The sequence below is a fragment of the Bacillota bacterium genome (genome assembly GCA_040755295.1).
Lineage (GTDB): Bacteria > Bacillota > Desulfotomaculia > Desulfotomaculales > Ammonificaceae > SURF-55.
The window spans coordinates 115,344-173,014 of the sequence record JBFMBK010000001.1 but is presented as its reverse complement, the minus strand read 5'-3'; the positions used below and the strand labels follow the sequence as shown (position 1 = coordinate 173,014).

The 57,671-nt window shown below is 53.7% G+C and carries 60 protein-coding genes and 3 tRNA genes (2 of these 63 cut by a window edge); 9 read left to right on the top strand and 54 right to left on the bottom strand.

All coding sequences use genetic code 11. The features are described 5' to 3' along the window. A protein-coding gene (locus AB1500_00815) for an AAA family ATPase (protein MEW6181705.1) crosses the window boundary here: on the bottom strand, positions 1-371 show its 5' end (the start). The gene continues 1,831 nt to the left of window position 1, outside the view; 371 of the gene's 2,202 nt are visible here — the first part of the coding sequence; its start codon is at positions 369-371; its stop codon lies off the left edge, out of view. A gap of 670 nt (positions 372-1,041) precedes the next feature. On the opposite strand from AB1500_00815, the gene AB1500_00810 reads away from it, so the two are divergent. Then, positions 1,042-1,887, top strand: coding sequence for a substrate-binding domain-containing protein (locus tag AB1500_00810; GenBank protein MEW6181704.1), 846 nt, complete (start codon positions 1,042-1,044; stop codon positions 1,885-1,887). Positions 1,888-1,921: 34 nt separating this feature from the next. Here the strand turns inward: AB1500_00810 and AB1500_00805 are convergent, their stop codons facing one another. Together AB1500_00805 and AB1500_00800 are read right to left on the bottom strand one after the other, a co-directional pair. Continuing rightward, complete coding sequence (locus AB1500_00805) at positions 1,922-2,197, bottom strand: helix-hairpin-helix domain-containing protein (protein ID MEW6181703.1); 276 nt, start codon at positions 2,195-2,197, stop codon at positions 1,922-1,924. Positions 2,198-2,513: 316 nt separating this feature from the next. After that, positions 2,514-3,050 (bottom strand): LysM domain-containing protein, encoded by a 537-nt coding sequence (locus AB1500_00800; protein ID MEW6181702.1) that lies wholly within the window; start codon positions 3,048-3,050, stop codon positions 2,514-2,516. Positions 3,051-3,212: 162 nt separating this feature from the next. Here AB1500_00800 and AB1500_00795 point away from each other — a divergent pair, with 162 nt between their 5' ends. The 4 genes from AB1500_00795 (at position 3,213) to AB1500_00780 (ending at position 7,678) form a co-directional block, all read left to right on the top strand. Beyond that, complete coding sequence (locus AB1500_00795) at positions 3,213-4,526, top strand: MFS transporter (GenBank protein MEW6181701.1); 1,314 nt, start codon at positions 3,213-3,215, stop codon at positions 4,524-4,526. Beyond that, positions 4,517-5,419, top strand: a complete 903-nt coding sequence (locus tag AB1500_00790; GenBank protein ID MEW6181700.1) for a hypothetical protein — start codon at positions 4,517-4,519, stop codon at positions 5,417-5,419. Before AB1500_00795 ends, AB1500_00790 begins: the two co-directional genes overlap by 10 nt. A gap of 166 nt (positions 5,420-5,585) precedes the next feature. Further along, complete coding sequence (locus tag AB1500_00785; protein MEW6181699.1) at positions 5,586-6,707, top strand: VanW family protein; 1,122 nt, start codon at positions 5,586-5,588, stop codon at positions 6,705-6,707. Between the two features lie 206 nt (positions 6,708-6,913). Beyond that, positions 6,914-7,678, top strand: a complete 765-nt coding sequence (locus AB1500_00780; GenBank protein ID MEW6181698.1) for a carbohydrate deacetylase — start codon at positions 6,914-6,916, stop codon at positions 7,676-7,678. 238 nt (positions 7,679-7,916) lie between these two features. Here AB1500_00780 and AB1500_00775 read toward each other — a convergent pair whose 3' ends face one another. Continuing rightward, positions 7,917-8,282, bottom strand: a complete 366-nt coding sequence (locus AB1500_00775; GenBank protein MEW6181697.1) for a hypothetical protein — start codon at positions 8,280-8,282, stop codon at positions 7,917-7,919. A 362-nt stretch (positions 8,283-8,644) separates the two neighbouring features. Here AB1500_00775 and AB1500_00770 point away from each other — a divergent pair, with 362 nt between their 5' ends. Further along, positions 8,645-9,835 carry a DUF2225 domain-containing protein gene (locus tag AB1500_00770; GenBank protein ID MEW6181696.1) on the top strand — a complete coding sequence of 397 codons (1,191 nt, stop codon included), beginning with the start codon at positions 8,645-8,647 and terminating at the stop codon, positions 9,833-9,835. Positions 9,836-9,998: 163 nt separating this feature from the next. After that, positions 9,999-11,207: a DUF2225 domain-containing protein gene (locus tag AB1500_00765; protein MEW6181695.1), complete on the top strand. Its 1,209-nt coding sequence runs from the start codon at positions 9,999-10,001 to the stop codon at positions 11,205-11,207. A 10-nt stretch (positions 11,208-11,217) separates the two neighbouring features. Here the strand turns inward: AB1500_00765 and AB1500_00760 are convergent, their stop codons facing one another. Together AB1500_00760 and AB1500_00755 are read right to left on the bottom strand one after the other, a co-directional pair. Beyond that, on the bottom strand, positions 11,218-11,640 hold the full coding sequence (locus AB1500_00760; protein MEW6181694.1) for a secondary thiamine-phosphate synthase enzyme YjbQ: 423 nt from the start codon (positions 11,638-11,640) through the stop codon (positions 11,218-11,220). 87 nt (positions 11,641-11,727) lie between these two features. Then, on the bottom strand, positions 11,728-12,399 hold the full coding sequence (locus tag AB1500_00755; GenBank protein MEW6181693.1) for an HAD family phosphatase: 672 nt from the start codon (positions 12,397-12,399) through the stop codon (positions 11,728-11,730). A gap of 436 nt (positions 12,400-12,835) precedes the next feature. Here AB1500_00755 and AB1500_00750 point away from each other — a divergent pair, with 436 nt between their 5' ends. After that, entirely contained in the window at positions 12,836-14,107 is a 1,272-nt protein-coding gene (locus AB1500_00750) for an MFS transporter (GenBank protein ID MEW6181692.1), read from the top strand. A gap of 12 nt (positions 14,108-14,119) precedes the next feature. On the opposite strand, the gene AB1500_00745 is transcribed toward AB1500_00750, so the two are convergent. From AB1500_00745 to flgB, 45 genes are all read right to left on the bottom strand, one after another. Further along, a complete protein-coding gene (locus AB1500_00745) occupies positions 14,120-15,637 on the bottom strand; it encodes a spore germination protein (GenBank protein ID MEW6181691.1) in 1,518 nt (505 codons plus the stop codon). Between the two features lie 16 nt (positions 15,638-15,653). After that, positions 15,654-16,010: a stage V sporulation protein AE gene (spoVAE, locus tag AB1500_00740; GenBank protein ID MEW6181690.1), complete on the bottom strand. Its 357-nt coding sequence runs from the start codon at positions 16,008-16,010 to the stop codon at positions 15,654-15,656. Between the two features lie 345 nt (positions 16,011-16,355). Further along, a complete protein-coding gene (gene spoVAD, locus AB1500_00735; protein ID MEW6181689.1) occupies positions 16,356-17,369 on the bottom strand; it encodes a stage V sporulation protein AD in 1,014 nt (337 codons plus the stop codon). Positions 17,370-17,683: 314 nt separating this feature from the next. Beyond that, complete coding sequence (spoVAC, locus tag AB1500_00730; GenBank protein MEW6181688.1) at positions 17,684-18,163, bottom strand: stage V sporulation protein AC; 480 nt, start codon at positions 18,161-18,163, stop codon at positions 17,684-17,686. Between the two features lie 164 nt (positions 18,164-18,327). Further along, on the bottom strand, positions 18,328-18,522 hold the full coding sequence (locus AB1500_00725) for a dodecin family protein (GenBank protein ID MEW6181687.1): 195 nt from the start codon (positions 18,520-18,522) through the stop codon (positions 18,328-18,330). Between the two features lie 251 nt (positions 18,523-18,773). Further along, positions 18,774-19,535 carry a SigB/SigF/SigG family RNA polymerase sigma factor gene (locus AB1500_00720; GenBank protein ID MEW6181686.1) on the bottom strand — a complete coding sequence of 254 codons (762 nt, stop codon included), beginning with the start codon at positions 19,533-19,535 and terminating at the stop codon, positions 18,774-18,776. A 16-nt stretch (positions 19,536-19,551) separates the two neighbouring features. Continuing rightward, positions 19,552-20,010 (bottom strand): anti-sigma F factor, encoded by a 459-nt coding sequence (gene spoIIAB, locus AB1500_00715; GenBank protein MEW6181685.1) that lies wholly within the window; start codon positions 20,008-20,010, stop codon positions 19,552-19,554. Continuing rightward, positions 19,967-20,323, bottom strand: a complete 357-nt coding sequence (locus AB1500_00710) for an anti-sigma factor antagonist (GenBank protein MEW6181684.1) — start codon at positions 20,321-20,323, stop codon at positions 19,967-19,969. Before AB1500_00710 ends, spoIIAB begins: the two co-directional genes overlap by 44 nt. A gap of 528 nt (positions 20,324-20,851) precedes the next feature. Then, the gene (locus AB1500_00705) at positions 20,852-21,997 is read right to left on the bottom strand and encodes a D-alanyl-D-alanine carboxypeptidase family protein (protein ID MEW6181683.1); all 1,146 of its coding nucleotides are present in this window, start codon (positions 21,995-21,997) and stop codon (positions 20,852-20,854) included. 202 nt (positions 21,998-22,199) lie between these two features. Then, positions 22,200-22,274 (bottom strand) — tRNA-Gly (locus tag AB1500_00700). A 118-nt stretch (positions 22,275-22,392) separates the two neighbouring features. Continuing rightward, positions 22,393-22,468 (bottom strand) — tRNA-Phe (locus AB1500_00695). Between the two features lie 9 nt (positions 22,469-22,477). Continuing rightward, positions 22,478-22,557: transfer RNA gene (locus AB1500_00690), tRNA-Asp, on the bottom strand. A gap of 132 nt (positions 22,558-22,689) precedes the next feature. Next, a complete protein-coding gene (locus AB1500_00685) occupies positions 22,690-25,107 on the bottom strand; it encodes a tetratricopeptide repeat protein (GenBank protein MEW6181682.1) in 2,418 nt (805 codons plus the stop codon). 322 nt (positions 25,108-25,429) lie between these two features. Further along, positions 25,430-26,599, bottom strand: a complete 1,170-nt coding sequence (gene fliY, locus AB1500_00680) for a flagellar motor switch phosphatase FliY (GenBank protein ID MEW6181681.1) — start codon at positions 26,597-26,599, stop codon at positions 25,430-25,432. Further along, positions 26,592-27,584, bottom strand: a complete 993-nt coding sequence (gene fliM, locus AB1500_00675) for a flagellar motor switch protein FliM (GenBank protein ID MEW6181680.1) — start codon at positions 27,582-27,584, stop codon at positions 26,592-26,594. Before fliM ends, fliY begins: the two co-directional genes overlap by 8 nt. 19 nt (positions 27,585-27,603) lie before the next feature. After that, entirely contained in the window at positions 27,604-27,975 is a 372-nt protein-coding gene (locus tag AB1500_00670) for a response regulator (protein MEW6181679.1), read from the bottom strand. A gap of 14 nt (positions 27,976-27,989) precedes the next feature. Continuing rightward, the gene (locus AB1500_00665) at positions 27,990-28,589 is read right to left on the bottom strand and encodes a chemotaxis protein CheC (GenBank protein ID MEW6181678.1); all 600 of its coding nucleotides are present in this window, start codon (positions 28,587-28,589) and stop codon (positions 27,990-27,992) included. Continuing rightward, a complete protein-coding gene (locus AB1500_00660; GenBank protein ID MEW6181677.1) occupies positions 28,573-29,385 on the bottom strand; it encodes a protein-glutamate O-methyltransferase CheR in 813 nt (270 codons plus the stop codon). Before AB1500_00660 ends, AB1500_00665 begins: the two co-directional genes overlap by 17 nt. Before the next feature lie 6 nt (positions 29,386-29,391). Continuing rightward, positions 29,392-29,874, bottom strand: coding sequence for a chemotaxis protein CheD (locus tag AB1500_00655; GenBank protein ID MEW6181676.1), 483 nt, complete (start codon positions 29,872-29,874; stop codon positions 29,392-29,394). Between the two features lie 276 nt (positions 29,875-30,150). Continuing rightward, on the bottom strand, positions 30,151-30,897 hold the full coding sequence (locus AB1500_00650) for a flagellar hook-basal body protein (protein MEW6181675.1): 747 nt from the start codon (positions 30,895-30,897) through the stop codon (positions 30,151-30,153). 2 nt (positions 30,898-30,899) lie between these two features. Continuing rightward, entirely contained in the window at positions 30,900-31,316 is a 417-nt protein-coding gene (locus tag AB1500_00645) for a hypothetical protein (protein ID MEW6181674.1), read from the bottom strand. Then, a complete protein-coding gene (locus AB1500_00640) occupies positions 31,316-32,083 on the bottom strand; it encodes a FliA/WhiG family RNA polymerase sigma factor (GenBank protein MEW6181673.1) in 768 nt (255 codons plus the stop codon). The genes AB1500_00645 and AB1500_00640 overlap by 1 nt, the downstream gene beginning before the upstream one ends. 62 nt (positions 32,084-32,145) lie before the next feature. Next, entirely contained in the window at positions 32,146-32,796 is a 651-nt protein-coding gene (locus tag AB1500_00635; GenBank protein ID MEW6181672.1) for a PilZ domain-containing protein, read from the bottom strand. Positions 32,797-32,814: 18 nt separating this feature from the next. Further along, positions 32,815-33,687 carry a MinD/ParA family protein gene (locus tag AB1500_00630; protein ID MEW6181671.1) on the bottom strand — a complete coding sequence of 291 codons (873 nt, stop codon included), beginning with the start codon at positions 33,685-33,687 and terminating at the stop codon, positions 32,815-32,817. Beyond that, positions 33,650-34,837: a flagellar biosynthesis protein FlhF gene (gene flhF, locus AB1500_00625; GenBank protein ID MEW6181670.1), complete on the bottom strand. Its 1,188-nt coding sequence runs from the start codon at positions 34,835-34,837 to the stop codon at positions 33,650-33,652. The genes AB1500_00630 and flhF overlap by 38 nt, the downstream gene beginning before the upstream one ends. Further along, positions 34,827-36,902: a flagellar biosynthesis protein FlhA gene (flhA, locus tag AB1500_00620; GenBank protein MEW6181669.1), complete on the bottom strand. Its 2,076-nt coding sequence runs from the start codon at positions 36,900-36,902 to the stop codon at positions 34,827-34,829. The genes flhF and flhA overlap by 11 nt, the downstream gene beginning before the upstream one ends. A gap of 151 nt (positions 36,903-37,053) precedes the next feature. Continuing rightward, the gene (gene flhB / locus AB1500_00615; protein MEW6181668.1) at positions 37,054-38,124 is read right to left on the bottom strand and encodes a flagellar biosynthesis protein FlhB; all 1,071 of its coding nucleotides are present in this window, start codon (positions 38,122-38,124) and stop codon (positions 37,054-37,056) included. Beyond that, on the bottom strand, positions 38,125-38,880 hold the full coding sequence (gene fliR / locus AB1500_00610; GenBank protein ID MEW6181667.1) for a flagellar biosynthetic protein FliR: 756 nt from the start codon (positions 38,878-38,880) through the stop codon (positions 38,125-38,127). It abuts the gene before it with no gap. A 28-nt stretch (positions 38,881-38,908) separates the two neighbouring features. Continuing rightward, positions 38,909-39,178, bottom strand: coding sequence for a flagellar biosynthesis protein FliQ (gene fliQ, locus AB1500_00605; GenBank protein ID MEW6181666.1), 270 nt, complete (start codon positions 39,176-39,178; stop codon positions 38,909-38,911). Positions 39,179-39,298: 120 nt separating this feature from the next. Continuing rightward, positions 39,299-40,051 carry a flagellar type III secretion system pore protein FliP gene (gene fliP / locus AB1500_00600; GenBank protein MEW6181665.1) on the bottom strand — a complete coding sequence of 251 codons (753 nt, stop codon included), beginning with the start codon at positions 40,049-40,051 and terminating at the stop codon, positions 39,299-39,301. 345 nt (positions 40,052-40,396) lie between these two features. Then, positions 40,397-40,735 (bottom strand): flagellar biosynthetic protein FliO, encoded by a 339-nt coding sequence (gene fliO / locus AB1500_00595; GenBank protein MEW6181664.1) that lies wholly within the window; start codon positions 40,733-40,735, stop codon positions 40,397-40,399. Continuing rightward, complete coding sequence (locus AB1500_00590; protein ID MEW6181663.1) at positions 40,725-41,117, bottom strand: FliM/FliN family flagellar motor switch protein; 393 nt, start codon at positions 41,115-41,117, stop codon at positions 40,725-40,727. Before AB1500_00590 ends, fliO begins: the two co-directional genes overlap by 11 nt. A gap of 10 nt (positions 41,118-41,127) precedes the next feature. Further along, positions 41,128-41,613 carry a flagellar basal body-associated FliL family protein gene (locus AB1500_00585; protein MEW6181662.1) on the bottom strand — a complete coding sequence of 162 codons (486 nt, stop codon included), beginning with the start codon at positions 41,611-41,613 and terminating at the stop codon, positions 41,128-41,130. A 26-nt stretch (positions 41,614-41,639) separates the two neighbouring features. Then, the gene (locus AB1500_00580) at positions 41,640-42,458 is read right to left on the bottom strand and encodes a flagellar hook-basal body complex protein (protein ID MEW6181661.1); all 819 of its coding nucleotides are present in this window, start codon (positions 42,456-42,458) and stop codon (positions 41,640-41,642) included. Between the two features lie 84 nt (positions 42,459-42,542). Continuing rightward, positions 42,543-42,911 carry a TIGR02530 family flagellar biosynthesis protein gene (locus AB1500_00575; protein ID MEW6181660.1) on the bottom strand — a complete coding sequence of 123 codons (369 nt, stop codon included), beginning with the start codon at positions 42,909-42,911 and terminating at the stop codon, positions 42,543-42,545. Then, positions 42,908-43,306: a flagellar hook capping FlgD N-terminal domain-containing protein gene (locus tag AB1500_00570; GenBank protein MEW6181659.1), complete on the bottom strand. Its 399-nt coding sequence runs from the start codon at positions 43,304-43,306 to the stop codon at positions 42,908-42,910. The genes AB1500_00575 and AB1500_00570 overlap by 4 nt, the downstream gene beginning before the upstream one ends. Positions 43,307-43,321: 15 nt before the next feature. Next, entirely contained in the window at positions 43,322-45,193 is a 1,872-nt protein-coding gene (locus AB1500_00565; protein ID MEW6181658.1) for a flagellar hook-length control protein FliK, read from the bottom strand. Beyond that, entirely contained in the window at positions 45,194-45,649 is a 456-nt protein-coding gene (fliJ, locus tag AB1500_00560) for a flagellar export protein FliJ (GenBank protein MEW6181657.1), read from the bottom strand. Positions 45,650-45,652: 3 nt separating this feature from the next. Further along, positions 45,653-46,975, bottom strand: a complete 1,323-nt coding sequence (gene fliI / locus AB1500_00555) for a flagellar protein export ATPase FliI (protein MEW6181656.1) — start codon at positions 46,973-46,975, stop codon at positions 45,653-45,655. 140 nt (positions 46,976-47,115) lie between these two features. Continuing rightward, positions 47,116-47,784, bottom strand: a complete 669-nt coding sequence (locus tag AB1500_00550; GenBank protein ID MEW6181655.1) for a FliH/SctL family protein — start codon at positions 47,782-47,784, stop codon at positions 47,116-47,118. Further along, positions 47,768-48,778, bottom strand: coding sequence for a flagellar motor switch protein FliG (gene fliG / locus AB1500_00545; protein MEW6181654.1), 1,011 nt, complete (start codon positions 48,776-48,778; stop codon positions 47,768-47,770). The genes AB1500_00550 and fliG overlap by 17 nt, the downstream gene beginning before the upstream one ends. A gap of 119 nt (positions 48,779-48,897) precedes the next feature. Beyond that, the gene (fliF, locus tag AB1500_00540; GenBank protein MEW6181653.1) at positions 48,898-50,418 is read right to left on the bottom strand and encodes a flagellar basal-body MS-ring/collar protein FliF; all 1,521 of its coding nucleotides are present in this window, start codon (positions 50,416-50,418) and stop codon (positions 48,898-48,900) included. A gap of 71 nt (positions 50,419-50,489) precedes the next feature. Next, positions 50,490-50,780: a flagellar hook-basal body complex protein FliE gene (gene fliE / locus AB1500_00535; GenBank protein MEW6181652.1), complete on the bottom strand. Its 291-nt coding sequence runs from the start codon at positions 50,778-50,780 to the stop codon at positions 50,490-50,492. Positions 50,781-50,883: 103 nt separating this feature from the next. After that, positions 50,884-51,297: a flagellar basal body rod protein FlgC gene (flgC, locus tag AB1500_00530; protein MEW6181651.1), complete on the bottom strand. Its 414-nt coding sequence runs from the start codon at positions 51,295-51,297 to the stop codon at positions 50,884-50,886. 10 nt (positions 51,298-51,307) lie between these two features. Then, positions 51,308-51,706: a flagellar basal body rod protein FlgB gene (gene flgB, locus AB1500_00525; protein ID MEW6181650.1), complete on the bottom strand. Its 399-nt coding sequence runs from the start codon at positions 51,704-51,706 to the stop codon at positions 51,308-51,310. A 404-nt stretch (positions 51,707-52,110) separates the two neighbouring features. Here flgB and AB1500_00520 point away from each other — a divergent pair, with 404 nt between their 5' ends. Further along, the gene (locus tag AB1500_00520; GenBank protein ID MEW6181649.1) at positions 52,111-52,872 is read left to right on the top strand and encodes a copper amine oxidase N-terminal domain-containing protein; all 762 of its coding nucleotides are present in this window, start codon (positions 52,111-52,113) and stop codon (positions 52,870-52,872) included. Positions 52,873-53,291: 419 nt separating this feature from the next. Here the strand turns inward: AB1500_00520 and AB1500_00515 are convergent, their stop codons facing one another. The 3 genes from AB1500_00515 to AB1500_00505 all read right to left on the bottom strand — a co-directional run. Then, positions 53,292-54,539 (bottom strand): DegT/DnrJ/EryC1/StrS family aminotransferase, encoded by a 1,248-nt coding sequence (locus tag AB1500_00515; GenBank protein MEW6181648.1) that lies wholly within the window; start codon positions 54,537-54,539, stop codon positions 53,292-53,294. A gap of 588 nt (positions 54,540-55,127) precedes the next feature. Continuing rightward, the gene (locus AB1500_00510) at positions 55,128-56,432 is read right to left on the bottom strand and encodes an S-layer homology domain-containing protein (protein MEW6181647.1); all 1,305 of its coding nucleotides are present in this window, start codon (positions 56,430-56,432) and stop codon (positions 55,128-55,130) included. Between the two features lie 439 nt (positions 56,433-56,871). After that, on the bottom strand, positions 56,872-57,671 hold the 3' portion of the coding sequence (locus tag AB1500_00505) for an HAD-IIIA family hydrolase (GenBank protein MEW6181646.1). 373 nt of this gene lie beyond the right edge of the window; only the last 800 of its 1,173 coding nucleotides appear in the window; its start codon lies off the right edge, out of view; it ends in the stop codon at positions 56,872-56,874.

Sequence of the window (57,671 nt, the reverse complement as noted above, 5' to 3'; positions counted from 1 at the left end):
GCGAGCATACGCCGGTACTCGGGGCTAAGATCCGCGGCCAGACAAATAAGGAGCGCTTCCTTTTCTAACGCGGTCAGCCCGAATACTCCGGCCAACCGGTCTAAAGACAGGATAACGCCCCTTTTAGCGGTTTCTGCTTTTTTCTGGTTTATTAAGGCTGTGAGGCGAATTAACGCTTCCTCTACCCCGGAGGGTTCGCCGTACCCGCCGGAAGTCACAACGGCCGGGTCGGACGGCCGTCCATTTGCATGGCTGACAGCGAAACCGTCTATTCCACCATATAGTAGATGTCCCTGCAGCCTTAATTCAAGGCGTCGAAGCTCATCACGAATGTACTGCCGGTCATTCGCATAATGTTCTATTTTTATCAACCCGCCCCGTTTTACATCTTACAACATAAATGGAAATTAACATAACATTCTATCTAAAATAAGTATATTTTGTAAGATAACATATCCCTGCCTAAAAAGTCAATCAATTACAGCAAAATATTACCTTAAATTTTCAGGTTCTTCCGAAAGCTTTAAACCGTCCGCGGAAACTTGTTCCAAATTCTTTCGCGTGTTACTATTCTTTAGAGACAAGGTAAAGGCAACCGTTGGCCGCTTAGTGTTTCGTTTATCAGCGATCAATATACTTGAAATACGATTCTTGTTAGCTGGGTTGAGTGCCGGGCAAGCAGACCGCGAAAGCCAGGGCGGAGCCATACAATTTCGAGGGACTCGCCCATGCCCAGCACTTAATTCAACTTAAAAAGTAGCAATCTAATAAAAACGTTCAATGTCGTCAAAGCCGCTAGTTTTCTGCCAGGGTAAGTTTGAGTGCTGGGGGACGGAGCGGAGCTGTACATAGAAGTCAGACGTGGGAAATGGGAAGTCAGATTCTTGAAGGAATTCGCTCATAAGCGAATTACCACAAGCATCTCACCTTTAACCTCCCACATCCCACCTCTAAAAGTGCCGGTGAGCCTGACGAAGTAATGCGAAGCTCATCGCCACGACCCACGGAAGAAGAACGCATTTTCAGAGGAGGGGGATTACCATGGGCTTCGGAATCGCCGATTTGCCGGAAATCCCGGCTGGCCGCGGGGACGACCTGCACAACCCTGAATACATGGGAAACGCCGATCTTGTGCTTTTCATGGCCGGCAACCAGTTCATGGTTATGGAGGAACTGCTCCAGACGTTTCAACAGGTCCACCCACCGATAAAGCGCATTTTTTACGAAACCCTGCCTCCAGGCCTGGAACTGAAACAGATCCTGGCCGGCGGCGCCAGGTTTGACGAAACCGAAATCAGGATAGCGCCCGATATTTACTCGTCGGTAACCGAGGACGCAATGAAAGAGTTATCGGGCAGAGGCTTTATCGACAATTATTTCGTTTACCTCCACAATCGGATCGTCATCATGGTGCCGGAAGGGAACCCGGCAGGCATAGAAACGGTTAACGACCTTGCCCGCGACGAGATTCGCATTTCGCAACCCGGCCCATTGGAGGACATTTCGCACTACATTGTAGACATGTACAGAAAAGCCGGCGGCGAGGCCCTCGTGAAAAGAATTTTGGAGGAGAAAAGGGCGGAGGGCACAACGATCCAGACACTGGTGCACCACCGCGAAACACCCCTCAGAATAAGGAAAGGCACCGTCGACGCCGGTCCGGTATGGGCGACGGAGGTGATAAACGCCCAAAGGGAAGGTTTGAAGGTGGAAATGGTGGAACCGGGAGATAGACTGGACCAGCGGGACAAGGTGGACTACTATATAACGAAGTTAAAAAAAGCACCGAATCCGGAGAACGCCGCAAAATTCCTGGACTTCACCAAATCCAGGCTTGCGCAGGAGGTATACAGGCGGTACGGCTTCGTCCCCCACTTTTTCACATAGCTCTAATTTTATTAGGCGGCTTCCCTTGCTGAAACTACCGGTCCTTCCAGTTCCACCACTTCAGAAGCCCGGGGTTGTGTGTCTCGTTGGACGCGTAGTACACCGCGCAGCGAAAAACGTATAGAACGCAGCGGTCCACCCGAGTGCCCTTCAGAGCGCAAAACCGGAGGTAAATATCTTCCGGGTCGCGGTCTTTCAACTCTTTCACCGAACAGAACCCGAGATCGTATAATTTCCCGGCGATAGACCCGCCTACGCCGGGAATCTGCTGCAGATCTTTTACGGCGGCTTGCTTCGAGCATTTTAACATAATAGGCGACTCCTCAGAAAATAGAATCAACCGCCAAGACGCCAAGGACGCCATGAATCAAGAAAAAGTCGATTTTCATGTTCGTGGTGCCGCCACGGCGGCATGGGTAACTCCCTTGAAATACTTCCTTATCCATTTTAAAACAACTGAGTCGCCGCCGCCATCCTAAAAGGCCGCTGCAAGACTGCGCCCGGCTGTTTCAGAAGCCCCGCTGCCGTCTCCGCCTTCTCCCTCCTCCGGCTCAAGCCCGGAAAAGAAAAACCCCGACACCGCGCCTGTCTTTAATTCCTGCCTCAGTGTTATTCCGAAAAGGCCGTCACCTTGTTCCGGGGATGCACAGGACCTGACCTATCTGCAAATTATTCGGGTTGACGAAGGGATTAGCCGCCTGAATAGCCTCGACGGTGGCGCCGTATTGGCGGGCCAGCCCGTAGAAGGTATCCCCCGCACGGACTACGTGCGGGAATGTTCCCGCCGGGCATACACCCGGCCCCGGCGGCTCCGCAATCGGGACGCACAGCGTCTGCCCGACCAGAAGAGCGTCCGGGTTAACGCCCGGATTGGCGTTGTAAAGGTCCTGAACACCGATGCCGAAGCGCCTGGCGATGCTGTAGTAAGTATCTCCCGGCCGAACGATGTAGGTGAAGTTTCCCGGCGGGCAATACACGGGCGGAACAGCCAGCGGGATGCAGATCAATTGTCCGACCTGAAGGTTGTTGGGGTCCACACCCGGATTGGCTTCACGCAGATCGTCAACGGAAATCCGGTACCGTCGCGCGATGGAATAATAGGTGTCCCCCGGTTGAATCCGATAATAGTTCCCTTCCGGACACGGTGGCATGTAATTGTACATCTCGAATCGCTCCCTTTGTTTTTTCGCTTCCATTTTATGAGGGATCGGCGCCGGGTGTGTCTGCAGGAGAATGTGCCTTGACCCTATATGCAAAAATTTGCCCTGGCGCGTGGGGCCAAAAAAGCTATAATTATACTAATGTCCATAAGGCGGTTTATCGCCTTGAAAAGCCACATCGATGTTGTTTCCGGAGGGATACAGGTGAAGACCGCTGGTTTGCGACTGCATTACGGCTGGATAATCATGTTCCTCGGAATGCTTACCGCCTTGGGCGCACACGGGTTCGGCCGCATGTCCTACACCCTGATCCTGCCGGCGATGAGGGATGGGTTGGCTCTTACCTACACCCAGGCCGGACTTTTAGGTACGGGAAACTTCATCGGTTATATGATTTCCGCGTTTTGCGGCGGGTTTATTGCCGCAAAGTATGACAGCCGCTACCTGATGAGTTTCTGTCTTGGGATAATGGGCATCACCATGTTTCTGACCGGCTTAGCCCATTCCTTTCAATGGGCTTTCGCCATGCGGTTGGCCACAGGGCTGGGACACGGCGGGGCCTACGTGCCGGCAATGGCGCTCGGATCGGTGTGGTTTTCCAGACGTTACAGGGGCCTTGCCACCGGGATAGTCTCCAGCGGCACCGGCGTCGGCACCATGCTCGGCGCGCTTCTTATCCCCCTGCTTTTGACGACTTTTGGGGCCGGCGGTTGGCGCTATGCCTGGTTCTGCCTGGGAGGACTCCTGCTGGTAATCGGCGGCGTCTGCCTCGCTTTCCTGCGCCCGCGGCCCGAATCCATCGGTCTTGAGCCGGTAGGAGAGATCACCGCCGCTGAAAAAAAGCGGGAGATCAGCGCGGGAAGTGATTCCGGTTCATTGCAGTGGCGGTTGATTTTCCGGCAGAAAACGGTCTGGCATCTCGGCGTTATCTATTTCATGTTCGGGTTTTCTTATGTTATCTACCTGACCTTTTTTGCCGCCTACCTGAAAAACGAAATCGGCTGGACCGCCGCCCGGTCAAGTGCCCTCTGGGCGTACGTGGGGGCGCTCAACATCTTCTGCGGTCTTATATGGGGCAGCGTTTCCGACCGCCTGGGCCGGAAATACGGCGCCGCCATGGTTTATCTTTTGCTGTCCCTCTCCTACCTTCTTTTCGCCTTTTTCAAGACGACGCCCGCCTTTTACCTCTCTGCGTTCATTTTCGGTCTTTGCTACTCCGGAATACCGACGGTGTTCGCCGCAGCTTCCGGTGATTACGTAGGCAGACGCCTGGCGCCCGCGGGGCTTGGCTTTATCACCCTTTTCTTCGGCATCGGTCAGTCTATCGGCCCCGCGGTGGGCGGTTATATCGCCGATCAGACCCACACCTTTTCCTGGGCTTTCGCCCTGGCGGCCGCGGTCTCCCTCGTCGGCCTGGCAGGCGCGCTTTTCCTGCCCCGCCCCCACCTTCCGACCGGCGGGAACAAACCGTGCGCGTAATCACGATCGCCTTAGGTCCCCACCGGGCGGAGATGCTCTGCCTAATGGAAAAACACATGAGGCGCTGCCGCGTGGTAATCTTGGAAGAACCCGCGCATCCCGGCTTTCACGACATGCTCCGGAAGGAAACGGGCATCCGCAGGTACCTTGCTGGCGGCGGTTTCGGGTTTCCCCGTTTCGTTCTGCGCGCCTGCCGACTACACCAGCGGCTTTATTCGGATCACGGCATCTCCTTTTTCCAAATCGACCCGTATATGACCGCCGCAAAGAATCTCATGGAAGGAAACCCGCCGCGGTCCGACCTTGAATACAAGGTATGGACGAGTGAACACATCTGTTCAAACGCTCTGCTGCGTTATTACGAAGCCGCTTCTACCGGGGACTTCAACGCAATGGTGGAGGCCACCACGACCTTTGCCCAAGCCGACGCCCGGCGCATATTTTTCAGGGAAACGCTTCGCAGCAGGGCCATCGCCGGAATCGTGAGGGACACGGAAGGCGACGTTTACATTGAGGCGGGTTACATCCACCTCATCCTTCAGCCGCTCTTAAAAAAGCAAATCCCGGCGCCGGAAAAACCTCGCGTTCTCTTCCTCCTGCGCGAGCCCATCGGCGCCTTGAGTAACCTTGCCTGGCGGCAGCACCTGTCCCCGGGCGATGTGCTGACCCTCCGGCGCATATTCGGCCGGGCGGAGAGCCCTGCCGACACTCTCCTTGCCGCGCGAAGTCTGGTTTTCGTGAGCCTCCTGTCCAAGGAAGAAAAACTGCCCTCCCCCGCCGACCCCTATCCTCATCTGCTGGAAGAGCTTTACCTCTGCCGCTGGGTGCGGAAAATGACATACGAAGACTGTGCGGAATTCTACAATAATCTGAAATCTAACTCCTCCCCGTAGCAAAGACATTCCTTAATTTTTATTACCGAACCGTAAACTTTCCAAACCGATGCTCATATCCTTTTAACGTGCTGCTGCGTTCACCGTCGGGAACAGCGTTCATAAACGTGTAGTTCGTCATGCCGCCGGCGGCCGCTCCATTAGAAGTCTTATTCCCTAGGAAGGCGTGGACATCACGAGCGGACACAAAAGGCATCTCGCCGCCTGCGTAATCTGGTTGAGCTTCCTGTTTGCCGTTTTAAGTTCCGAGGTGACCCTCGCCGAGACAACCTTCCCGGCCGGCATTGAACGGTTCTCCATCAACGACCGGGCCTATCGGACGGACACAACTTCCTCGGAAAAACCGCAACCTATTAAAACAGTCTCCGTCAGCCTGCCGCAACCCTTGCGGCTGGAGAACAAAGTGGCGCAAACCTCCGTTTTCTTCTCTCGTTACCGTGACGGCAACAACGTGACCAACGCCGGTGTGGCCGGCGGGTATATCAACGGCCTGCATCTACCGCCCGGACGTCTTTTCTCCTTCAATCAAACGGTCGGGCCCAGAACGAAAGAGAAAGGGTTCATCATCGGTCACAACATTCATAACAAGCCGGTAAGAGGCGGCGGGGTCTGCCGGATGTCCACCGTGCTGTACCAATTGGCGAAAAAGGCCGGCTTCACGATTATCGAAAGACATTCTCATTCAAAGCCGGTCGATTACGTCCCGCCGGGGCAGGACGCCGCGGTCGACTACGGCAGCGCAGACCTCAAGTTCAGGAACAACACGGCCTGTGACATGGTCATTTACGCCGGTTTGCAGGAAGGCAAAAAGGGGCGGCTTTTATGGGCCGAACTCTATGAATTGAAGCCATTGGTGAAATGCGATCTCATCGTTTTGCGCCGGCCTCCGGGCCGACCGGTATGGGAAGACGTTGAACCCCAAAGGCTGACCGCCCTCCTGCTCGACGGAAGTTCGTATATCTCGCTGGAACAACTTGGCGGCGCTTTGGGCTGGAAGGTCGGCGCAGCCCAAACAGACGGTAGGTATACCGCAACCGCGGATACCGGCGGGATGAAGGCGGTCTTTACCGGCGGCAGCAAGAAAGCGGTGGTGAACGGACACAACGCAGAGCTTAAAAACGCTCCTTTTGTTCTGAATAACAGCAACTGCAGGTTCTGGGTCCCGCTGAAGGAAATCGCGCAACTTATACAGGCGGAGGTGGTCTGGGAGCCGCGAACGCGAGTCGTTATCCTCAACCCGGGCAGCGCCGGCGTCGAAGGCCGGACTGCAATAAATCGAGAAGGTTAAGAACATAATAGGCACTCGGTTTATCGTTTCACTGTCCTGAAAACATTCTAAAAGTTGAAGGTGTTTAATTGAGAAAATTGAAGGGCGGTTGAACTGTAACAACGGGACAGGCTGTTATGACTCAAAGCGGTTTTTTTCAATGGTGCTTCAAACACTTAAGTGTGATATGATAAAAAAACCAGCAAGCCGGTATAGGGGTGTATGAAATGCTTCTGGCGGTTAACGCCGATGATTTCGGCTTTACGGCGGGTGTCAACCGGGGCATATTGGAAGCCGTGCGGTGTGGTATGGTTACCAGCGTCAGCCTGATGGTCAACCAACCGGGGACCGACGACGCCATCGTAATCCTGCAGCGCGGAGAAATGTCTGGTGTCGGCGTCGGGGTACACCTGTGTCTTACAAAAGGCAGTCCCGTGAGCGCACCGGCGGAAATACCTTCGTTGGTGCAACAAGACGGAGGGTTCAGACTGCGTCAGGAGCTTTTCGTCCAAAGCCCGTCCTGGACAGAGGTGGAACGTGAACTTGCGGCTCAAATTGAGAAAGTCAGAGCGGCCGGTATAAATATAACTCATCTTGACACGCACCATCACATCCACTTCCGGCCCGTTATCCTCTCCGCGGTCATCTCCGTCGCCTGCCGCTATCACCTGCCGGTTCGGAATCTCGATCCGGCCATGCGCGACCGGTTCAGGGCGGAAGGGGTCGCAACCCCCGACTACTGCTGCCTCCATTGGTTTGCGGACCTGGCAACCGCCGAGGTATTCCGCCAGCTTGTCCTGCAGGGACGCCGCACGGGTGCCGGGTTTATGGAAATGATGACGCACCCGGGCCTGGCGGATGAAGAGCTGCGCCGGCTCAGCGGCTACACCCGCGAGCGGGAGAAAGAGTTGGAAGTACTCTGCGACCCGCAGCTCCGACAGTGGCTGCAAGAGAACGGAGTGCAGCTCGGGACATACGAAGACCTGCATTAAAGTGTTCAAGGTTCAACGTTAGGGACACGAGCAGTATACCGCAAGTTCAATTCGCAGTAACCGGCAAAACATCGTTTTAAAAAGGCATTGGCACAGCCGAAGGGACCTTGCACACTCAACGCTTTTCGTTTTTCTCCTTTACATCCGCCGAAAAAACAAAAGGTCCGGCGGTCAGCCGAACCATCGAATAATCATGCAAAGTCACTTAGTATTTACTAACCCGGTATTCCGGAGGTTACTAAGGTTGAAAATCCAGGGGGAAGATTAACGCACTCGTCGCGGCATCGTACCTTCCTTCGTATTTTCTTGGTTTAATGTTATTTTCTTTTAACCATTGGAACAACGGCCTGCTTACAATCCTGCCGCTATTGCCTTTATTGACTGCTTCAACTTTTATTTCCCCTTGCTCCTTATTCTCTACTATAATCAGCGCGCCGTTTTCAGGGTCGAAGCCTACGTTAACCCTGGTAGGCGGCACAATGTATTGTGAGCTTGCTATATTAAGGGATAAGGCTCTGCCGATGTTGCAGGTGGGCATGGTTGTCCTTTTTGTCCTCTTCTGGCTCTCACCCTTTTTGAACCACTTAACGCTTGATTGCTCCATTTTATTACCTCCTTCCTTTAAGAAAATTATATTCCCCTTTTTATTTCTTAATACATCTATGATAGGATTCCTTTCTAAAGTTTAATTATACTGACGCTTGAAGTCAATAAATCTTTTGAAAGTAAAAGAAAATTATAAACAGATTTTCTCTTAATAATCCAGAGCGACAATAAAAAGGACTGTAAGCTGTATTAAGATCAGCCGCAATTATTCCCCTTCCCTCCAGCTAACAGCCGACACAACCAGGGTAGAGGCGCCGTCCAAAATGTAAAGTTTTTAAGGTACATGCAGGATAATAAGATATATGGAAGAATTATGGCTAAACATAAAGACTGTTTAAACTACTAAAATCGGTGACGAATATGGACCAAATCGTTGATTTCCTGAGCAAGATACCCCCATTCAACAGGCTGGCCCCCCAGTTTCTGCAGACCTTATCCGCTTATGTAAAACTTGAAACAGTTGCAGCGGGAACACCGCTTGTGGAATCCGGTACTCCAATCAATCATTTGCGGATTGTTCTGCACGGAAAGGTTGCTGTAAGCAAGAAGACATCTCAAGGCCTGGTCTGGAGATCCGAGGGTCCGGGAGCCATAATCGGGATGCTCGAACTTTTCGGTGACAACACAGCCTCGTATACGGCGCGCACGGAAGAAGACTCAATCATGCTTATGGTAGCCCGTGAGGATTTTCAGAACCTTCTTAAAGCGCGCCCCGAAGAGGCGGTACTATTGATGGACCTGCTCAGCCGTCAAACCAAGGCCGTGACCCCAAGACCAATTCGGATAAAGAACAAAGAAACCGCCGAAGAGGATTCTAAAACCTCGAAAACAGGAGCGGGAACCAGCCCGGAAAGTGACGAAAGCCCTTTCTTCCTGAAGCGTTTCACCTGTCCGTTTTGCGAAACGGAATTCCCCTCCGTCGAAGTAAAATCGAAGTTTATCAAAGTGGAAAAAACGGACAGCGACTACTGCCCGCATTACCGTGACGTAAATCCCTTGTTTTACGAAGTGCGGGTCTGTCCCAGGTGCGGCTACGCCTTTACCGCAGAAATGCCCGCGGTGCTCAGCGACCGGGCGCGGACCGTCCTCGCCGCCCGTTTGTCCAAACTTCGGACGCCGCTGCGTTTTGGCGGAGAAAGGGATCTCAATGCAGCGACGGAGGCCTTTCGTCTGGCGTTTTACTGCCTGGAGGCCATAGGCGGGGGAAATGCCCTGCTCGGGAAGCTGTACCTTAAAATAGCATGGCTGCACCGTTACGCGGGTGAACGTGAGGAGGATCGCGAATACAGCGAGAAAGCTCTTTTCTGCCTTATCGAGTCTTACCGCCTGGAAAAATCGACTGATGCCGCGTCTGAATTAAAGCTGCTATATCTTATCGCTGAGTTGAGTTATCGCCTGGAGAACTACAACCTGGCCGCCCAGTGGTTCGGCAGAATCCTGAACCACCCGCAGCGCTCGACCAACCCCGGCATTATTAAACGCACCCGGGACCGCTGGTATGACCTGCGGGAAAAACTCAAGAACGCCTCTCAATCCCCGGTTGAACAATAATCCGTTTCAAGACCGAAAAAACTCTACTAAAAATTAGAAATCTGCAGTGATAACGCTCCCGAAGATTTCATTCATGGGCGATAATAATTGTAGATATTATGGACATAAAGTAGAAATTTGTCGTGTATTTACTTGTAGATGTCGAACTAACCTGGGTGAAGACATGGAACAAAAGGTAAATCTCTTAAGAAAGATACACATCTTCAACAGGTTAACCCCCCTATTCTTGGGACACCTGGCCGCTTGCAGCAAAGTCGAGAAATATCCTTTAGGAAAAACCCTTCTGGAAGCAGGGTCTTTGGACGATCACCTGTTTATCGTTTTACATGGGAAGGTAGGCATAAGCGGCGGTTTTTACCGGGACCAGGCTCGCGTGGCCGGCGGCCCCGGAACTATCCTCGGGGTTTTCGGACTCCTGGGAGGGAACCCGGCTTCGTGCTCGGTGCGCACGGAGGACGATACCATCATTCTTACGATAAACCGCCGCGACTTCCAGTTTGTCCTTAAGTCGCACCCTGAAGAAGCGGTTATGTTAATCGAGTCATTATCCGGTCAGTTACAAAAAGCAAGCGTAAGCATGGACGTGATATCGCCCGTGGTTGACACCCATCAAGGAACAGCGCAGGCGGTTAGCAAGGAAATTCCCTCCGCAGCCGTAGAAAAAAACAAGCGGGAGGAGAAAAGGGCAGACGAGCCTTTTTACTCGCGACGCTTCACCTGCCCTTGTTGTGAAATAACGTTCTATTCCCAGTCGGTTAAATCCAAATACGTCAGGCTGGATAAGACCGACAGCGATTTCTGCCCCCATTACCGTGCAGTCAACCCGTTGTTTTATGAAGTGAGAGTCTGCCCCCAGTGCGGCTATGCCTTTGCGGGAGAAAAACCTGTGAAACTGAACGACCGGGCAATGGCCAGTCTTGCCGAGCAATTGTTGGAAATCAGGACGACGGTTCGTTTTGACGGAGAGAGGGATCTGGACGTGGCGGTGGACTCCTTCCACCGTGCGATTTATTGCCTGGAAATCATCGGGGGGAAGAAATCCGAACTGGGGAAATTTTATCTTAAGATAGCATGGCTCTACCGTTCCGCAGGGTACGAAACACAGGAACAAGAATACTGCGAAAAAGCGCTTTGCTGTTTTAACGAATCTTACCGCACCGAGCAATCCAGCGACCCGGCGTTTGAACTCAACCTCTTGTATCTCCTCGGGGATCTGAACCACCGTTTGGGATACCTGGATCGTGCAGCGCAGTGGTTCAGCAGGATTCTAACTCATCCGCGCCGTTTCGGCAATCCCAACATCGTCAACCGTACCCGGGAACAGTGGTACGAACTGCGAGCGGAACTTAAGAAAAGTTGCGGCGGTACGTAATGTGCCGGAACTAAGTCGTCTCCGCCTCATCCGTTTTTTCCGACAATACGCGAACAATTACCTTGCGCCGTCGTGGTCCGTCAAACTCGCAGAAAAACACGCCCTGCCAGGTACCCAGTTTAAGCTTGCCTTCGCTGACCGGCAGCAGGTGGCTTACGCCCATAAGACACGACTTAATGTGTGCCGCCGCGTTGCCTTCCAAATGCCGGTAGGAACCACGCACCGGGACAAGCTCTTCGAGCTTGCGCAGAATGTCTTCGGGAACTGTGGGATCGTAGTTTTCATTTATGCAAAGTCCGGCAGTCGTGTGCGGACAATAAACGAAGGCCACGCCTTCCAGGATGCCGCTTGCATGAACCGCGGATTGGATGCTGTCGCTGATGTCCACAAACTCCTGTTGTTGTCGTGTGACTACTTCAACCGTAACAATCAACTCAAGGCCTCCTCCGAAAATAAATCAACCGCCAAGACGCCAAGAACGCCATGTTATAAGCCGACCGGTCAGCATTACGACCCGCTGTTACGGCAAAAAATAAGGCGTCAGCAAGGGCAGGATTGCACGAAGGTCCCGGCATTCCAGGCTTACATGCGCGTTGGCTGAAACAGCCGGCTCGGCGTTCACGGCAATGCTCAGTCCCACCCGTGTAAAAAGCGGTACATCGCCGTGGCTGTCGCCCACGGCCGCAATCTCCCGCGGTCCGGCGCCGAACGCACTGCAGATGGCATCAAGATGATCGGCTTTGCCCTCCCACGGAACGCGGATATACACCCGCCCGTCCGCCCTGCCGTACGAGAAGCCGAGCCCGTTGGCGATGTGATAATCAAAACCCAGGTCTTCCGCCACCCGCTCCGCCAGCAGGTCCAGACCTGATGAAAGAAGCGCCAGCCTTATTCCTCTGTCTTTCAAGGCATCAATGGTTTCCTTGACCCCATCGTGGTAGGGAATCTCCGCCACAATATTCTCTATGAGTTCACGCCGCACGCCGCTCCAGGAACCGACATCCCGCCTGGCGAACTCCTCATACGTTATTTCCCCTGCCAGGAACGCGGCAAGCGACAGGCTGCCGTGCGTCTCCCAGGTGCCAAGCGCCTCGTGGATGTGCTGCCAGACACTTCGTACCGGTGTCAATGTGCCGTCGAGGTCGAAGATAACCCCGCGTAACCGTCCTTCCCGGATTAACTCCCGGATCAAATCCGTCACCCCTACCTGCGCTGACAATGGTTCTAAGGCTAAGTTCTAAATTAAGCTCAAGCCGATAGACCTTCGAGGTCCGTTCAAGATTCATGGTTCAAGATATAAGGCGGCCGTTACAAGCCAGGGCACACAAAGACGCGGCAAACCTCAACAAGCCCGTTTTCATTCATCTGCGGCGACACTTATGGGCGTCATGAGGGTCTGGCCTGACGGTCGCGGAATCACGGGTCATTTGCCTATATCGTACCACAATCTCCCGGCATAAAGTAGTGCCGGGCATAACCACCCTTCTTTTAGGACGGCGTTGACGCGGCCCCTGTTTTGCAGATAGAATACCTTGTCGGGCTGTCAAGTCGTTCTGATTAAGACCGGAATGCTTTTCAACCTTAAAACCGTAACGTTATTATATGCAACAAAAGGCAAGTTTTAGGGCTTGCGGGGGGTAAGGCAAATCGCCAACGAAGAGATCAGGTTGATCGCACCGCAAAAGAAGGTTTTCCCGCCGCTGGCGGCGCTTTATCACCGGGATTACCGCCTTTACTGGACAGGACAACTCGTATCGGTCACCGGGACGTGGATGCAGCAGGTGGCGCTGTCCTGGCTGGTCTTGGAACTCACGCATTCGGCGCTGCTGCTGGGCGTGGTGGGCGCAGCGAACTTCGGGCCGGTACTCCTTTTTTCACTTTTCGGCGGCGCGCTGGCCGACCGGGTATCCAAGCGGCGGCTGATCATTTTCACTCAAACCGGGATGATGCTCATCGCTCTCGTTCTGGGTCTGCTCGTCCTAACAGGGCTGGTAAGGTACTGGGAGGTATTGGTCTGCGCCTTCCTTCTGGGAACATTGAACGCGCTTGACTCTCCGGCCCGGCAATCGTTCATAATCCACCTTGCGGGACGCGACAACCTTATGAACGCAATCGCCCTGCACTCCTCCCTGTTCAACGGCGCGCGGGTCGTCGGCCCGGCAATAGCCGGGCTGGTTATCGCCGGCTGGGGTATTGCGGTTTGTTTTTTGTTAAACGCTTTATCCTTTGTGGCCGTTCTTGTGCAACTTCTGCGGATCAGCGCGGATGGAACAACCTGCGGGGCGCAGTCGCGGAAATCCATCTGGCAGGAGACGAGAGCAGGCTTCGCTTACATCCGGGCGAACCCGCGGATTTTCTTTCCGCTTATTCTTTTGGCCCAGGTAAGCCTGCTGGCTATAAACTTTAGTGTCCTCGTCCCGGCGCTCGCCCGTCTGACACTCGGTCGGGGGGCTCAGGACTTCGGGTTTCTGCTTTCGGCGCAGGGGCTCGGGGCTCTGCTCGGCGGGCTCACCCTGGCTTGGCTGAGCGCAAGGGGGCCCGAGCGGCGGTTCCTGGGAGCCGGAGTTATAGCCCTTTGTGGCGCGCAGGTCGTTCTCGGATGGTGGCCCGGCTACCATCAGGCGCTTTGGCTGCTGTTCGTCGCCGGTTGGGGTATGGTGGTCCTTAACGGCACCATTAACACGACCGTACAGCTTGCATCCACGGACGAATTCAGAGGACGCGTTATGAGCCTTTTTGTTTTATTTTTCATGGGAACCTCTCCCTTGGGAAACCTGATTGCCGGGGCAACGGCCCACGCCTACGGCATACCGGTTTCCTTTGCCGCGGGGTCCGCGGCGGCGTTGTTTCTTACAGCCTTCACCGGGTTGTGGTGGCGGAAGGTGGAAAAACGTGGTTAGAAAAGACAAAGACTACTTGCGCCTTTTCATAAAAGGCTTTCTGGCCGGAGCCGCCTGCGGTTGCCGGTCGGGATCGATCGGTCTCATGATAGCGGGCCTTTCGTGCTTAATCGCTACAGGAGGACGCATAAAAACATTTCTTAACGCCGCAAGGTTTAACGGGATCAGCGGCCAGAGATAAGGTACCCCGAAAGAACGCGTGAAAAGCAGCAGGACAAAGGTCGCAACAACGCCGATGATAAAACCGGGAAGCCTGAAAAGCCCCGTAAGGATCAGGATAAAAAGCCGCGCCAGACGGTTGGCCTGCGCCAATTCAAAAGAAGGCGTAAGGAAGGTGCCGATAGCCGCCGCAGCCGTATAAAGCGTTACCTCGGGACTAAAAAGACCCACTTGTGCGGCAAGCTGTCCCAACAGAACCGCTCCGATAATTCCGGTCGAAGTGGCGATCGGGCTCGGGGTGTGAATGGTAGCCATGCGGATCATATCAATCGCTATTTCGGCTATTACGAATTGGAGGAAAAGCGGGATTTCCCCCACCTTCTTGGGACCGATGAAATGAAGTATTCCCGGCAGCATGTTCGGTTCGAGGGCCGCAAGAAGCCATAGCGGCGTCAAGAAGAGCGAAACGAATACCCCGATGTAACGCACCCACCTCATGTACACCCCCACGGTTGGGTTTTGTCTGAATTCTTCCGCATGCTGGAGGTGGTGAAAAATGGTCGCGGGAAGGATTATCGCGCTCGGGGATGTGTCCACAAGAACCATCACGTTCCCGTCAAAGAGGTGAGCGGCGGCTACGTCCGGCCTCTCGGTGTAGCGCACCTTCGGGAAGGGATTCCAATAGGTCCCCGGTGTGATAAGCTCTTCAATGGATTTCTCGGCCATCGGCAGGCCGTCGATATTAATCTTGTTAATCTTTTCGCGCACCAGGTTTATTATTTCGGGGTTTGCGATGTCTTCAATATACGTAAGCGCGATGTCGGTCTTCGACCTGACTCCGGCGCTCAGGTGTTCGAACCGAAGGCCCGGGTCGCGGACCCGCCGGCGTATCAGCGCGGTGTTATGAACCAGGGTTTCGACAAAACCGTCCCGTGAACCACGCGTTACCTTTTCAAGATCCGGCTCCTGCGGAGTTCGGGCGGGATACTGCCGCACGTCGATCAGGATACCGAATTCCACGCCGTCGATGATGAATGCGACCGGCCCGCTCAGCGCGGCGTATATTACCTCTTCCAAGGTTTTGAGCTGCTTTACCTCACTGAAGGTGACATAGTGATAAAACAGCTTTTTAAACGTATTAAGCGTGATTTCCCCGGGTTTGACCTCAAGCAGCCCTTTGAGGATCAGCGTCAGCGGCACGTCTTTGGTAAAAGCGTCTACGAACAGAAGCGCCGCTCTACGGCCGCCGACCTCAATTTCCCGGAGAATGAGGTCAAAATTCTTTTTGAAAACCAGGCGGTCTTCGAGTCTTTGGAGGTTTACCGCAAGATCTTTGGAGATGGGTGTATCCTTCCCGTCTTCAATGGTCACGCCGGCACCTTCCTCATCAACCTTTTGGTTTAAACACCAGTGCCGTAAAATAACCGAAAACCACAGCCGCGGTTATGCCCGCCGCCGCTGCGGCAACCCCGCCGCTGAATATCCCCAGAAACCCTCCCCGGGCCGCCTCCTCAATCGTCCCCTGGGCCAGAATGTGCCCAAAACCGCTTAGCGGCACAGTCGCCCCCGCCCCCGCAAAATTCACGAACGGTCCGTACAAACCGAGAGCGCTCAGAACCGCACCCGTGGTAACAAGCCCTACCAGAACGTGCGCCGGAGTCACCTTGTAGTTGGTAAGGTCCATAATGCACTGCGCCGCGGTGCAGATAAGCCCGCCGATTACGAACGCCTTCAGAAAAATCATTTCCGCCCCCCCTTTCAAATAAGTTTTACGTTCTCGGTTCGAAGTTCCCTCACTTCCCAATCTCAACTCCCACATCCCAACTCTCATTTAGTTCCCCATGCCGGCAGGTCGAAACCATCGGAGAATGAAAACGGTCCGACGCCGACTTACAACTACCCAGCCGTCTTGGTGGGCACAGCCCACCCTACGGTGCTTGGTGGGCACAGCCTACTCTGCTGTGCTTCTGATTTATGACACGCGATTCGGGACTCCGTGACTTATTTTTAGGCCGGGACATAGGATTAACGCGTAACGCGTAACGCGTAACTGAATCTGACTTATGACTGTCGACTTTTGACTAAGGACTTAGCTTTCCAGCACCACGGCGTGTCCCACCGCAGGAATGGTTTCCCCCTGTCCGGTTGTTACCGGGCTTAAAAGCGCACCTGATCCGATGCCGAGCATCCGTTTCACTTTTTGCTCGCGCATCTGCTGCATTATAAAACCGCAGGTTACCACCGCAGGGCAGCCGCACCCGCTGCCGCCGGCATGAACATCCTGGGTTTCCCTGTCATAAATCAGGATGCCGCAATCCTGGTGCTTTTGCGAAATGTCGTGGCCGTACTTTCCCATCAACTCTTCGAGCAGTTGTTTGCCGTAAAACCCCAAATCGCCCGTCAAGATCAGGTCGTAGTCCTCCACACGCCGCTGGGTGTCGCTGAAATGACGGGAAACGGTATCCGCCACCGCGGGAGCCATTGCCGCTCCCATGTTATAGGGGTCCCCGCTTCCAAGGTCAACCACCCTGCCAACGGTGGCCTGGGTCACCCGCGGCCCGACGCCTCCCGCCGCGAGGAGTATCGCCCCCGCTCCCGTAACCGTCCACTGCGCGGTCAGCGGTCTTTGCGTTCCCTGTTCCGTAGGAAACCGGTACTGACGCTCCGCGGTTGCGTAGTGGCTTGATGCGCCTATGAGTACATTCTGGGCGAACCCGCCGTCGATCAGCATCGATCCTAAAGCCAGCCCTTCGTAAATGGTGGAACACGCGCCGTAAAGCCCTAGAAAAGGTATCGCCAACGCCCGCGCCACAAAGTTAGCCGAGACTATTTGGTTCAACAGGTCGCCGGCCAGTAGGAAATCCACATCCTGCGGCTTGACGTTCGCTTTGGCAAGAGCCTTTTCCATGGCTTCCTGGAGAAACCTACGCTCGGCTTTTTCCCAACTCTCTTCGTAATAGTAGGGGTCTTCCACGATCTTATCAAAGCTCCAGCCTAAAGGACCCTGCCCCTCTTTCGCCCCCGCGATAGCCGCCGCAGCTATAACCACCGGGGGTGTGGTGAAAGCTGCCGTCTGTTTACCAAGTTTTTTCGGTGCGGCCACCCACCGTCACCTCCTGAGAAAATAAGCGTTCTTTTGTAAGGCGCGGCGATAAGCTGCGTATAGCTTTGTCAGCCTGTCAGGTCCGGGTCCTCATGTACCCCTATGTACACTCCGGCCCGTCCCTGCCAGGCTTTCGTGCTCTACTTGCTTCTCCCCGCGTTCCGTATTAAGCTACGTTCGTGAGCCACCATTACATTATGTTTCCTCATCTGGAGCGCCCTCCGGCCGCATGAGCGACTCCCCCAGCATTCAGGTGTCCCGGCGGTCGTCCGTCGGCCCGGACCGGGCTGCGGTCCCTAACCCGGTTGACAACCTCAGGACACCGGTGAATGCGGACCGAAAAAATAATACAGTATCCCCGCCAGCCATGCCGTAACGATACCGAACACCAGGATCGGTCCGGCTATCGTAAACAGACGCGCCCCTACACCCATAACCATCCCCTCAGTGCGAGCTTCGAGCGCGGGCGCCACCATTGAGTTCGCGAAGCCTGTGATCGGAACGATGGTGCCTGCGCCGGCGAACCTGGCGATCTCGTCGTAAACACCGAATCCCGTTAAAAGCGCCGCAAAGAAAACAAGGACAATCGAGGTCGCTGTTCCGGCGTCCAAAACGCTCAGACCTGACCTCTGAAACAGGGTTGTAAAGACCTGCCCGATAACGCAGATAAGCCCCCCGACCGCAAACGCATATACGGAATTCCGCAAAACCGGAGGTTTAGGACTGACTTTGTTTACTATCTTCTGATACTGCTCTTTCTGCTTCTCAAGCGGATCTGCCGGGTCAAACACCATAAACCTTCACCTCTTCAAACGGCAACAACAGCCGGATTGTAAAGACAAAAGCCGAAAGCCGGAACCCCGTTACCTTAAGAACAACACTAACCTCATATTCCGACTTCCGGCCTTACTAACGCCGTAGGCTGGATAAATCTGCAGATATGCCCTTAGACTTATGTTTAGCCCATATAGGCCACCTTAACGTTAGCCTTAAACTCTTTTATTTCGCCGTTTTCGACATTGGCGGTAAAGTTAATGACCTCGACCCCCGTAATATTCCCTAGAGTCTGAGTAGCTTCGCTGACAGCAGCATGCACCGCGTCCCGCCAGCTGCTGGGTGATTCTCCGACCAATTCGGCCACCTTGACGTGCAATTCAATCCCTCCTTTTTTACCTGTTCAAGCTGTATTATGACGCTCAAGGATGGGTGTTATGCATTAAAAAAGTCCCGAGTCACAAGTCGAAAGTCCCGAGTAGGAAAGAGAAATTAATCTTATGTCCTGAGTCCTAAATCAGGAAACAAGGAATGAGGACTTTCGACTTCGTTTTCCTCCCATTCCCGGGACTGAGGACTGGGGAATTTCAACTGAGGACTTAGTTTGCAACTCGCGACTCGTGATTATTATTACGAGAAATCTTCCGATCCGGCCGATCCTCGTAATTTTTCCAGCGCCTGCCGCTCAATACGGGATACCTGAGCCTGGGAAATGCCGAGTTCCGCGGCGATCTCCGCCTGGGTAAGTTCCTCGAAAAACCGCCAGATAAGTACCTGGCGGTCTCTGAGCGGCAGGCCGGCCAGCATATCCTTAACTGCTATGCTCCGCAGCCACGCGTTTTCCTCCTCCTGTGTGTTCGCAAGCCGTTCCTCCCGGTAAACCGCATCCGCACCCTCACCGCAAACCACATCCTGAAGGGATGACGGCGCCTGCGCCGCGTCCAGCGCTACCACCACCTCTTCAGGTTTAAGCCTGAGCACCTCTGCTATCTCGCTCAGGGACGGTTCCCGTCCCAGGCCGTTAATCAGGGATTCTCGCGTATCGTTTATCCGTACCACGGTCTCTTTCAGGGAACGGGAAACCCGCACCGGGCTATCGTCCCTTATAAACCGGCGTATCTCCCCGATAATCATCGCCACGGCGTAGGTTGAAAACTTGACTTCGTAACGGAAGTTGAACTTGGTGATGGCTTTTAAAAGCCCGATGCAGCCGACCTGAAAAAGGTCTTCATAGTCGTAACCGCGGTTTATGAACCTTTGCACTATGCTGGCTACCAGCCGGAGGTTTGCCTTGACCAGTTGTTCCTGTGCCGCCGCGTCACCTTTCTGTGCCTTCTCGATCAACTCACGGGTCTTCTCGTCGCCCAGGAGCCCGCGGGAAACCTCTGTCATCGCAGCAGTCCCGAGGTCAGTGGTGGGGACCGAATTGCTTCCGCATAACTACCCGGGTACCCCTGCCGGGAGCAGAGTCAACCTGTATGGTATCCATAAAAGACCGCATAAAGTTAAATCCAAGGCCCAACCGCTCCGGGTCGCTGGAGAACTCCGCCTCCATGGCCCTGGATATGTCATCTATACCTTTCCCTCCATCCTCTACACAAATCTCGATAGCGTCCCCGAAAAGAACGGCTTCCAGGGTGACCAGACCGTCCGGAGAGTTGTCGTAACCGTGAATAATCGCATTTGTGACCGCTTCGGAAACCGCCCCTTTAAGGTCGTCCAACTCTTCGACCGTCGGATCAAGCTGCGCCGCAAAAGCAGCCACCGTTACTCGTGCCAGACCGATATTGTCGGGCAGGCTGGGGAATTCCAGACGAAAGCGATTAAGCACTGGCCTCACCCCCCCCAAACGCCTCCAGTGCTTCATTTCTTGAAGTAAATTCCGCGGCGATACGCAGTACCCCGGAAAACTCAAGCACCCGTTTTACCCCGGGACGCAGGCCGAGAAGCCCAAGCTTTCCTCCGGCGCCGGCGACCCTCTTATAGCGTCCGAGTATAACCCCTAGGCCTGTACTGTCGATAAAACTTACCGTCTCAAAATCTAAAACCAGATGACGGATTAAATGACTGTCTAAAGCCCTTTCTAAATCCTGCCGCAACTCGTCGGCAACCTTAAGGTCAATCTCCCCGTTAAGTCTGGCAATCAATACATCTCCCGCCGTATCCAACTCCAGCATCATTACCCTCTCCTCAGAAAATAGTTCTTCTTTCGGTGGGCTCGGCGATAAGCAACGCATTGCTGCGTCAGCCCTGCATCACTTCTCGCCGCGTTCCGTTTATGACACTTTTCTGCATCTAAGTAAACAGCTTACGGGTCGCCCCATTTTCAGATTTCAGTTGGAGCAGCCCCCAGCCGCATGGCGAACTCCTTCGAAAATAAGCGTTCTTCCGTAGGGCGCGGCGATAAGCTGCGTATAGCCGCGTGTTTCAGAAGTCAGATGCATGATGTCGGAAGTCGGAATTCTTGTAGGAATTCACAGTTGCGAATTCCCACTTCGAATCTGACCTCTGATTTCTGGAATCTGACCTCCGATATAGGTTCGTTTCCGCCGGTATTCCTTGCTCTGCTTGCTTCTCACCGCGTTCCGCCATTATTATGCGAAAGGGTGAATAGTTACACGGCACTAAAGTTAAAGTTCGGCGAATCTGTTTTTCTTCCTGCTAATTACTGGCAAAAAAGAAAAACCCCCTCCCGGGGGTTTTTCCCGTCACATTTCACAGAGGTGCCCAGCGGTTCTGCGCAACAAGTCCCAGTAGCCGGCGCGGGCTACGTCCCGTGCAGCGACAAGCTTAGCGTAATGAATCTCTTTCCCTTCCTGGCAGACGATCCAGGTGCCGATCGGCTGCCCCTTGTTTATAGGCGCGGTAACCTTTGCCGGCAGCGCAAGCCGTCTGGTAATTCCCTTATCCTTCCCGCGGGGCACCACAAGGCAGATCTCCTCGCCGGTCAGGGCATCCAGACGTTCCTGCACGCCTCGTTCCACCGGAAGGTCGGAAACCCGCATCCCCTCCCGGGCCAAGTGGACCGCCTGGTACCGGGCAAACCCCCAGTTGTATAGCTTCATTGATTCCCTGAAGTGGGATTTATCCTCGCGGCCGCCTACAACAACCGCTATCAGCCTCAAACCGTCCCTGAGTACACTAGATGCCAGACAAAAACCGGCTTCGTCCGTAAATCCTGTTTTCCCGGCGTCGGTACCTTTATACCACCATAGGAGCTTATTCGTGTTCCATAACTTGAATTTTCCGTCCCTCAGATCATATTCCTTTATCTTTGTGATATCGCAAAACAAGGGGTGTTTGAGTAATTCCCGGAGAAGAACCGCCTGGTCACGGGCACACGAGTATTGACCCGGCGCGGGCAGCCCGGTAGGATTCACGTAATATGTGTCCTTCATCCCCAGTTCCTTCGCCCTCTGGTTCATAGCCGCAACAAACGCTTCAGCGCTCCCGCCGACGTGCTCGGCGATCGCAAAACTGGCGTCATTGGCAGACGCCGTCGCCACCGAAATCAACAATTCCTTTAAACTCATAACCTCCTGTGGAGCCAAAAAAATCTGTGAACCGCCCATTTCCGCCGCATACTCACTGGCAACCACGTTGTCGGAAAGCTTTACCCTACCCTGTTCCACCGCTTCCGTCGCCATCAGCAGGGTCATTATTTTAACCATGCTTGCTATCGGTTGGCGCGCCTGAGGTTCCTGTTCCCATAAAATTTTCCCGTTGTGGGCCTCCATTATGACCGCGCCCTTAGCGGTGGTGGTAAGCTCCGTTTGTAAGGCTGCCGCTTGCGAATAAGGCACAGTCCCCAGCAAAACCATTAAAGACAACAACACCATTGCCGGCCAACGCATCCGAACCCCTCCAAAACCCTTTTACAAAGAAGTCTTCCTCATCGACAGGGGTGTTATGCGGAACGCCCGAACGGGAGGTCTTCTTTTCCCGCTGTGAAAGGCATCTATTCAGGTCCCGTCGTCGGGCGCGGCAAAACACCAAGCGGCAAATACCGTAAAAAAAGCTTCCCGGAATAATACCGGGAAGCCTTATCTTTTTAACTGGAGCGGAAGACGAGATTCGAACTCGCGACCCTCGCCTTGGCAAGGCGATGCTCTACCACTGAGCTACTTCCGCGTAACAGACCGCTAAAAACTTCACCTGGCTTTGTCAGCCGCAGCCTTCCGCGCCATACTCGTTCTTGCTCGGTCTTTTAATTTTCTAACCTCTAACCTCTGGCTTCCAACTTCCAAAATGGTGCCGCGGGACGGAATCGAACCGCCGACACGAGGATTTTCAGTCCTCTGCTCTACCAACTGAGCTACCGCGGCGAATATTTATGGCGGAGCTGACGGGATTTGAACCCGCGATCTCTGGCTTGACAGGCCAGTATGTTAAAACCAGGCTACACCACAGCTCCGCAAAAACACAAACTTAGTATACCGAAACCCATCCTTGAAGTCAAGGTCTGAAACCTGCTGAAAGGCTGTAAAACCTCGCCCGCTTCAATTTTGAAACTCCTGATAAACGGCCGTTTCAATAAAAGACGGAACTACTTAACAGGGGGCAGTTTCTCAACTTGCGCGTACCAGGCTTCCACATCGGGAACATGCTGTTTACCCTTTTCGAGGTATTGCTGCGACAAGGACTTGTCCCCTTGTTTATCGGCCGCAAGCGCGCGCCAAAGGCACCCCTCGGCGTACATTTCTTTCTCCTGCTCACTGACACCCTCTTTTTCGACCTCTTTTAATGCCTCGTCCAGCAGCTTGGCAGACTCAGCCAGGCGTCCAAGGAAACACAGCGCCCCTCCGGCATTCATCTTAACCGTAAGCGTAGGCTCCATAAGCGGCGCCACTACCCAAAGCCGCCGCTCCTCCGCTGTTACGGCGGTCATCTTCGACCTTATCATGCCCGGTACTGAGACCGCGCGTTCAAACAGAGGCTTTGCCTTAGCCGGCTTCTTGTCGTTTAACTGCATGTAGCCCGACACAAAGGTCACGCGCGAAAGGTTGTCATACCACTGGATCTGGAAAGGAGCGTCGGCCACCGCCTTTTCAGCGGCGGTAACGGCATCTTCGTAACGTCCGGTGTTCTGGTAAGCCGAAGCCAGCTCCGCAAGGCGCACGGAACTGTACTTACTCTTTCTGACGGCGGAATCAGCAGCCTGCAGCGCCTGCTCGTAATTGCCCTGCGCAAGGTAGATACGGCTGATCAAGGCGTCGTACTCCGCGTTGAATGGGTTGCAGCGTCGCGCCGCCATCATTGCTTTCAGCCCTTTATCCAGGCTCTTCTGTTGAAGAGCGGCATCCGCTTTTAGGGCATGGTTGTTTGCCGTCATTAGACTGAAAACGCCGCAGACAAAGACCAGAGTAACCGCGGAGACCGCGACCAGCGGCGTGGGATTGACCGGTTTCTTCGCCCGGCGCAGCTTCTTCTCCGACTTAATTTCGGTTGTCGGTTTTTCTTCATAAGCCCGTTTTAACCCGGCAACAATCCCGAACAGGGCGAACAACACCAGCGCCAGCGCCGTAAGCGAAAGGTTGAAATCAACAGCCGCGTGAATACCGACACTGAGCGCGGCGGATGTCAACATCGCCACCAGGAAGCGCCGCCCGGTGTCCTTACCCGCGCCGTGGAAAATCCGGTGGGCCCTCATCAGAAAAGCCAGCCAGATGCCGATGATTATAAGAAGGCCGATGATCCCTGTTTCCACTCCCACCTGAAAGTAGTAGCCGTGAACCTGCGTGGAATTGTAAAGATAATGCTGAAAGTGACGGTAGGCTTCCTGCCAGCCGCCGCCGCCCCAGCCCAGAACGGGCCGGGCAAAAATCATTTCCAGCGCGTCGCGGTAGAAGTACAACCGCTCGACGGCGTTGCGGAAATGAATCAGCGCCTGAAGCTTCTGTAAGAGACTCGGCCGCAGCACAAGGGTTGCGGCGACCGCGGCCGCCAGAACCGCAAGACCCGCACCCCAGGTCCAGACGGGGATCCGAATCCTTTTAATCTTCCCCTTAAGTAAAAGGTCGTGGAATACCTGAACTCCCACGGCCACAACCAAGCCAAGGAGTACCCACAACCAGGCCGCATTGAAATGCTTGGCCGTTGCCTCGTTAATAAACTGTAAGACGACAAAAAGACCGGGAATGCCGACCTGTAAGGCGTGGAGGAAAAGCACCGTTCTTTTCTCCCGCGGCACGCCGAAGACCATTAGGAGCGAGATAATGATAAGCGTAAGAATACCGCCGTTGGATTTCGCTCCCCAGAAGACGGCCGCGATGAGGAAGTTGCCCGCGGCGTACAGATAGGACATGAAACCCAGGCGGTCGACCCAGCCGGGTCTTGCGGGCCAGATCTCTTTCAGGCTCCCGCTTCCGCGTTCCAGCGAGTAAACCCACAGGTAAGCGCCGAGGATGAGAACGCACAGCAGGTAGCTGGCGAGAGCGTTCGGATACTGGAAGGAAGCATAGATCCGTCCGGAGAGGAAACCGTCCCTGATGTTTATTATGCCTGTGGCCGTCCCCAACCCGGCAAGGGCGACAAATACACCGCTTGCCCATATCACTTTCAGTATCCGCCGAACTACCTCTTCTTCGGTCACCAGGCGCGAGACACTCCAGAAAGCCGTAAAACATATTCCGGCTTTTACGATTTCGTTAACCGCAAGCCCCTGGTTTACCGCAACGAAGGCACTGAGGCAGTAAGCCGCCGGAAGTCCGAAAACCAGCCAGTCGAGCGGCTGTTCGAAAAACCGGGTTTTATTACGCAGCCAAAGCCCGAAATACACCAGCCAGAAGGATAAGGCCGCCACTATCATCGCTTTTTCTTGCTCCGGGGGGAAGAAAAGCCCCCTGAAGAACGGGGTAAAAAACAGAAGGCCCGCTATTCCCCAAAAGGCCACCTGATGCGAGAACGGAACTTGCGCCGTCTTCGGCGCAGCAACAGATGTTCGACTAACCTGAGCTTTGCTCACTTCTTCTACCACCTTATTAAGTGTGCTCATAAACGTACAAAGACCGCCGCTCGGGAGGTCGGAAGACGCCCATCCGGCGCCGGCCCGTGCTCTACAGCAAAACTGAACCGGGACTACGCGGAGCATACTGAATTCAGATGTCGGAACCCGGAAATCAGAGGTCAGACTCAACGGGGGAATTCGCAGCAGCGAATTCCTCTAAGAAATCCGACTTTTACCTCATTCATCCAACATCCGAAATGCGCAGCCATCGTCACGCCTGACGACGGGACGCCCGAATAGATACATTTATATTATTTGACGGTTCTGTGGCTGTCAATGGTCAGCTTTTGCTACTGAGGTACAGGAGTCTTTCCTGGGGAGTGATGATGCTGGTGATTTGAACACCAAAATTCTCGTTGACAACGACTACCTCTCCCCGGGCCACAAGCGTACCGTTGACCAAAACCTCCACCGGTTCGTCGGCCAGCGTCGCCAGTTCCACGATATTCCCGGGCCCGAGAGCCAGAACATCCTTAATCGGCCGCCTCGTCCGCCCTAAAACCACGGTTACTTTGAGCGGTATGTCCAGAATAAGATCCAGCTTGGTTTGGTCAATATTGGACGGTACGGCGGCGGTGCGTTCCGCCGGTGCGGCTTTCGGTGACGGCGCAGGGCCAACCGGCAGAACCGGTTGTTCCTCCGGCGATTCCGTCCCTTCCAGATCTTCAATTTGTGTCTCTATGGCTTCTTCCGGAGTATCCGGCATGTCTTTCGACCGCGGCACAACACCCTGCCACAGGAGAGAAACTTCCTCCTTTGCCTCTGAAACACCCTTTATCTGCATGAATTCGGTGTCAAGAAGCTCACCTATGGTCATCTTGAAGGATACAACGACGATGGGGTCCTCCACCCCTAAATCCACGTGCCCGGCCCACTCATCCTGACTGAAAACAGTGGCTTCGGGCGGAGCGATACTTATTAACTTCTTATACATATCGGCCATAGACGTGGCTGCGGCGCCCATCATCTGGTTCATCGCCTCGGAAACCGCACTCAGTTCCAGTTCGCCTAATTCGGCGGGGGGATTATGTCCGTCCCCCCCCATCATAAGGTCGGCGATTATCGCCACGTCATCGGTCTTGATAACCAGAAAACTCGAACCCGTGAGGCCTTCGGTATAACGAACCTTGATGGCCGTATACGGGACGACGAAGCCCTTTACCAGGTCATCGTAACCGGACACACTGACCCGTGGGTAGGTAATGCTGACCTTTCGATTAAGGATCTCGGAAAGACAGGTGGCAGCAGAACCCATGGAAATGTTCCCGATTTCGCCGAGAGCGTCTTTTTCTTCACCAGTGAAGACGCTGTCGTAAGAAGCGGCGGGAGAAGAAGCTTCCGCCGAACCTTCAGCCTGGGACACTTCAGTCTGGGACTCGTCAGGATTCTGCTCCGGATTCATGCTCAGAAGCGCGTCTATCTCTTCCTGCATCAGCAACTTATCAGCCAAAAGCTTTACCCCCTTCCGCAAGCGAGGTTATCTGTACTCCGAGATGCCGCCCGACGGTTCCGGCCTGGGCGTAATACCGCAAGAGGCCCCCCGTATAAACCTCAAGATCCTGGTTAACGCCGCTGCTTAGCGGAATGATGTCCTGTAACTGGAGGTTCAGGAACTCCCGTACCGTTATTTCGGTTTCACCCGTCAGAACAGTCAGTTCAACCGGCACCTGGTTTACCCAGTACAACAACTCCTTCTCGGACGATCCCTCTTGAAAACCGATGGATCCTGCGTGATAATAACTTGAAAGCTGAGCCAAGACCGGTTCCAGGGTAACATAAGGCAGACAAAGGTTTATAAGCCCCCGGGCGTCTGTTCCCACCACCGTCGTAAATGCTACGACCGCGACCACCTCGCTCGGCGAGATCACCTGTTGAAGGCGAGGGTTGCTTTCCACCGCTTCGATCTCCGGTGTAACCGCAAAAACATCGGACCAGGCGAAGCTCAAGTTTTCCAGAAGCTTAGCGTTAAGTTTCTTTGCCACTGAGATCTCAATATCCGTCAGTTCCCGGATCCGCTTCGGCATCTCACCTAAACCGCCGAACAGAAGATCGACCACCGGAAGCAGAAAGTTCGGGTTGGTTTCCATTACCGCCATTCCCTTTAAAGGCTTCAGGCTAAAAATACTAACCCGCGTGGGCATCGGCAGCGAACGGATAAAGTCGTCAAAGGTAAACTGCTCCACAGAACTTACCGTGACGGAAATATTGGTCCGTAAATAGCCTGAAAGAAACCCAGACAAAATTCGGGCCAGATTCTCGTGAAGTATGTGCAGTGTTCGCAGCTGGTCCTTTGAGAATTTGTTTGGGCGCCTAAAATCATACCTTTTCGATGCTGGAACTGCGGCCGTAGTTTGCGTCTCCTCCGGTTTTATCTGACCGGTGGAAAGGGCCGATAACAACGTATCGATCTCATCCTGCGACAGGACTTCAGGCACTATTATCCCCTCTTTGCTCTTACTCCGCTCTGGCGAGCACTCTTTCCATCGCCTGTAAGATCCGCTCCTGCTGGAACGGCTTTACAATAAAGTCCTTTGCCCCGGCCTGAATGGCCTCCATTACCATCGCCTGCTGTCCCATCGCGCTCACCATTATGATGTTCGCTTTGGGATCCACGGATCTTATCGCTTTGACCCCGGAAATACCGTCCATCTCCGGCATGGTAATGTCCATCGTCACCAGGTCTGGTTTTGATTCTTTGTAAAGCTCAAGCGCTACCATCCCGTTCTCCGCTTCGCCTACAACCTCATAACCGCTCTTGGTGATGATGTTTTTGATCATCATCCGCATGAAGGCTGCATCATCGACAATCAAGACCTTCTTTCCCAAGAATATCCCTCCTCTTAATTTTCCAACAGGCCCAAACTTGCGAGCAGCGTATTAAGCGAACCGATGTTAAAGAAGAAAATGAACTCGCCGGAAGCAAGGTGATCTTCTTCCGATAGTTCCGTCTCTATTAACAAGACCTGGTCCTCAAGCATACCTGTGCACAGGAGCGAACTGCTGATTATTGATCCCAGCATGTCGAACGTAAACATCGGCACCGACGGGACAATTGTAAGTTGGGTCATTACGCTGATAGCGGTTAGGAAAGAACCGGTAAGGATATTGCCCACTTCTTTTATCACGGACTGCCCCATCCCGTCGATTTCATTCATTGATTCCGTAGAATGCCCTAAAAGCTGGGAAATAAGGCTGAGAGCGTTCGCTTCAGGAAAGAAGAACAGCAGTGTTCCGCTCAGGTCCCCTTCAACCCGCTGTACTACAGCGGCTACCGAGTTTTCAATCCCTCCAATAACCTGAAAAACGTCTTCAACCGGCACCAAAACGGCTTTCGGCACGGTAATTTTCACCTTCGCACTCAGAAAAGTGGCAAGCGCCGTGGCGGCATTGCCGATGCCGATATTACCTATCTCCTGCAGGGCATCAACGTATTGCTCCAATAGAACACCCTCCCCTGCCGCTGCCACTTTCAACTTTTCGGTAAAAAGTGTGCGAATTTTTTTCCAGGTTCAGTTCCCGGTAGTTAAAGATGGTCTCACTCGACCCTACGAAAAGATAACCCCCGGGATTAAGGACGCTGCTCAACATTTTATTCACCCTGTCTTGAGCTTCCTTTGTAAAGTATATCTGCACATTTCGGCAAATAATTAAGTCAAATCCCTTTTTGTAAGGATCTTTTAACAAATCATGGTACCTGAAAGCCACCCTTTTTCTTAGTTGCTCGTGTAAACGGTACTGTCCGTTCTCTTCCTGAAAGTACCTGGCGCGCCTCGCGGGAGAGACGTTCCGCAGTAAATCGGCTGAATAAACTCCTCTTTCCGCCAACTCCAGTACGGTCCGGTCAATATCGGTCGCTTCAATATGATGAAGCTTGCCCGGGGTGAGATCCTCGAGGATCATGGCCGCGGAGTAAGGCTCCGCGCCGCTGGAGCACGCGGCGCTCCACACCCTGAGAACCTGGCGTCTGTTCAAAAGCTCCGGAACAATTTTCTCTTCAAGTAACTTAAACTTTACCGGATCGCGAAAGAATTCGGTAACGTTTATGGTAAAGTAGTCCATCAACTCCTGGAAAGCACCCTCATCCCGACGTAAAAGCTGGTAATAATCAGCGTAGTCCGTAAGGTTGCGCTGAAGCATCAGGTTGCCGATACGGCGTTTGAGTTGCGTTTCTTTGTAGCTGGATAGGTCCAGCCGAAAAGTAGCGCACACGTTTCGTCTAAAAGTATCGAAATCCATACCGGCCTAAATCTCCTTAACCTGCGCTCCAAGCATTCTTAGCTTCACCATGCCCGTCATTGTATCCAAAGACATCGTCCTCCCCTTGTTTCCCCCGACATCTTCCGCAATGATTCTGATGCCGAGGTTGTTCAGTGTTTTTCGGACCATATCTATGTTCCGTTCCCCTATATTCAGCTGGAACTTGCTGTCGGTGCCTTGAAACATCTGCGCTCCTCCCGCTATCTTGGCCTGGATCAACCGCCGGTCGGCGCCAAACTTTAGAACCTCTTTCAAGAGCACCGGTATACCCCGATCCGCAAACTTGGCCAGTTTACCTTCCTTCCCGAAATCCTCCATCCTCGGCAGCATAACGTGAAGCAACCCGCCGATTTTGTTGCGAGGGTCATATAGGGCTACTCCGACGCACGAACCCAGTCCGAGCGTGATTAAGACCACCGGTTCCCTGCCAACCTTATAATCGGCTATACCAACCTGTATTTCCTGCATAATACCGGCCTCAAGTCCCCATGCTGTTTCGAAGACTTTCCCCTCCAATTAGCCGCTTAGAATAATTCGTAACTATTCAACCTATATTACACTGACGGAACGCGGTGAGAGGCAAGCAGAGCGCGAAGGACGACGCCGGGCGGAGCGGAGCGTACTCGAAACGTACGTGAGCATCCGGCCGGTGGCGCCGACAAAGCTGTGCGCAGCCTATCGACGCGCCCTTCGGGAGCACCTGAATAGTTACACGAATTCAAACCAGGTAACACGGCGTGTGCATTAGCGCACCTTTCCTACTTCGTTTATGGCTCTGGAAAGGGTTTCGTCCTGGGTTCGCAAAGCACGCTGGCTTAACTGGTAGGCACGCAATCCTTCGATCAGCCTGGTTAATTCATCTGCAACATTTACTCCGGATGCTTCGAGATAACCCTGTTGAACGACCGTGGCAGCAGAGTCATCCGGCACGGTCCCGTCAGCGCTGAAATAACCATGTCCCTCGTTGACCAGTTGATCCCTGTCTGCGAATTCGACGACCCTTAGCTTTCCGACGGTCTGCCGGTCCACGGTTACTCCTCCGTCAGGGGAGATCTCCGGTTTGCCGTTCGTAATCTCAATCGGCCCGTTCTCGCCAAGAATCTTATCTCCCGATACGGTAGCAAGATAACCCTCACTATCGATACATAGCGTACCGCCGCGGAAATAACGCTCACCGTCCGCGGTATCCGCCACCAGAAAACCATCGCCCATCAGCGCAACATCCATCGGGGACCCCGTGCTTTCCAACGGCCCCTGGTCGAATCTTGTAACCTGAACCACCATCTGTGTACCGTAAGAAGTCTGACCGATGCCTGCCGGTTCCTTCCCGGTCTGCATCCGTGTTAAAAGCACGACCGGAAAACTCCCCGAATTGATACGGCTGGGCTTGAACCCTGTGGTAGAAACATTCGCGATGTTATGTCCGGCAACCTCTATCTCCTTCTGTTGCTGGTTCAGGCCCGAAGCTGCGTTATAAATTCCGCGGAGCACGGTTATCCCTCCTTTTTCTTAATTTCCCTTAGATTCAGCATTAACTCGATTTCGCCCTTACTTCGCCCGAAGTCCCGGGCTAGTTCCGTTACCTTCTTCCCCCGTTCGAAGGCCTTATAGACCATCTCGTACGGACTGAGCTCCCCCCTTACGGTCGACTGGCGCCTCAGAACCTCACCCGCCTGGCGCTCAACCCCCTGGAGGCGTTCCTTTAGTTCCATGCAGATGGCCGTTAAGGTTTCAAGCTGACTTCCGATGTTCACCAAACGCCCCTCGAGATCAAGTTCCTCAACGGTAACCGCTTCCTGAAAATGGGCGTCAAAATCCTGCTGCCGTTTGAAACGGAAGATAAACCACAGGAAGTAGCCGCAAAACGCCGTGAGTAAAACGAACAAAATCCCTAGAAGCAGTGTTAGCATCAGCGCCCGCTCCCAACTTCGTTCATTGAAGAAATCGTCTCACGCAGTTTTTTTATTGCCTTGGCATGAAGCTGACAAACCCGTGATTCCGAAACGTTGAGCACACGCCCGATTTCCTTCAGGGTCAGCCCCTCCTGATAATACAGCGCCAAAACCAACTTGAGTTTTTCGTCAAGACGACTTATAGCTTTTTCCAAGATCTGATGGTCCTCCCCCTGATTTAGTAATTCTAACGGGTCAGGGCTTAAAGGGTCTTCGATCAAATCGCCCCAGGAAAGTTGGCTCCCGTTGCTCACATTAACCACTTCCTCCAAAGACGCCGGACAGAGCGCCTGAAAATAACCCGTTACCTTAACCAACTCCGCGGCAGTCATTCCTAATGCCGTTGCCAGCTCGTCATCGGAGGGCCGCTGGCCGCTCTTCTTTTCCAACTCCTCACGCGCCGCATTCACTTCCTGCATTCTCTGCCAAAGGCTCCGCGGCAGCCAGGTAAGGCGGCGCACCTCGTCAAGCATCGCGCCTCTTACCCGCCTGTAAGCATAGGCCTCAAAATCGGTGCCGTGGCCGGGATCAAATCGCTCTATCGCCGCCATCAGCCCGAAAATACCCGCACTTTCAAGATCCTCCTGGCTGATCCATGGCGGCAGGCGGACCGCAAGTCGCCCCGCCAATTGCTTGACCATCGGGAGGTGTTTTAGAATCAACTCCTGACGGGCAGATTCGCTTCCGTTAACCTTGTATTCCTGCCAAGCGTTTTCGATAGCCATAAGGCATTTCCCCCTCTTAAACAAACCCCTGCACAATTACTTCTCTTATTCTCTGTAACGACTTATCGAAGCCTGGACTGCTCCATCATCTTCCAGAATATATAGCTGAAAATCTTGTCCTTCTGGCCCTGGGGCAGATCAATGAATTCCAAACCAAGGTGAAAAAGCCGCTGTTTGTCCAATAGTATTGGTTCCTGCCGGACCACCTTCGCCTTGGTGAAGGTTTCGAGGGCGTTGTTCCGCATCGGTAATGTAAATCTAATCAGCAGTATCGTACCGAGCGGATAGTCGTTTTCCGCCACCAGGCGTAATCCACCGGCGCTGATATCAAGAGCCTTTGCCTTTTTGAACACCGGTTGTTCCTTGCCTGCGGGCACTTCGGCATAATAGACCTCGTGCAAGACAAAGAGCCGCACGTCCCGCCGGCGCTGAATGCGTTCGACTTTCTCGGGAAAAGATAACCCGTAAAGCGCAATTCCCGACTCACGTTTCCCTGTTACCGTACTCTCAAAAGTGAACAGCTCGCCGTCTCCCGGAAAATTGACTTTGACCCGGTCTCCGGGTGACAGGACGAGGGGCGCGAGACCCCGATAGGGCACGGCGATGAATATCTCGTTCGCTGTTATGTCCTCTACGACTGAAACAAAATAGTCCGGGATGCCTACCAGGGCGATCTGGATCCGCTGACTGACCGACAAACCAACCTGTTTCATGGGTGTCTTCATCCCCCCTTATCCGAATAGACGTAATAGTCGGGTGAGAAACCTTCCCGCTGCCTCCGGGTTACATTCCTTACCCTCAACAAGACGGCCCGCAATCTGGTTCAGGCTTTTTGCAGCCGCGGAATACGGCTGGGAAAGGACAAGCGGTTTTTGGTCCTTGACGCTCTGTCCGACTGCGCCGTCTTCCGGTATCTCCCCAAGGTAGCTAAGTTTGAAGTCAAGAAACTTGCTGCATACCAACTGGAGTTTTGAAGCCGCCTGGAGCGCCTCCTGCTTGTCGTGCGCCCGGTTAACAACCAACCGGGCTTCCGAATGCACGTTAAACCTTGCCAGGACCTTTATCAGACTGTACGCGTCGGTTAATGAAGTTGGCTCCGGCGTGATCACGATGACCACCTCCTCGGCGGCAGCGACGAAACCCAGGACATCTCTTGAAATACCCGCACCGGTATCCACCAGAACAAAATCCGTTCTCGCCCGCAAGTAAGGCAATATCTGAAGAATCCGTTGACGCTGTAAGCTGTCGAGTTGAGCCAACTCGCAAATACCGGAACCGCCGGATATGATCTGCAGCCCGCTTGGATCAGCGTATACTACCTCTTCCATACTCTTGGTTCCGTATAGGAACTCGTAGAGCGTATAAGGCGGCGTGATTCCCATCAGCACCTCGACATTTGCCAACCCTAAGTCCGCGTCAAAGAGCAGCACGCGCCTCCCCGAGCGCGCCAGTATCAGCCCAAGGTTAACCGCAACATTTGTCTTCCCCACACCACCCTTACCGCTGGTGACTGTTATCACCCGCGGTCCGATCGCATGGCTCCGCGGCTGCGGGGGAAGAATCTTGTTAACGAGGGTTCGCAGCTTGTGCGCTTGATCGATCAATATAGCCGCCCCCCTTTAACAACAACTTTGCCAACTTCTTAGGATAAAGGGTTTCGATGTCCTCCGGCACGCTCTGGCCGTTGGTCAGATAGGTAACAGGAAGCCCGACATGATTAATAAGGTTGAGGATACCGCCTAAAGACTCGGTCTCGTCCAGCTTGGTGAAGATAAGCTTGTTGTATTCAAGACGGGTAAAATCCTCCGCCACCCGCAGGATATCCTGAAACTTGGTATTGCAGCTCAGGACAAGATAGATGTCACACGGCTTTGGAATAACCTCAATAAATCCTTTTAACTCGAACACCTGCTGGAGGTTTTTTGAAGGACGCCCGGCGGTGTCCACCAAAATATGATCGGCTTCCGGGTGGTTGTCCAAAGCACGCTTCAACTCCTCGGGCGTCATCGCCACCTCGAAGGGAATATTTATAATCTCCGCATAGGTCTTAAGCTGCTCTACCGCGCCTATCCGGAAGGTATCCACCGTTACTAACGCCACATTCTTTTGGTAGAAGAGACGAAGCTGTGCCGCCAACTTGGCCAGGGTGGTGGTCTTGCCTACGCCGGTAGGACCGACGAAAACAATAACCCTTGCGGTGTTGTTTTGCTGATAAACGGGTTCAACGATTTGAGCCATTCGGTTGAGCAGGAATACCTCTGCGGCCTCGTCACAGTACGGCTGGTCAGTATTGATTTCTGTTTCCAGCGCCGCAATCAACTCGTCCACGATCTCTTTCTTAATCTCCATTTCGGTTAGAACACGCCGCCACTTTAGGATGTAGGTGTCCTCGTTTGATTCAGCCTGTTCGGAAAGACGGTGCAAGAGGTTTTTAACCTCCGAAAGCTCCCGGCGGAACTGAAAATCCTGCGTCTGATTGAATTGCGCAGCGGTATAACCCGGCGCCTGAAAAAGCTGCTCTTCAGGCGGTGTGCAACCATTATCGCTGACGGCCACCTGCTCCAACTCCGTTGTTTTCACGGTCTGTCTCTCATCCAGTGCGGCGGTCACTTCAAGCTGCCGGGAAAAAAACCCCCACAACCCCCGTCCCCTCACCTGACGGCTGGATATTATCACCGCTTCCAGCCCCATATCCTGCTTGATAAGGGCCAGAGCTTCCTGCATATCCCGGGCCACATAACGTTTAATCCTCATCCCATATCACCGTCCCGATGGCTTCAACCTCGACGTCAGGTGAGACTTCGTTGTACGAAAGCACGGCCAGTTGTGCAAACTTTCTTTCGGTTATCCGGCGAAGAGGAAGACGCGCGCCCGGCGAGCACAAAACCACCGGAAGCATTCCCTGGTGGACTACCCGTGAGGTCACCTCTCCCACCTTCTCCAGCAGCCGCTGCGCCTTCCGGGGTTCCAGCACCGGAAAACCGCCCTGCAGCCCCTGGCCTTGTGAAGCCTCAATTAAGGTCTGTTCAAGACGCGGGTGAACCGTTATCACGGGCAAACGTCCTTCGACCGCGAACTGCCGGGTTATAATCCGAGAAAGCCCCGCCCTTGCCCGTTCGGTTAGATAATCGATATCCCGACTTGCCGCCGAAGCATCCGCTATGGTTTCAAGGATCCCGACGAGGTCGCGGATGGGTACTCTCTCGCGCAGAAGATTCTGGAGAACCTTCTGCACCTCGCCCAGGTTCAAAAAGCCCGGAATGAGCTCTTCGACCAACGCCGGGTTCTTTTCTTTTACGGCATCAACAAGCTCTTTAACCTCCTGCCGCCCCAAAAGCTCCGCCGAATTGCGCTTGATGAATTCGGAAAGGTGCGTAATAAGGGCGGTACTCCCGTCAACCACCGTATAGCCCGCGGCTTCCGCCGCTTCCTTATCCGCCGGACTGATCCACCATGCCTCGAGGCCGAAGGTGGGTTCGCGGGTGGGGGTCCCCTTAATTTTCCCCTTTTCGCCCATCGGGTTCATCGCCAGGAAATAACCCGGCATCACCTCGCCGCGCGCGGCCTCAACCCCCCGAAGTTTAAAAATGTAAGCGTTGGGTTTAAGCTGAAGGTTATCTCGAATACGCACCGGTCTTACGTAAATGCCCAGTTCGGAGGCGCATTGCCGGCGAACGGCCGCAACCCTCGCCAGAAGGTCACCCCCCTGGTCCTCCTGAGTAAGAGGTACCAAACTGTATCCGATTTCAATCTCGAGCGGGTCAACCTGAAAATAGTTGAGAACGTTTTCCGGTTCTTTCCTTGTTTCTTTTACCCGCTTGACCTGGTGTTCCTGATCCGCCAACCGGCGCCGCTGTTCTTCCTGCACCAGGCTGTAACCAGTAAACCCGGCAGCCCCGGCCATGGACAGAAATAAGATATTCGGCATCGCGGGTACAAGACCTATAACGAAGAAGATCCCCGCCGTAACGTACAATACCCGTGGATAAGACGTAAACTGCTTCGCAATTTCCCGGCCGAAGCTCGCCTCAGCGCTCGCGCGCGTTCCTAAAATACCGGTGGCGGTTGAGACCAGCAACGCGGGAATCTGGGTGACCAGCCCGTCACCGATGGTCAATAAAGTGTAGGTCCTGAGCGATTCCATGACATCCATGCGCATCACGACCAAGCCGATTACTAAACCCCCGATGATATTTATCGCCGCAATTACAAGACCGGCGATGGCGTCCCCGCGGATAAACTTCGTTGCGCCGTCCATCGCCCCGAAGAAGTCCGCTTCCCGCTGAAGCTTGCGCCGTCCTTCCTTCGCCTCCGTCTCGGTGATCATTCCGGCGTTGAAATCGCCGTCAATCGCCATCTGCTTCCCCGGCATGGCGTCGAGCGTGAACCGGGCCGCCACTTCCGAGACCCGTCCGGCGCCGTTGGTAATGACCACAAACTGAATTACGGTAATGATAACAAAAAGAATAAAACCGATGATGTAACTGCCGCCGACTACCACACCACCGAAAGCGGCGATCACATTTCCTGCGTCGGCCTGTCCCAGAATAAGCCGAGTCGAAGAAATGTTGAGCGAAAGCCGGTAAAGCGTCAACACCAGCAACAACGTCGGAAAAACCGAAAACTGTAACACTTCGGTGGTGAAAAGCGTTATGAGCATTACGACCAGCGAAACCCCCAGGCTCATCACCAATAACACGTCCAATACCGGAGCCGGCACCGGGATGATGATTAAGAGGACCACCCCGATGACCAATCCTGCAATAAGTAAATCGCTGTACCGTTTGATTGAGCCCGCTCTCGCCGCTTCGGCCGGCATATGAATAACGCCTCCGCCAATTTAGTTCTAAGTTCAACGTTCAAGGTTCAACGTTCGACGTGCAAGGTACAGGGTTAAGGTCCGTTCGAGGTAAGACAGTTCAAGGTTCACTCGCAACCCGCGACCCGCAACTCGTTATTTAGGACTCTATCTACCCCGTCCTATTCTTCTTCAACCGGTAAACCAGGGCGATGATCTCCGCCACCGCCTGGTAAAGAACCGACGGTATTTCTTCCCCCACCTCAACCCGCCTGTAAAGGTACCGGGCCACGTCCGGGTTTTCCACCATTGGAACGCGGTGTTCCGTTGCTATCTCCCTGATGCGCGCCGCCAGGTATCCCGCACCCTTGGCGATAACAAGCGGCGCGTTCATTCCTTCCTCGTATAACAGCGCCACCGCAACGTGCGTGGGGTTGGTCACCACCACCGTCGCTTTGGGCACCTGTTGTTTTATCCTGTTCAGCATCGCCTGACGCTGGCGGCGTCTCAGCCAGCCCTTGACCATCGGGTCGCCCTCTGTTTGGCGGAATTCTTCCTTTACCTCCGCCTTGGTCATCATCATCTCTTTCTGATGAGAATACCGCCTGTAGATGTAATCCATAACCGCCAGCGCGAAATAAGCGATCCCGGCAGTCAGCGCTATCCGGAAGATGAAGTCATTGACAATGATGAATCCCTTCGCAGGCTGGGCATTCAAGAGCATCAGCAGACTTCCCAGGTCTTTTTTGATAAGCCAGAATATCAGCCCGCCGATCGCGCACACTTTAAGGGACGCCTTGACGAACTCCACCGCCGCCTTGGCGGAGAGCATGCGGCCGAGACCCGAGGTAAAACTCACCCGTTCCAGCTTCGGCAACAGCACCTGCGGGGAAAAGATGAATCCGACTTGCACAATGTTAACGGCTACTGATGCCACAAAGGCTACCAGAAAAGCCGGCGCAAGCAGCCTGAGACAGGTCAGGCCGGCCGATGTGAACAGCGCGGCCGCGTTTGCCGGAGTCAGTTCCCAGCGCGTAAAATTCGTAAGGTAATTCACCCAGAAACCTGCCATAGAGTAATAGAACCAGTCCTTCAGTAAATAACACAGGAGAACCAGACACAGAAACACCGTTGCTCCCGCCAATTCCTGCGATTTAGCTATGCTGCCGGTTTCCCTGGCTTTTTGTATCCGTTTAGGTGTTGCGGGTTCGGTTTTGTCTTGTCCCTGCCCGAATAACGACATTTAGGCCAACCCCCGCGTTATTATTAAGACATCCGCCACCATCCGCTCGAAAATCTTACTCAAAACAAAGCCCATAACAGGCAGCAATCCCGCCATCATAAAAAGCCCGGCAAAAACCTTAAGGGGAAAGCCGATCATGAAGACGTTAATCTGGGGGACCATGCGCACCATAATCCCTAAAGAAACGTCCACCACCACCATGACCGCCAGTATGGGAGCCGCCAGTTGCAGCGCCGTGGAGAACATCCCGCCGATACACCGCGCTACTATTATCATTGTGCTCCCTTTAACCACGCCCCCTCCCAGGGGTATGATCGAGAAACTTTTCGCCAGCGCCGTTAAGACCGCATGATGTCCGTTAATACTGAAGAAGACAATCACGCCCATAAAAAACATCAATTCCGCCACGATGGTGTTTTGTTGTCCGGAGATGTCCAGCATTTCGGCCATGGCGAAACCAACCTGCATGCCCGTCAACTGCCCGGCCATTCGGATCGCTTGAAAAACCATTGCGGACGTCAACCCTATCGCCAACCCGATCAGCGTTTCACCGGCCATATCAAGCACAAAACCGAGAACGGAATCGGCGCCGAATCCCACACCTACCACCGGTGTCAAGACCAGGGACAACACAAACCCCAGGCCGATTCTCGTCTGTACGGGAATACCGCTTACCGCGAAAATCGGGAAGACAACGATAAACGCCGTTATCCTCGCGAAGACCATCAGAAAGGTCGTTAGATAGTTATAATCCACCAAAAGCCCTCCCACAAGAGGAACCGTCTTACCGCATGACCGCCGGAAACTGGTTGAAAACCGTAACCGTAAAATTAGTCATCATCCGGATGATAAATGGGAAGAACAGGATGAGCGTCAAGAACACAGCAACGATCTTCGGCACGAAGGATATCATCTGGTCCTGGATTTGCGTCGTCGCCTGGAAGATGCTTATCGCCAATCCGACTACCGTGGATACGACAAGAACCGGGCCCGCCACGAAAAGCACGAGTAAAAGCGCCTGGTTGATCATATCGATTGCGAGAGACTGTGACATAAATCTTCCCCCTGTAACACGTTCAAGGTTCAATATTAAGTCTTAAATTGATAGATCTCAGTTCTATAGTTTTGTAGGCCGGAGTAAGCACAGCGTTTCCGGCAACACATTGTTACCAACTTAGCGGAAGCTCTCCACCAGCGATTTAACGACCAGGAACCAGCCGTCAACCAACACAAAAAGGAGAAGTTTAAAAGGCAGCGAAATCATAACCGGCGGCAGCATAAACATACCCATGGACATCAGGATGCTGGAAACCGCCATATCGATAACCAGGAAGGGCAAATATAGCAAAAACCCCATCGTAAATGCGGTCTTTAACTCGCTGATGACGAATGCCGGAATAACTACGGTCAAGGGCACGTCTTCCCGCGATCTGGGCGCAGGCGCCTCGGACAGTTTTATAAAAAGCGCGATGTCCTTCTCCCGTGTCTGTTTGAGCATGAACTCTCTCAGCGGCCTTGCCCCTTTTTCTTGGGCTTCCTCCTGGGTTATCTGGTTTGCGAGGAACGGCTGGACGGCATCCCGGTTCACCTGCTCATAAACCGGCGCCATTATGAAAACCGTCAGAAAAAGCGCCAGCCCGACGATTACCTGGTTTGGGGGCGTCGTGTGGGTGCCCAAAGCGTTACGCAAAAATGAGAGGACGATCACAATCCGGGTAAATGAGGTCATCAACACCAGGAAAGCCGGCACCAGGGTCAGCACCGTCAGAAGGATAAGGATCTTAACACTATCCACAACCTGGGCCGGCGTGCTTGCCTGCCCTACGGAAAAGTTAACCGCGGGTATTCCAACCGGTTGAGCCGTCGCCACCGGGCAGTACGCTGAGAATACGAGAACAAGGAACAGCAAGCGCCACTTTCCCCGCATCCTTTTCTCCTCCATACCCCATCTTGAGTCTTATCTCTAGCGTTCTTCTGGCTGGCGTGGCGATAAGCTTCGCATTGCTTCGTCAGTCTCCGCCGTCCGGGTCCTCACGTACGCATCCAGTACGCTCCGGCCCGCCCGTCGGAGCGCTTCCTTGCACTGCTCGCTCCTCCCCGCGCTCCGTTTATGTTACGCTTCTGTTTCTGAGTCACAACCTTACGGGTCTATATTTTCAGATTTTTCGTAGCGCTGCTGAATGAGACTGTGGGAGTCTTCTTTATACAGCTTGATATCTTGGTTCTCTGTGAACTCTGTGCCTCCGTGGTAAAACATTCTGAACACACTTACTTATCGCTTGAACATCTGGCGGATCTTGGAGGTCACGATCTGCTCGAAAGCCGGAATGGGTGGTTCCGTTATTTCCGGAAGGTCTTCTTCAATCTCTTGCAGGATTGCTATCGCCCCTTCCCCATACCCGCAAAGATAACACCTCTTACCGATTCTTACCAAGCTCAACGCCGCCTTCGGCCCCAGGGGAACCTGTTCGATAACCTTAATGTAACGGCCGGTGCTTACGGGTAAAAACCTTCGGGAAAGCCCGTACCGCATCAAAACATACATAAGAGCGATAATAATAGGAAGGAAAATTACCAGGCGAACGATCGCCCAAAATATTTCACTTCCCATCAGCTACATCCTCCGGCAGCAGCGTGCGGGGCGAATGAACGGCGCTTACCCGCACGGCGAATATTTCGTTGAGCACCAGCACCTCGCCTCTCGCGCACTTCTGGTTGTTTATCAGCAGGTCCACGGCGTCTCCCGCAGCCCGGTCCAACCCGATAACCGCGCCCTCTTTCAACTCCAGGACTTCTCTGGTTTTTAAAATGGTTTCTCCGAGTTCAGCCACTATATCGACCTTGACCTCTTCCAAGAAACGTATCCCGGTTTTCACGGGCAAAGCCGTTAGAGGCTGCGTGTTGAGCGAAGGAAAACGCACCTTTTCCACCGATGTAGTTGTTTTTTCGTTAAGATTAGCGAGAAATTTTCTGATGTCTTCCTCAGTCATCATTTTTGGTCACCTACTGAACTAAAAACTCGGAGTAGTAAATATCGGAGATCCTTTTGCCTTCCAGCTGACTGTTGACCTCCTGTAACAGTTCCTTTTTGAGCTTATCCGGGTAATCGGGAGCCGTCACCTCCGCATTCGTTTTCTTGCGCAGGATTCGTATTATCCGGTCGCGAAGCTTATACTTGTCCGCTTCAAGCTCCTCGACGAACTTCTCATCACCGGAAAAGGCCAGAACCATCGTAATCCGGAGGTAGTGGGACGAATTCTCATCCGCGAGGTTCACGACGATGCTTTCGAGCTCCATGGTCTGTATTTCGCCCTTCGACGCCGCCGGAGTGGCATCCGAAGCCGGTTTCTTGCTGAAAAGGAGGACCTTGGCCGCGGCTCCTCCCGCGGCCAAGATCAGCAACGTCACGAGAATGATGATAATCAACTTTTTACCGCCTTTGGCTTTCACGGGCGTCTCGCCTTCGGCGGAAGGTTTTGTTTTTGCCACTTATCATTTCACCCTATCAAAGGTTTTTACCGTTTCAGGTCGATGAGTTCCCGGAGCATTTCATCCGAAGTGGTGATAACCCTGGCGTTAGCCTGATAGCCGCGTTCTGTGGTTATCATGGTGGTAAATTCCTGCGCCAGGTCCACGTTCGACATTTCCAGATAGCCGGAGCGTATGATGCCGCGTCCTTCCTGTCCGGGCTGACCCGGGGTGGGATCGTCCCCGCCGCCGCTCCACTGCGTCACGCCGGGTGTTATGTCCCAGAGGTTGCTGCCCATGCGCTGCAGGCTCTCTACATTATTAAAGGTGCAGATGCCTATGGTGTACATTTCCGTCGTACCGTCCGAACCCGTAGCGTTTATGCTGCCGTCGGTACCGACGCTTATCGTGGCGATCTGGTCGGGGGTTATGGTGGTGAACTGAAGATCGGCGCCGTCCGACGTCTGAACCCGGTATCCTTGTGTATTAACAAGATAACCATCCTTGTCGATGTAGAACGTACCGTCCCGGGTGTACATGGGGTTTTCCACCGTGGTCCCGGTTGTGTCAACGGGTTTTACCACGAAGAAGCCGTTTCCTTCAATAGCCAGGTCCAGAGAACGCCCCGTTGTCTGCATCGCGCCCTGGGTAAAAATATTGTCAATCGCCGCCAGGCCGACACCAAGACCGACCTGAGTAGAGTTGGTCACCGAACGTCCAAGGGTCTGGGCCAGTGTTTCCTGAAAATTAGCCCTTCCCGCTTTATAACCCGTCGTATTTACGTTCGCGATGTTGCTGGCCAACGTGTCCATCCGGATCTGGTGGGTCCGTATCCCGGAAACGCCTGAGTATAAAGAACGTATCATTGGTATTACCCTCCTTGTTTTGAGGTTGCCTCAGTCATTCAGCAACCCACGGACCCCCTTTCGGACCGGTCCGTATTGTTTTAATTACTTGACTATTACCGCGCCGTCGATATTGGTGAAAACCGAACCTTCTTCACGCGCTACCGCCGTAACCACGGTTTTATTCGCCGTACTTGCGATAAGGGAAAGGTCTCCGTAAATCAGGAGCACCTCGCGCGTGCCTTTGGCGGCGGCTGTTTCCACAGCATTCTTAATCCGCGCCAGATCCTGAACGGTCATATTAATGTTTCTCTCCCTTAAACGTTTTTCGGCGTGGGCGGAGAGCTTGATGCCGGGTGATTCCGTTAACTCGTGACGCAGCACCGCCTGGAACTCTCCGGCCTTGCCCCGGATTGCCGGCGCCCGGCTGACCGTCGCTACCTTTGGACTTCCAATGATTTTATCGACCATCATCGTACCTCCAGTAGCATACCGACATCGTAAGGCTTACCGTCTATCACCAGGGTAACCGTTTCCTGTCCCAGGACAACCTTCGCCACGTTTCCTGTAACGGTTTCTCCTCCGTCCGCTACCACGACCTCGTGCCCGATCAGCGATGCCGCCTGGTTGAGGGCCTCGAGCCGGTAAACGGCCTCCATTCGGTTGCTCAGATTCAAGAGCTGCTCAAGCATGGACATCTGCGACATTTCGTTAATGAAGGCAGACGGATCCTGCGGTGCGAAGGGGTCGGGATGGCTCAGCTGAGCAACCAGAATCTGCAAAAAGGCATCCTTTGAGAGCAACCCGGCAAAACCGCTTTCGCTCTGTTTGGGTACGGTATTGTTTACGGGCGAAATGTCTGCAGCCATGTTTCACCCTCCCTTCTAAACCAGGTAGTTTACTCCGTCCGCGGGTACTGCTTCTCCGGTATCCGACGAATGGCCGCCGGGGACGGCGAACCCGGTTGCCCAATGCGACCGTGGTTCGTGTTCTCGCGTATGGCCTTGCCCGACTGAGACGTGGGCCTCCCCGATGTTAAGGCCCATCTGGCTGAGGTCGGAACGCAATTCCGGCAGTGCATCCGATAAAAGACTCTTGGTGGCTACATCGTTGGCGAAGAAATGCAGCTTGACCTCGTCACCGGAAAGCGCAAGCCGCACAGCGACGCTTCCCAAGGAGGGCGGGTCAAGATGAAGCTCGATTCGCACCGTGCGGCCGTCGTTCGTAAGGGTGGAAACCCGCCGCGCAATTTCTTCGGCAAGCTGCCTCGACAGCCCTTCGATCGGGACCCGTTCGGTACCGGTGAAAGGCACCCCCTGAGCCGCATCCGACCGGGGAGGCTGGAAGACATGCTCGATACCCCGCATCGCCTCGGGCCTTGGTGACAAATCCAGGCTTTTCTGCACCTTTTGCGCCGCGTCATCCTGATGACCCCGGAACGCCTCCGGCGTTGCGGCCCTTGCTTGAGAATCCTTCACCTTTTGAACCGCCGCCTGGGTCAGGTTGCCGTCACGCATGACCTGTTCCTCCGGGGAACCGGGAGTTGCTGTGAATGCTCCACGATCATTCGTTGAACCTTTGTCCGGTTGGATGGAAACCCCTGCGGGGACTTCCCCCTTCTGTCGCCCTTCGGTTGTGCCGTCGCCCGCGAAAGCGTCAGCGGCTTGGACCGTCGTCGTCGGAAGTTGTTCCGTCTTCTGAACCGGCGCTGACGTTTGTACGGATGCAGGCGTCGACTTTGTGCCGGCAGAAGCCCCGGGTTTGGAAGATGCTAATGTGGAGCCAACGGAAATACGATCGTGCGAAGAGTTCCTCCCTGTTCGGAGAAGAACCGCCGCAGGTGTTTCCTCGTTCCGACGCCCTGGGGATGGATCGGTTGCCTCATCGCCGACGGAAGCGTCGGCGGCTTGAACCGTCCTTTGAAGCTGTTCCGGCATTTGAACCGGCGCTTCCACGACAGGTTTAGCTGCTTGCTCCGGCGCTTGAACCACCTTCACATCCGCCGGAGCTTCCGGCGCCTGGGGGATCGAGGTTAAAACAACCTTGTCGCGACCGTCAGCCGCACTTACTTCCGGCTGGGAGAAAGTCCTTCCGGTTGTATCGGCCTCGCTCACAGTCCGGCGCAACGGTGTTACCGCAAGTCCGACCGTGGAGTCTTTACCCGGTCCAACCGGTGCATCTGCCACCGTTCCCCGGACTACAGCCGCAGGAACCCCTTCCGTAGCAGCGACTGGTTTTCCCGTAGCACCACAGGGGATTTTTCCCGCCGGAATGGAATTCTCGGAAGGGTTCGCCGCAACGTTCACGGTTAATTCCAGGGTTGCATCAGAAACAGTGTCGACCTCTTGAACGCCGTCCCAGATCAGTTCGGGCGGCTTCGGATCCCCGGGTTTCCCAACCGGCGCAGCCGTTTCACTCCGCTGGAAACCCTTTCCGGTCTCTGCCGTATACCCCGGAATGTCCCGCGTCGCTGACCCGGTCTGTGAACCTGAGCACCCGGTCCCAGGAACCGTCGGGGTGTCGCATCCTGCAGGTGATAGCAAGGTCCGGGTCCCTTCCGTCCCTGTTTCAGTCTCAGCCGTAAATGGATCGGCCGCGGCGTCTGGATTGGTACCCGACATCCCCGGAAAATCACCGGCAAGACCGGAAAGTAGAACACTGAAATCGGCGTTTCCGGAGAACACATCGGGCGGTTTCCACTGTCCGCCCGGGACTTTAATTCCCTCAGACGGTTTGCTGAAAAGCACCTCTAACATTTATTCACCTCCTTTCTCGGGTAAGCCGTTTATTGCCTTATTTTGAAAGACAAGCTGTGATATCTCGTCGTACTGCTTCCGCTCCTTACAAGCTTCTTCCTCGAGGAAGTTTGCATACCGCCGTTCCTTGACTTTCTCCATGGTCAACCGTTCCTGCCGCGCGTCCATAAGCTCCGCACGGCAATTGGTCACCTGCTCTGCCGCCACATCAAGTTCCGCAGCCTTGGTATGCACCTGTTCACGCAAAAGGTCCCTGTAAAAAGCCCATTGCTGCAACTCCCAGATCGTTGTTCCTTCCCCATCCATGCTCTGCGCGTATTCGTCGGATACAGCTTTAAGCAGCGCTTCCCGACTCTCCTCTTCCCGCTGCGCGTAGGCCAGGGCCTGGACCTTCTGTTCCTCTTTTATTACTCGGCATTTCAGTACCGGTTCTAAACGAAATTCAAAACGCCTCATTCGTTACTCCTCCCCTTCGAGGCCGAGCAACCGTCCGGTGCAGTCGTCGAAAGCGGTGTGCTCCCCTGGCTCCTGACGGAGAAAAGCATTGATATGTTCATGAACCGCAATAGCCTGGTCGATTACCGGGTTCGATCCCGAAACGTAGGCGCCGATATTGATTAAATCCTCCGCCTGGCGGTAGGCCGCCAGCAATTCGCGCTGTCGGCCGGCGGCCTGCTGGTGTTCCGGTGTTGTTACGCTCGGCATCAACCGGCTGACACTTCCGAGGATATCGATCGCCGGATAATGGTTTGCGACCGCCAGTTCCCGCTTCAGCACGATATGTCCGTCGATTATACTGCGGACGGTGTCCGAAACAGGCTCGTTCATATCGTCGCCCTCCACCAGTACGGTGTAGAAACCGGTCACCGAACCGTGGTCGCTGTTCCCCGCCCGTTCCAGAAGCCTGGGGAGAAGAGCGAAAACCGAAGGCGGGTAACCTCTCGTGGTGGGGGGCTCACCCACCGCCAGCCCCACTTCGCGCTGCGCGAGGGCAAAACGGGTGATTGAATCCATAAAAAGGAGCACGTCCCGTCCTGTGTCACGAAAGTACTCGGCGATGGTTGTGGCGACAAACGCCGCCCTGAGCCTGAGGAGCGCGGGTTCATCGGAGGTGGCCACCACCACGACCGACTTTTTAAGTCCCTCCGGCCCGAGGTCTTTTTCTATGAATTCAAGCACCTCGCGACCTCGCTCACCCACCAGGGCGATCACGTTTACGTCGGCGCTGCCGAACCTGGCGATCATACCCAAAAGCACGCTTTTACCAACACCGCTGCCGGCAAATATACCCAGCCTCTGACCCCGTCCGCAGGTGATAAATCCGTCGATCGCCCGTACACCGGTGCTGAAAGCTTTGTCGATTCTCCGGCGGGAAAGTGGAGAAGGCGGACGGTTGTTTACCGGCATCGGTATCCCACGGGGTAAAGGCGCGCCGTCCAGAGGCTCCCCCAGACCGTTTAAAACCCTGCCGAGAAGGTGTTCGCCTACCCTTACCGTAAAAGGTCTGCGCCGCGGTTCAACACGGCAGCCGGGACAGGCTCCGGACAGATCTCCGAAAGGCATCAGCAATACGCAGTCATCGCGAAAGCCCACTGTTTCCGCGAGAATCGGCTGTCCTCCCGGAACGTCGATCATGCAGATTTCTCCCACAAAGGGCTTAAAACCCTTAACTTCAAGGGTCAGACCGACCACCTTGGTCGTCACACCGATTTGGCGCAGCAGGTACGCCTGACGCACCCGCTCTTGATAAACCGTAAGATCAACCGCTGCAGCCATAACCATCCCTCTATCAAATCCTCAGTCCTCAGTCACGAGTAGCGGGTTTAGGACTTGGTACTTAGGACTTACTTAAGAATTGCTCTTTGGTACCTGGTACCAGGTCCTGTTTCCCCGACTTAGGACTCGGGACTTTAGACTCCGGACTATCCTTTCATGGCCTCTATAATTTCCGCCCACCGGGAAACAAGGGTTGCGTCCACCACTCCCTGCCCCGTATCCAGAACGCATCCTCCTCGTTCTACCTGAGGATCCGGCAGGATACGTAAAACCGCGCCTTCCGGAAGCAGCATCTCGAACTGCTGGCGCGCCTGCTGGCAGGTTTCCAAATCGTCCGGATTCACCTGTGCCAGAATGGATGGCCTGTCTCTTACTATCGACAATGCCTCTCTGGCAATGGACAATACCACTTCCGGATTTGTCTTGAGTTCCGATGCAACTATCCTTTCCGCGATTCCCTGGGCGAGATCGACAACTTCACGTTCCAACTGGGTAAGGGTCGACACACGCTCCGCCTCCACTTCCCGTAGGGTTTCGCGCATCCTGACCAGCATCAACCGCGTCTCTTCTTCCGCGCCGGCCCGCCCTTCCCGGTAACCTTTTTCAAACCCCTCCCGGTACGCCTGCTCGCGTACCGACGAAGCCTGCTCCTCAGCTTCCTTTACAATTCGGGCTGCGGCCTGCCGGGGATCCTCCGCAGAAAGCTTTTGGCTTGCTTCCATGACCAGGTCTTCGAGCCGGCGTAGAGGAAGGCACCGCGGCCCGGTATCTCCGAAATCCACGCCTTTTAGAATCTTTTTATAAGACGATGGCATCTTCGCCACCCCGCGCTATAATGATTTCGCCGTTTTCTTCGAGGGCGCGTATTACCTTCACTATCTTCTGCTGTGCCTCTTCCACCTGTTTCAGCCGGACCGGCCCCATGTATTCCAGCTCTTCCTTAAGCATTTGACCGGCACGCTGGGACATGTTCTTAAAGATGCGGCTCTTTACCTCTTCCACAGCTCCCCGTAGGGCTATGGCCAGGTCTTTCGTATTTACCTCACGCAGGATCCTTTGGATAGAAACGTCGTCGAGCTTGACGATGTCTTCAAACATGAACATACGCTTCCGGATTTCTTCAGCCAGTGTTGGATCTTCGTTTTCCAGGTCTTCGAGGATGCTTTTTTCTGCCGCACGGTCTACCATGTTCAAGATGTTGACCAGCGACTCAACCCCGCCCACCTGCGTCTGCTCCACCGAAACCACAGTCGTCATCTTGTTTTCCAGAACACGCTGAACCTCATGAGCGATTTCCGGTGAAATCCGCTCCATTGTGGCTACGCGCTTAGCGATGTCCGACTGTACTTCCTGCGGCATCGCCGAGATGATCGCCGCACTCTGCGCGGGATCAAGGTACGAAAGAATGAGAGCGATTGTCTGCGGGTGCTCGTCCCTTATGAAACTGAGAAGGTGCTTCGGGTCTGTCTTTCTCAGCGAACTGAACGGGATTATCGCCGCTGTTTGGGTCAACCGCCTGATAATTTCCTCCGCTTTCCCGTGCCCTACGGTCTTCTCAAGAATGTCCCTGGCGTGCTTAACGCCCCCGTGGACTATGTGATCCCGCACCGACCGCAGTTCTATAAACTCGTCAAGCACCGCATCCCGGACTTCCTCCGGCACCCGTCCCAGATTGGAGATACTGTAAGTGATACGCTCTATCTCCGATTCGGGAAAGTGCTGTTTTAAAACCTTGGACGAAAGATCAGCACCCAGAGAAAGTAACAGTATCGAAGCCTTCTGCAACCCTTTAATTCTTGCTTGAGTCACTGTTCCCACCCCTTAGTGGTTACGAGTTGCGAGTTACAGGTTCAAAGTCCTCAGTCGAAGGTCCTTAGTCGAAAGACCTCAGTCCGAATTCAGGAACCGAAATTGAGGACCTCATTTGGTTATTTTTCTTCAGTCAGCCATAAACGGAGGACATCCGCCACCTCATCGGGTTTTTTCTCTGCGGTTTCCTTCACCGCCACGTAACGCTCGTCGACCTTCTGCGGCTGCAGAGCAATTCTCTGCGGTATTACCTCTTCGATCTTCGGCGGCGGGGGCTTGATATTTGCCAGCCAACGAAGGATCAGAAAGGCAAACGCAACAACCACAAGTCCGATGATCCCCTGCTTCACCATGGTTATTATTCCGGCGCGCTTGGCTTCCTTGGCCGCTGTTACCTCAATCTTCGCCATTTCAGCCTCGGCCTTCTTCTGATACGCCTTGTCAAAAGCGATGCTGGCCACCTGTATCTGGTCGCCGCGCTCGGCATCGTAACCAATGGCTCCCGCCACCACATCCTCAATGCGTTTGATATTGGCCTGGGTAAGGTTGCTGTCGACCACCACCGACGTCGCCAGCCGCTTAAGTTTTCCCGGAACCTGGATCACCTTTTCCTCCCGCTGGCCCACTTGATAATTCGTGGTAACCTCTTGTTTTGAAAAAGTTTGGTCACCCGTAGTGCCTGACGGATAGGTGGGTACCAGATTCGAACCGGTGCCGGGAACACCCGAAGCCCCGGCGGCGCCGTTCCCCTCGGTCACTGTGTGCTGACTTACAACAGCCGGCTCGCCGTAAGCGATTGTGGTAACGGTTTGCTTCTGGTTGAAATCAAAGTCGGCGCTTACCATCGCCACCGCTTTGTCCGGACCGAAAATCTTGGTCAGCACTCCGGTTATACGCCGCTCGAGTTCCCGTTCGTAAGCACGCTGGAGATCCTGGTTGCCTTTTATGACGGCGGCTTCGGCGCCGCCCCCGCTTGCCACCTGGTCGCTGAGAACGTTCCCGCCCATATCGATAACATGCACATCTTCCGCCTTAATCCCCTCCACGGCGCCGCAAACCAGGGAGACGATACCGTACACCTGTTCCGGTTTTATCGTTGTTAGAGGCATAAGCTTTAGCGCCACGGAAGCCGCGGTTTTCTGCTGCTCTTCAACAAAGACGCTTTTTTGCGGAATAACGAGATGTACGCGTGCCTGTTCCACGCCGTCAAGCTGGGCGATCGTCCTTCGGAGTTCTTCCTGCAACGCCCTCAGGTAATTTACCTGCTGCTCGAATTCGGTGACCCCCAGTTTGGTCTTATCAAAGAGCTCAAATCCGGTGCCGTTTCCGGGGAGAGCACCGCTCGCCGCCAGATTCGCCCGAATTTTATACACCTCGCTTTTAGGAACGGAAACCGTGCTCCCTTTGTCAGACAAAGTGTAAGTGACACTCATGCCGTCCAGCTTTTGGACAATGGCTCCGGCATCTTCCTGACTCAATCCGGTAAAAAGCGGCGCGCTGCTCATCTTGGTAATCAGGGAATTCAAATAGAAAACAGCCGCTACAAAACCAATACCGGCCAGGATGACTGCCACCTTTTGCGAGGAGCTTAAACTCCCAAAACGTTTGACTATCTGGTCAAGCAGGTCACGGGGATTCACTTCCTACCACCTACCCTTGTGCCTACTAACCACTCAGTTACCAAGAAAATGTGCAATAACGTTTTTTCTCTCTATACCTGCATGCGGGAGATTTCTTGGTAAGCCTCAACCACTTTGTTCCGTACCTGTACAGCCAACTCGAGCATCAATCTGGCTTCCTCCGTCGCCGCCACCACCTGGTGGAGGTCCTGTATCTGCCCGGACAAAAAGCCTTGTATACTCTCGTCCGCTTTAACCTGGGAGGCATTAACCTCTTTCAGCATCTCGTTTAACACCGTTCCGAACGAAGAAGAACCGGTCTTTCCGGATTTTGCTTGCGGTAACATTACATTCAGATCGATTTTGCTGAGGTCCACCTTCATCCCTCCCCGGGCTTTCTCGAAAAAGTGGTCAGGTTATTTGAGGGGAAAATAGAAGAAATCATTAAATAAACAAACCGGTTTCAAGAGGTTATCGTCAACCGGTCTAACGGCCCAATTCGAGGGCTTTTTGAATAAGTTCCTTTGCCGCCTGGAATACTGTTGCGTTTGCTTCGTAAGCGCGGCTCGCCCCGATCATATCGACCATCTCATTGGCCACGTTGATATTGGGGTAGCTTACGTAACCCTCTTCGTCGGCGTCCGGGTGACCCGGATCCATCACCTTGATCGGCTGGGAATCGTCGGCTAGTATGGCTTCAACCGCAACCCCCGCGCCGGTGAAACCGCCTTTCGCCGCCTCCAACTGCTGGGCGAAAACCGGAACCTGTCGCTGGTAGAGCCCTCCTTGAGAGGTTCTAGTGGAATGGACGTTGGCCAGGTTGTTGGCGATAAGGTCAAGACGCAGCCGTTCGGCCGTCATTCCGGAACCGCTTATCGCAAAAGCGTCAAAATAGCTCATCAGGTATCACCTACCTTCCCCCTGAAATTACATATCTTAATCCGGCATACTTGTCGCTCAGAAACCTTATCGCTCCCTGATATTTCATCGTGTTGGCAACAAGGTTCACCATTTCTTCATCCACATCAACGTTATTTCCGTCCGCGCGAAGCGAGGTGGTTTTGATCTGCTCGGTACGCGGAGTGACCGTAAGCAGGTCGTCACTGATGTGTCTGGGATTGGTTTTTTTCAAAGGGAGAGAGTTTCCCCCGAGAGCTTTCGTCAGGGCTTCTTCGAAGTGTACAACCGATTTCTTAAAACCGGGGGTGTCGGCGTTTGCGATGTTATCCGCCATTACCCTTTGCCGAAGGGCGGCTGCGTCAAGGGTTTTACTTAGAGCGCTCTTTACCGGATCGTTAAATATGGTCACCGTATATCGCCTCCAGCAAACTCCTCGGGAACCAATTTCGACATCGTTAGAGAAATTTCTCCTTTTTATTATACATATGTCGACCAATTCCTGCAACAATTGATAAAAAATTTTTTAGAAATTGTTGCCTTAAAAGTGATTAGCTCAGCTGTGGCAAGGGTTTCAGCCGAAAAATATTTCGACAAAAATCGATATATTTACTCAATAGACTTGAACTTAAAGCCATACTGAGGAACGAATTAAGTTCATTCAGCATTGCCTGTCCATCTTTATCCTTATAAAAAACTTCTACTCTACCCCCAAAAAACAGGAGGTAAATACAAATATAGTTATAGAGGGTATTAAAACGGGGATGAGTTCCTAAATTTATAAATCATAATTATATTTTGAAAGGGTGGTATAAAATGCGAAAATATTTTCTTTCCGCTTCCATAACCGTACTATTGATACTAGTGTTGAGTGTGGCCGCGTGGGCCGGTGAAAACAGCGGGGAAGGCACGGATAACTCCGTCGGCCAGAACGTTTACGCTGACGGAAATAACGGTGTCGACGAGGATGTGTATGATAATGAAGACACAGAACAGATTCGAAACGAGTTGAGGAAAGGCCCCAAAAATAAGGCCGCAGCGAAATACCTGAGGGAGAGAATCCGTGAAAGAATTAAAGACCAGGCCGAACGGATGGCCCTTTGGGAAGAATTGAAGGCGATGTGCGGGGACCCCGAGGACGAGGCTGCCGCTGTGGCGGAAATGATATACGACGACCCGCTGGATGAACAAAACTACAAGGAATTTGCGAAACTATGGCGGCTTCGCCACAGGGAGCAGGTCATCGCCTTTGTCTATGGCGAAAAGCTGAGCTTTGACGTGCCGCCCCAACTCATCCGGGCAAGAACACTGATGCCCGTCCGCGCAATCGCCGAAAAACTTGGGGCCGATGTGACATGGGACCCGAAGGCCAGAACGATCACGATCTGCAAAGGTGACAACACAATCGTTCTCACGCTCGACCGCCCCAACGCTACGGTAAACGGCCGAAAGATCGGCCTTGACGTAGCCCCGCAGGTCGTTAAAGGCAGGACGATGATACCCCTGCGGTTTGTGGGAGAAAACCTCGGCGCGAACGTGACCTACATCGGCGACGCGCAAACGGTCGCAATCAACTGAGGCCGTAGTAAGCAGTAGGTAGTAGGTAGTAGATAATTAGAAAGGGGGGCGGACCCTGAGTTCGCCCCCTTCTGTTTCCGGGTTTTAAAACCCCCACTGCATATGAGAATTCAGTATCCGGAATATAGATTAAGGTAGAATGATAATCCAGAATGCAAGTCCCAAGTTGAAAGTCCTCAGTCCTAAGTCGGGGATAAAGCTACGAGTTACGGGTTGTGCGAGTTGCGAGTCAGTGCGGAACCAATCTTCATTTTGGGAGCAGTAGATAGTAGATAATAGGTGGTACAGAAGACGGGAGGTTTGTTCCCCTTCTGGATTCTATATTCTATATTCTGACCGTCTTGGTCACTCAGAAAAGGTTATTCTATATTCTTTATTTAAACTTTCAACGTTGAACCTTGATCGTACAAGGCGCTTTCTTACCGCGCATAGTATCCGAGTACGCGTCCAACCGCCTTTATGACGTCATTGACGTCTTGGTCGGTCATTTTAGGGAAAAGGGGCAGGGTTATGAGCCGCTGATAGAGGGATTCCGCTCTGGGACAGGGAGGCTCGTCGTGCAAGGTGCATACGTTCGGGTCACCGAGCCAGCCGTGTAAAGGATGAAGATAAACCGGCAGGTAGTGGACCCCGACGCATATTTTTTCCGCGAACAGCGCCAGATAAATTTTGCGCCGGTCGGCCTTCAATTTTTCCGGTTTGAGCTTCAAAACATAAAGATTCCAAGCGGACGAGCAAGATGCTTTGGAATGTGGGATTTCTACGCAGGAAAGTCCTTTAAAAGCCTCATTGTAACGGTCTGCGATCTCACGTCGCCGTTTCAGAAAAGCCTCAACCCTTGAGAGCTGCGAAATTCCCAGAACACCCTGAAACTCCGGAAGCTGAAAATCATAACCCAATTCCTGGACCTCGTAATGCCACGGGCCTTCGTTTCTGTTCACCATCTGCGACCTGTCGCGGACTATTCCCTGGTCGACAAAAAGTCGTAACCACCGGTACGCGTCATCGTCGTTCGTGGTTACCATACCGCCTCCGCCGGTGGTAATCGTCGCCTCCGGGTGGAAGCTGAACGCCGTCACAGTTGAAATGCACCCGATTGACCTTCCCTTGTAAACCGCCCCCAATGCGGCGGTGGCATCTTCGACGACCGCCAGGTCGTACCGTCGGGCGACGTCGTGAACGGCGTCCAAATCCGCCGGATGCCCAGCGAAATGTGAAACGATTATCGCGCTGGTTTGGTCGGTGATGTTTCGTTCGATTTCCTCAGGCGCGATATTCAGAGTTAGTTCATCTACATCCGCAAAGACGGGTTTCGCCCCGAGATAAAGCGGCGCGTCCGCGAAACCGGCGAAAGCAAGGGGGGACAGAATCACCTCGTCACCCCGGCTTATTCCCGCCGCGTAACAGGCTGCGTGCATCGCCGCCGTCCCCGTAGATACAGCGACCGCGTGACGGGCGCCGACCATCGAAGCAAAACTCTCTTCGAATTTACGCACCCCGACACCCGCGTTCAACATCCCGCTTTTCAGCACCGCGGCCACCCGCGCTATATCGTCATCGTTCAAATCCGGTTCTCCGAATGACAGCAACACCTCCCGGATCGGCCTGGTTCCGTCAATAGCAGGAAAGTCCGACCGGCAAATGTTATCCGTCCGATTCTCAGACAAAGGCACCAAGTCCCCCCATCACAGCCGTCTCGTAACCATAAAAGAATTATAACCCCGCCCGTGAAGACTGGCAATTACCTGGGAAGTAAAGGGGGAATACTTCTCTACCCTCTTTTACCGGCTTTTTAGTATAATAGAAAGGATACGGGTTGCGGCGATCCTTGGAAAATTAATCGTGGAGGTTCTATATGAGCATAAAATGCCCGAAGTGCGGTTCAACAAAAATCGTCCCGGTTGGACAGTACGACAAGTTCGTTTATTATGGGTTTGGCGGAACGGCCGTACTGGGAATCGCCGGATTCTTTGTGTCAGGCCTCTTTATACTAATGCCGGCATGGTTTCTGATGTGCCTTATTTTTTACCGGAAAAATCCTCTTGCGGCCTGCGACGACTGCAACCACAGTTGGAATCCGCGAAAACCAAAAGCTTGAAGCAGTCGGTAATTCAGGATAATGAAAGCGCCTGAACGTTTTAACCATCGTCAGGCGCTTTTTAACCGTTTACTTGTTATAATTCAGAACTTGCAACTCGGAACTCATAACCCGCGACTTATCCTTACCCGCGACCCGCGACTCGTGACTGTAACTCTTAGATCTTTTTCTGCTTCTTTAAGAAGCGGTATGCCAGGGCCGTGGCTTCCGCCCTCGTAAGGTTGCCGTCCGGATCGAACTGCAGCAGGCTGCTGTCCGGATCGGAACTTGGTTTCCCGGCGATCAGCTTGGCTTTTTGCACGGCAAGCACCGACGGCGCCGCCCAGGGAGAAATGAGAGTCGCGTCCTCGAACACCTTCTCCAGATCCGTCAGCACTTTTTCGCCGTCGTCCGACAACTTCAAATTGGATACCCGCGCCAGGATTACCGCGGCTTCCTCACGGGTCAGGAAACCTGCCGGTTGGAAGACGTATTCCGCACTCCCGTTAAGGTAGCCGACCACTATCCCGTTGCGGGCCGCCGTCTCCGCGTACTGAACGGGCATACGGTCGGTATCGTAGATCTTGTAACCCGAAGCGGCGCTGTAACCCGCCCCGAAATAGCTCGAGCTTATATCTTCGGGTGTGGCGTCGCAGAAGTCGGTGCCGCCGAACGCGTCTTCAAAGATCTGCTCGGCTGCGCTCGAAGGTCTATCCGTAAGCGTAAGTCCGAGTCCCCTGACCAGCATGGTTGCGAACTCAAGACGGTATACGTCGTTCGCTACGCCGAAGACGCCGGCGGTTCCTCCCACGGGCAGAGGCTCCACGATCCCTTTCGCCCACAACGGCATCACGCAGGAATAGGCCCAGCTGTTATCTGATTGAGCATTAAACTCACTGAAGGACTGCTGGGCCAAAAAGACGCCGTAATAACCCGTACCCGTTCCACTGAACTGCAGCGGAGCCGCCACGGTGCACTTCCTGGAGTCCGTGACCCCTCCGAGGTTTATGTTGTTTGTACCGTCCCACTCGTACGTACCCCCCGCAACGGTGATGCCCGGACTGTACCATACCGCGAGCTGGTTTGCCACCGCGGAGCTTACGTTTGTATCATAGGTTATTTTAATCTGACCCGGATCGAGCAGGTACGTCTGCGCGGCCGTCGTTATTTTATAAATGTTGCTGACCAGCGTGTACTTCTGATAGTCCGGACTCCCCCCGCTGGGAAGAAAGACGGTGAAGTATACGGTCTGGTCTACTGCTGTTATTTTATTAGAGTCCACCAGGGTGTTGTTCTTGGGGTAGCTTATTTCCAGCAGTTTATTGAAGGCGGTAATCTTGCCCGTTGTCGGCAGAGTGCTTACGGTGTATTCCGTTCCCGAAACGATGGGATTGGATACGGCGGCCTGTGCCGCTGCGGAAAAGAGAAAGACGGATATCACCACCAAGCAAAGGCAAATCGAAAACCGTAACAGTTTTTTCAAGAAGATCACCCTTTCGGTTCTTAGACTGTTATTTTTTTAATCGACAAAAAAGAGCGGTTCTTTAGCGGGCGAAAGACAATTTGCACGGTGTGATAAAGATGGTTGCATCAGCGGGCTCGTCCTGATTTCTGCCGCTGGAAACCTTTGCGATTCTTTTTAACACTGCGTTCAACTATGAATTCAGCAAATTCGAAATCGAACCTGCTGTCCATATCGAGGGACCTTTCACGGGGTATCTTGTAAGCGTATGTCTTCGGGCCGAAAAAGCTTCCGTGCTCCTTAAAAAAAATCCCAACGCGCTATATAGACGGCTCCGTTAAGACGGTATCACCCGGACAATTGCTGGCGGTTCATGACGGCATCGGTTTTATAAAGTCTGCAAGGCCGGCTCGCAACTCGGAACCCACGACCCACAGCTTATGCGCCCTAAACTCAGTACTTAAATCACAAAATCGGCATACTCCTTCGAACCTTCAACAAAAGGGTACTCGTCCTGCATCCGTTCCGCGTAAAGACTGTCAATGGCTTCATCGGTAAGGTCTTTATCACGGTAGTGTGTGACGAACCGCTTATAATGCATTTCTTTTTCTATGTCAATAAAAACGACTACATCACTGATTGAGCGCAGGTACTCCTGTTCGAGCGCCACGACGCCTTCAATAATAACAACCCCTTCGGCGGGTAAAGAAAGCGCCTTTGATTTCCTCTGAAGGCCTCTGGTTTTAGAGTCGTACGCTTCAATGCTCACCGTTTCTCCTGCAAGCAGCGCGGAAAGGTCGCGTCTGATGGTAGATGCCGGATACCGTTCCAGTACGGACTTTGCGGCCTGCCTTTGATCCAGCGGCAGAATCCAGTTGTCAAGCCGGACAACAGCCGCAGGGATTGTCCGTCCTTCTATTTCCTTGTCAATATACCTTACCAATGTCGACTTCCCGGAACGGGACTGGCCGCCGACCAGAACGATAAGCCGCTTCCCGGTTGATTCTTGATATTTGGCGCATATCGCGTCTACGAGCGGCTTAAAATCAACCCGCGCCCGCAATAAAAACCTTGCCGCCTCCGCCAGGTCGTCGAAGATGTAATCCGGTTCGAGGCCGCTGTCACCCCTGTACCGCCGCACACCGTACCCTGTCCGAAGCAGCACCGTAGAAAGCCCGGCCTTGCGCCCCATGATAATGTCGGTTTCGCGGTCCCCTATGATAAAACTCTGTGCGGCATCAATATTGAACCGCCGAAATG

What these genes read in the sequence shown, in the direction of transcription:
- fliO (MEW6181664.1), bottom strand. Translation starts at nt 40,735, where the DNA reads ATGGGAAGTGAAATATTTTGGGCGATCGTTCGCCTGGTAATTTTCCTT.
- spoVAC (MEW6181688.1), bottom strand. Translation starts at nt 18,163, where the DNA reads ATGGTGTTTGACCCGGCAGATCCGCTTGAGAAGCAGAAAGAGCAGTAT.
- fliQ (MEW6181666.1), bottom strand. Translation starts at nt 39,178, where the DNA reads ATGTCACAGTCTCTCGCAATCGATATGATCAACCAGGCGCTTTTACTC.
- AB1500_00550 (MEW6181655.1), bottom strand. Translation starts at nt 47,784, where the DNA reads ATGCCATCGTCTTATAAAAAGATTCTAAAAGGCGTGGATTTCGGAGAT.
- spoVAE (MEW6181690.1), bottom strand. Translation starts at nt 16,010, where the DNA reads ATGATTTTTCTGAAGGCGTTCGTAATCGGCGGGCTTATCTGCACCGCG.
- flhA (MEW6181669.1), bottom strand. Translation starts at nt 36,902, where the DNA reads ATGCCGGCCGAAGCGGCGAGAGCGGGCTCAATCAAACGGTACAGCGAT.
- AB1500_00655 (MEW6181676.1), bottom strand. Translation starts at nt 29,874, where the DNA reads ATGCAGGAAATACAGGTTGGTATAGCCGATTATAAGGTTGGCAGGGAA.
- spoIIAB (MEW6181685.1), bottom strand. Translation starts at nt 20,010, where the DNA reads ATGAAGCACTGGAGGCGTTTGGGGGGGGTGAGGCCAGTGCTTAATCGC.
- AB1500_00570 (MEW6181659.1), bottom strand. Translation starts at nt 43,306, where the DNA reads ATGGCTGCAGACATTTCGCCCGTAAACAATACCGTACCCAAACAGAGC.
- AB1500_00575 (MEW6181660.1), bottom strand. Translation starts at nt 42,911, where the DNA reads ATGATGGTCGATAAAATCATTGGAAGTCCAAAGGTAGCGACGGTCAGC.
- AB1500_00640 (MEW6181673.1), bottom strand. Translation starts at nt 32,083, where the DNA reads ATGGCTATCGAAAACGCTTGGCAGGAATACAAGGTTAACGGAAGCGAA.
- AB1500_00765 (MEW6181695.1), top strand. Translation starts at nt 9,999, where the DNA reads ATGGAACAAAAGGTAAATCTCTTAAGAAAGATACACATCTTCAACAGG.
- AB1500_00635 (MEW6181672.1), bottom strand. Translation starts at nt 32,796, where the DNA reads ATGAAACAGGTTGGTTTGTCGGTCAGTCAGCGGATCCAGATCGCCCTG.
- AB1500_00800 (MEW6181702.1), bottom strand. Translation starts at nt 3,050, where the DNA reads ATGTACAATTACATGCCACCGTGTCCGGAAGGGAACTATTATCGGATT.
- AB1500_00705 (MEW6181683.1), bottom strand. Translation starts at nt 21,997, where the DNA reads ATGCGTTGGCCGGCAATGGTGTTGTTGTCTTTAATGGTTTTGCTGGGG.
- flhF (MEW6181670.1), bottom strand. Translation starts at nt 34,837, where the DNA reads ATGAGGATTAAACGTTATGTGGCCCGGGATATGCAGGAAGCTCTGGCC.
- AB1500_00565 (MEW6181658.1), bottom strand. Translation starts at nt 45,193, where the DNA reads ATGTTAGAGGTGCTTTTCAGCAAACCGTCTGAGGGAATTAAAGTCCCG.
- AB1500_00645 (MEW6181674.1), bottom strand. Translation starts at nt 31,316, where the DNA reads ATGCTAACACTGCTTCTAGGGATTTTGTTCGTTTTACTCACGGCGTTT.
- AB1500_00660 (MEW6181677.1), bottom strand. Translation starts at nt 29,385, where the DNA reads ATGGATTTCGATACTTTTAGACGAAACGTGTGCGCTACTTTTCGGCTG.
- AB1500_00810 (MEW6181704.1), top strand. Translation starts at nt 1,042, where the DNA reads ATGGGCTTCGGAATCGCCGATTTGCCGGAAATCCCGGCTGGCCGCGGG.
- fliE (MEW6181652.1), bottom strand. Translation starts at nt 50,780, where the DNA reads ATGAAGGTGGACCTCAGCAAAATCGATCTGAATGTAATGTTACCGCAA.
- fliP (MEW6181665.1), bottom strand. Translation starts at nt 40,051, where the DNA reads ATGCGGGGAAAGTGGCGCTTGCTGTTCCTTGTTCTCGTATTCTCAGCG.
- AB1500_00720 (MEW6181686.1), bottom strand. Translation starts at nt 19,535, where the DNA reads ATGACAGAGGTTTCCCGCGGGCTCCTGGGCGACGAGAAGACCCGTGAG.
- AB1500_00710 (MEW6181684.1), bottom strand. Translation starts at nt 20,323, where the DNA reads ATGATGCTGGAGTTGGATACGGCGGGAGATGTATTGATTGCCAGACTT.
- AB1500_00805 (MEW6181703.1), bottom strand. Translation starts at nt 2,197, where the DNA reads ATGTTAAAATGCTCGAAGCAAGCCGCCGTAAAAGATCTGCAGCAGATT.
- AB1500_00520 (MEW6181649.1), top strand. Translation starts at nt 52,111, where the DNA reads ATGCGAAAATATTTTCTTTCCGCTTCCATAACCGTACTATTGATACTA.
- flgC (MEW6181651.1), bottom strand. Translation starts at nt 51,297, where the DNA reads ATGAGCTATTTTGACGCTTTTGCGATAAGCGGTTCCGGAATGACGGCC.
- AB1500_00770 (MEW6181696.1), top strand. Translation starts at nt 8,645, where the DNA reads ATGGACCAAATCGTTGATTTCCTGAGCAAGATACCCCCATTCAACAGG.
- flhB (MEW6181668.1), bottom strand. Translation starts at nt 38,124, where the DNA reads ATGTCGTTATTCGGGCAGGGACAAGACAAAACCGAACCCGCAACACCT.
- fliI (MEW6181656.1), bottom strand. Translation starts at nt 46,975, where the DNA reads ATGGTTATGGCTGCAGCGGTTGATCTTACGGTTTATCAAGAGCGGGTG.
- fliJ (MEW6181657.1), bottom strand. Translation starts at nt 45,649, where the DNA reads ATGAGGCGTTTTGAATTTCGTTTAGAACCGGTACTGAAATGCCGAGTA.
- AB1500_00580 (MEW6181661.1), bottom strand. Translation starts at nt 42,458, where the DNA reads ATGATACGTTCTTTATACTCAGGCGTTTCCGGGATACGGACCCACCAG.
- AB1500_00775 (MEW6181697.1), bottom strand. Translation starts at nt 8,282, where the DNA reads ATGGAGCAATCAAGCGTTAAGTGGTTCAAAAAGGGTGAGAGCCAGAAG.
- AB1500_00590 (MEW6181663.1), bottom strand. Translation starts at nt 41,117, where the DNA reads ATGATGACTGAGGAAGACATCAGAAAATTTCTCGCTAATCTTAACGAA.
- AB1500_00780 (MEW6181698.1), top strand. Translation starts at nt 6,914, where the DNA reads ATGCTTCTGGCGGTTAACGCCGATGATTTCGGCTTTACGGCGGGTGTC.